The sequence below is a fragment of the Alishewanella sp. SMS8 genome (assembly GCF_030737935.1).
Lineage (GTDB): Bacteria > Pseudomonadota > Gammaproteobacteria > Enterobacterales > Alteromonadaceae > Alishewanella > Alishewanella maricola.
In genome coordinates this window covers 842,968-900,638 of record NZ_JAPJEA010000001.1, presented here as the reverse complement: position 1 = coordinate 900,638, position 57,671 = coordinate 842,968, and the positions used below count along the sequence as shown (strand labels likewise).

The following is a 57,671-nucleotide window of genomic DNA, read 5'->3' as shown; positions in this document are numbered from 1 at the left end:
GTGCGATAAATCTAATTGCCCACCGGCGATGACCGTAACCAAGCCGCTTACTAATACCAGCAAAATGGCATACCGAGGCACAGTCGTTTTGGCAATCACATAGCTGAGACACATAATGGCGACCAGCAGCATTTCACTTTGCATGGATTGAAAGATCGCAAAGCCAAATTGCAGTAAGATCCCCGCCAACATTGCGCTGGCTAATGAAGGTGGGATCAGCCGTGTCAGGCGTTCAAACATGCCACTTAAGCCAATGATTAAACCCAATGCCGCAGTAAAAATAAACACCCCGGTGGCTTCGGCAATACTTAGTCCTTGCAGGCTGCCCGCTAATAAAGCGGCGCCAGGTGTTGACCATGCGGTAATAATCGGCGCTTTATAGTACCAAGATAGGCCAATACAGGTAGCCGCCATACCAATACCTAAGGCTAATAACCATGAGGCGATGATGTCGCTACTGGCACCGGCTGCTGCGGCGGCTTGAAACACGATGGCAACTGAGCTGGCAAAACCGACTAATACCGCAACAAAGCCCGCAACAATAGCAGACACACTCATGTCTTTTAATAGCATCTTGATCCCTTAAGCGCGTTAGGCGTCCAATTGTTTTTTAAGTTGATAGAGTAAATCTAACGCCTGACGAGCGCTGAGCTCATCGGGATCGATCTGTCTTAATTGCGCCAGTAGCGGGTGCTCTGCTTCTAACAACGGCAATTGTGCTTCGCTGCCCGTTGCCGGCTTTGCGGCGACACTGGGTTGTAGTTCCAGTTGGTGCAGTTTTTGTTTCGCTTGTTGGATCACGGCCTTGGGTACACCGGCAAGTTGTGCCACTTGCAAACCAAAACTCTTACTAGCTGCACCGTCCTGCACATTATGCATAAACACAATATGTTCACCATGCTCTACTGCATCCAAATGGACATTCGCAACGGCGGGTAGCTGTTCGGCTAAATCGGTTAATTCAAAGTAATGGGTGGCAAAAAGCGTTAAGGCTTTAATTTTTTTCGCTAAATAATCGGCACAGGCCCACGCTAAACTTAAGCCATCATAGGTGCTGGTGCCCCGGCCAATTTCATCCATCAGCACTAAGCTTTGAGCGGTAGCATGATGCAAAATGGTTGCTGTTTCGGTCATCTCAACCATAAAGGTTGAACGCCCGGAAGCCAAATCATCAGACGCGCCAATTCGGGTAAAAATCCGATCAACGGGGCCGATAACCGCCGAGGCAGCAGGCACAAAACTGCCTATAGCGGCCATCAGCGTAATAAGTGCGGTTTGCCGCATATAGGTTGATTTACCGCCCATATTGGGGCCGGTAATCATTAACATGCGCCGTTCTGCATTTAATCGTAGGGGGTTTGCAATAAAGGGTTCACTTAATACGTGTTCGACAACCGGATGCCGCGCTTGCTGCAAGTGAATGCCGATGTCTGTACTCAACTCTGGCCGACAATATTGATGCAGTATCGCGCATTCTGCCAAACTGGCTAACACATCGAGTTCGGCTAAGGCGTCAGCAAGGTGTTGTAACTGGGCTAAATAGGGGCTTAGCAGCACAAAGAGTTGTTCGTAAAGCTGTTTTTCCAGCGCTAGCGCTTTGCTTTGACTTCCTAGTACCTTGTCTTCATGGGCTTTAAGTTCTGGAATGATATAACGCTCATTATTTTTCAGCGTTTGGCGACGAATATAATCAGCCGGCACTTTGTTATCAGCACTGCGACCCGTTTCAATATAAAAGCCGTGTACTCGGTTGTAACCCACCTTAAGTGAGCTAATACCGGTGCGTTCCCGTTCGCGTTGTTCTAATTGGCTTAAATAATCCGTAGCGCCCTCAGCCAAGGCTCGCCATTCATCTAAGGCGGCATCGTAGCCATCGGCAATGACACCGCCATCGCGGATCAGCACCGGGGGCGTTTCAACAATGGCTCGTTGCAGTAACTCAAGCAGTTCTGGTAGCGGCGCACTTGCCTGTGCATGGCGCTGCAGTAGATCGCTGTGGGCGAGCGTTAATTGCTGCTGCAAGTTAGGCAAGGCCGTTAACGCTTGGCGCAAGCGGGCAAAATCGCGTGGTCTGGCGCTTTTTAAGGCCAAGCGGGCAATCACCCGCTCTATGTCACCGATATGTTTTAGCTGCGGTTGCAGGCTTTCGTAATCCTCGGTTAACTCGGCAACCGCCGCTAGCCGTAAATTGATTTTCTGTTGATCGCGCAGCGGGGCGTGGATCCAGCGTTTTAATAAACGCGAGCCCATTGGCGTTTGGCAATGATCCAGCACACTGGCTAGGGTATTGTCGGTTTGCCCAGAGAGCGTTTGGGTGAGTTCTAAATTTCGCCGAGTGGCGGCATCAAGCACAATATAATCTTCTGCCCGCTCTAACGCGATACTGCGGATATGTGGTAGTTGCGCCCGTTGGGTATCATTAACATATTGCATTAAACAGCCTGCGGCCATCAACGCCACTGGGGCGTCTTCTACGCCAAAGCTGCGTAAATCGCGGGTACCAAATTGTTGGCATAAAGCCCGTTCGGCAGTTGCCAAATCAAATTCCCAAATCGGCCGCCGCCGAGCGCCTTTGCGTTCAATTAGCTGTGGCTGGTTAAAGTCTTCCGGATAAAGCAACTCGGCGGGGTTTAAGCGTTGCAATAACGCGGCGAGATCATCAAGGTTATCCACTTGATTTAATAAAAAACGGCCGCTGCTTAAATCAAGCTGCGCTAAACCAAAATGTTGCCGGCTGTGACTAATCGCACACAATAAATTGTCGTGTTGCGCATTGAGTAAGGCTTCATCAGTAACGGTACCGGGGGTGACAATGCGTACCACTTTACGATCGACCGGCCCTTTGCTGGTGGCGGGATCGCCAACTTGCTCACAAATTGCCACCGACTCACCTAGCTGAACTAAGCGTGCTAAATAACCCTCTACCGCGTGATAGGGGACACCGGCCATGGGTATTGGCTCACCGGCGCTTTGGCCTCTTTTGGTCAGCGAGATATCCAATAAGGCTGAGGCCTTTTTCGCATCATCAAAAAATAGCTCGTAGAAGTCACCCATCCGATAAAACAATAAAATGCTAGGGTGCTGACTTTTCAACGCCAGATATTGTTGCATCATCGGCGTATGAGCGCTTAAGGCTTGCTCCGGTTTCTGGTCTGACGGCATAATGGTGTTATTGAGTCCCGTTGGATTATATATGACAGAGGCATCAGTAAGTTTTGACCTTGCCAGTGAGTTAGGTCAGCTATTATTGCGGAAAAACTACAGTATCACCACTGCAGAATCGTGTACAGGTGGCGGAGTTGCTTATTGGCTAACCGCTGTCGCCGGAAGTTCAGCTTATGTTGATCGTAGTTTTGTCACTTACAGTAATAAAGCTAAGCAGCAATTGTTAGCGGTACGCAGTGCCACCTTGCTACAATATGGCGCAGTGAGTGTTGAAACCGTAGCTGAAATGGCCAGCGGTGCTGCCAAAGCTGCTGGCGCTGAATTGGCGATTGCCATTTCAGGTATTGCGGGGCCGGGGGGTGGCTCGGCTAGCAAGCCGGTTGGATTAGTGTGTTTTGGATTTTATTTACAAGGCGCGATAACCACGCAACAGCATGTTTTTAAAGGCGATCGGCAGCAGGTTCGTCAGCAAGCCATTGAACATGCCTTACGGCAAAGCATCTTGTTGTTGACAGCTAATTAAAACTCTACTACTGTATGCTCATACAGTGTTTACTAACTGACCGATTTTACCGGAGTAAGAGATGGACGATAACAAACAAAAAGCCCTGAGTGCCGCGTTAACCCAAATTGAACGTCAGTTTGGTAAAGGTTCTATTATGCGCTTAGGTGACAGTACCGCTCTGGATATTGCGGCAGTATCAACTGGCTCTTTAGGCTTAGATATTGCCCTTGGCATTGGCGGTTTACCTTATGGCCGTATTGTTGAGATCTACGGTCCTGAATCGTCAGGTAAAACGACGTTAACCTTACAAGTTATTGCTGAAGCACAAAAAGACGGCAAAACCTGTGCCTTTATCGATGCCGAGCATGCTTTAGATCCGATTTACGCTAAAAAGCTGGGTGTTGATGTCGATAAATTATTAGTATCGCAACCTGACACCGGTGAACAAGCACTAGAAATTTGTGACATGTTGGTGCGCTCGGCTGCGGTTGACGTTGTTATTGTCGACTCGGTAGCCGCCTTAACGCCAAAAGCAGAAATTGAAGGCGACATGGGTGATAGCCACATGGGTTTACAAGCCCGTTTAATGTCACAAGCCTTACGTAAATTAACCGGTAATATTAAACGTTCAAATACCTTATGTATCTTCATTAACCAAATTCGTATGAAGATTGGTGTGATGTTCGGTAACCCAGAAACCACCACCGGTGGTAATGCTTTAAAATTCTACGCGTCAGTGCGTTTGGATATTCGCCGTATTGGTTCAGTAAAAGACGGTGATGAAATTACCGGTAATGAAACCCGCGTTAAAGTGGTGAAAAACAAAGTTGCGCCGCCGTTTAAACAAGCTGAATTTATTATTCAATATGGTGCGGGTATCAACAAACTAGGCGAGCTTATTGATTTAGGGGTGCAGCAAAACCTCGTCGATAAAGCCGGTGCTTGGTATGCTTATCAAGGTAACAAAATTGGCCAAGGTAAGGCCAATGCCATGAAATACCTGCAAGAAAACAAAGCCATTGCGGATGAAATCGAGAAAATTCTGCGCGAGCGCTTGTTGTTAAAGCCGGGCGAAAAAGTGATTGATGAATCAATACCTGCTGATTTCGAAGCAGACCTATAATACTTTGTAGTTAGAAAAAACCAGCAGTGATGCTGGTTTTTTGTTTTTATGCGCAGTTAATTTGTCACCAAGGGGCAAAAGACGCGTTTGCGTAAGCGCACTAAACTATTGAGCTAACGCAGGATGTTGCAATCACGACCCAAACCGCTTTTTCTACTATCGGGAATAATACCCAAGCCCGCCGTTGAGCGCTGAAATTAGCTATTGCTCTGCTAACGGGCCAAGGCTACTCTAATAACGTTATTTTGGTTCAGTTTTTTTAATACACTAGAGTCATCGCAGTTGGTGGCGGGTAATAACAATAATGACTAAACACACCCTTTTGCTGCTTCTGAGTATTTTCGGCTTAATGAGCTGTAAGGCCGATATTAGCGTGCAAGACGAGCCAGTCGATCCGGTAGTGCAAGAATTCCCCCTCATTTTTGTGCAACGCGCGTTATTTGACGACGCGGGCAATCCTTACCAAACCGATTTGTCTGCGCCAGAGCAATTTAACCCTGGTGCACAATTGATATTAAAACAAAATGCTTTTGCGCAGTCGGCAGAGCAAGCGATATTAGCTCAGTATTTCCCTGATGGCGGCTATGACGTTAAAGATCTGCTGGTATCGCCTGACGGCAATAGCCTGTTGTTTGCATTACGACCGCCGGCCTTACCAAATGTGCCCGAGGAGTTACAACCCACTTGGAGTCTGTGGCGTTATAGCCTGACTGATCAGAGTGCAGCACCGATCATCAGTAATTCCCTAATTGCGGAGCAAGGACACGATATCAATCCCGCAGTGTTAGCCGATGGTCGAATCGTCTTTAGCTCTACTCGTCAGCAAAAAGCCCGACAAATTTTATTAGATGAATTTAAACCCCAGTACAGTGCTTTACATGAAGATCTGCAGGGGCCGGCGTTTAATCTGCATGTGATGAATGCTGACGGCAGCGAGATAACCCAAATTAGTTTTAACTTAAGCCACGATTTGTATCCATTGGTGCAAGCCGATGGGCATATTCTGTACAGTCGCTGGGATAATCAAAGCGACCGTAATAAGTTTAATTGGTATCAAATGCGCCCTGATGGCTCCAGTAATCAGCTATTGTATGGTTGGCATTCGCATCGCAGCGGGCCGAATGACACGGTAGTGGAATTTGCCAAACCCTTGTTACTGGCCGATGGTGAGATCGCAACCTTATTAAAAAATCGCCAACAAACGCACTTAAATGCCTTACCCGTGCAGATAGCCTTAGCACTTGCCAGCGATAATACACAGCCGTTGTATCAACAACAGTTAAACTTACCGGCACAGACCGCCTTGCTCCCTTGGCCTTTTGATAATAGTTTACGCGCTGAGCCTGCCGGCTTAGTGCAAAATGTCTTTGCGTTACAAGATGGCTCATCGCGTTATCTGCTCAGTTGGTCACCTTGTCGGGTCAGAGTGAATGAGCAAATCGTGCCTTGTGTTCAGGTTGATGATGCCAGTGCTTACCCCGCGGCTGATCCTTTATTTGGATTATGGTTATTTGATTTAGCGAAGCAAACCCAAGTGCCGGTGAAATTAGGGTCGGAGCAGCAGTTGCTCACTGAAGCGGTGGTGATGCAGCAGTATCCGCGGCCCGCATTTTTAGCCAGTAACCCAGACGCGGATCTTACTCTGATAGAGCGTGGCGAAGCGATTTTAGATATTCGTAGTGTTTATGATATTGGTGGGGAAGCGGTGTTGCCCATTAGCAAATTGGCGGATCCAATGCAAACAAGTGCCGCACAACGCCCCATTCGTTATGTTAGCTTGATTCGTGGCGTGCCCATTCCACCAGAAGAGGTGCGAGAGGTGCCTAATTTTGCTTATGGGGTAAACCGCAGGCAGTTGATGCGTGAATTGGTCGGTATTACACCGGTACAACCCGATGGTTCGGTGCGGGTAAAAGTCCCGGCCAATGTGCCGTTAGCGCTTAGCTTACTGAATGCTGAAGGGCAGGTCGTCTCTGCGCAACATCAACAATGGATCACCTTAGCGCCGGGCGAGACACTCCGTTGTAATGGTTGCCATAGTGCGACCAATACTCGGCCACACGGGCGTTTAACCGCCGAATGGCCGACGATTAATCCGGGGCCAGAAAATGCCAGTAGCGCTTTTAGCAATGCCAATCCGCAATTACCGCCAAATGCCGGTGAGACCATGGCGCAAACTCTGGCTCGTTTGCTAGGCGAGCCCACGTTAAGTGCCGGCTTAGCCTATACCGATCTATGGACTGATCCCACGCGCCGTCAGCCGGATCCACCAGAGCAAAATCACTTTAGTGAGCTCGCCACTACCTTACCGGTAGGCTTAGATTGCTTTGAACGCTGGCAAGCGGCCTGTCGTTTGCGCATTGATTATCCCACACACATCCAACCCCTGTGGCAACGTGACCGTCGCCAATTTGACCCTGTAAGTAACGAACTGCTGCAAGACAACAGCTGTGTTAGCTGTCATAGCCGTAGCGATGCCGCAGGCAATGCTAGGTTGCCTGCGGCGCAGTTAGAGCTAACGGCTCAAGCCTCGGACATTCAAGCGGCTCATTTAACCAGTTACCGAGAGTTGCTGAGTAATGATAACGAGCAAGAATTGCTGGGTGGTGTGCTCGTTGACCGTTTAGTGCAAGCGGTCGATGGCAACGGTAATTTAGTATTTTTACGAGATGCCAATGGCGAGTTGATTTTGGATGAAAATAAGCAACCGATCCCGGTCATGATCACGGTCAATGTTCCGCCCGTGTTGCGGGCTGGAAATGCCCTGGGCAGTAGCCGTTTCTTCCAAACCTTTGCCCCAGGCGGACGTCATCAGGGGTATTTGTCGCCAGTAGAGTTAAGATTGATTAGCCAGTGGCTCGATATGGGCGCGCAATATTACAATTCACCTTTTGCTGTGGAGCTGCCCTAGATGCGCTTTTTAACGCACATGGGGTGTGGGCTATTTTGTAGCCTACTGCTCACTTTATTACCGTTGCAGGCACAGCAAGTGGTGGTGCACCGAGATTTTGTTGAGCTACATACCGGCCCTGGTAGGGGGTATCCGATAGTGCAGGTGGTGTTAAAAGGTGACGCGCTAACATTACTTAAGCAGCGCGGGGGCTGGATCCGCGTGCAATATCGGCAACAAACATTATGGCTAGCCAGTGCCGCTCTAGCGCACCTGTATTTGCCAGAGGGCGAGCAAAGTTTAGCCAGTCTATGGCAAGTTGATCAGCCGCCGAGTGCATGGCAATTAGGGTTGGCGGCAGGTGATTTTACCGGTACCAGTTACTACCAACTCAGTGCCAGTTATGACTTCTCCGATGTTATTTTTATTGAACTCAGTGCTGGGCAGGGCAGTGGTCAACAGGCCAGCAGTCAACAGTTTTTAGTGCAATTGGGCGTTAGCCCTTGGCCGCACTGGCGTTGGTCGCCCTATTTTGCTTTAGGTGGTGGTGTGTTGTTAACTCAACCACGAACTATCTTGGTACAAACGCCTGAGCGTAATAGCCCCATGGCCAATATGGAAGTAGGGCTTGATTATGCGCTAACCCGTCGTTTACAAGCCAATTTACGTTATCGGCGTGGCTTAATTAGCACCGAACGTGATATTAACGAAGAGACAAATACATGGTTAATCGGATTAAAGCTGGCCTTTTAGTCAGCAGTTTATTATGGCTAAGTCCATTCGTTTGCGCGCAGCAAGCAAACAGCAGCACGGCACGGATTGAGCCAGAAATCGAGCAATCGCAGGTGACGCCCGCTAAGCTTGATAGCGAGAATGTTGTGTTAGCGCTGCGCGGGGGTGTTATCGCCATCGAAGACTTTGGCAGTAGCGGTTTGGTGGCGCTGCAACTGGGTTACCATATCAATGAAGATTTTTATGTTAATGCTGAGTTTGCTCAAGCCAAAGCAGGGTTAACGTCTTACGAGCGCTTAAGTGGCGCTGCGGCGCCCTTATTAACTGATAGCGAACGCGAGTGGCGTTATTACGGTGCTGAGCTCGGTTACGTGGTGCTGCCAGGCCAGGTTTTTTTAGGTCGGAACTGGGCCTTTAATACGGGTTGGTCAATTTTTGCGGGTGGCGGTAATGTTGATTTCGCGGGCGACAAGGTTTTTGCAGTAAAGCTGGGGAGTCAGTTTCGTCTCTACATGACCGATTGGCTGGCACTGGATTTACAGGTAGCCGACTATGTGTTTGAAACCACGATCTTAGCCGAGAGCAAAACCACCCATAACTTACAGTTAGGCCTGGGCCTCGCGCTGTATTTTTAAGATAAGGAAAGACTATGCGCACACTGTTATTAAGCCTGTTGTTAACTGTGTTGTCATACTGCGCTGTTAGCGCAAAGGTGCATGCAACCGATTCGGCACAAGCACCTGATTTTACGCTTAAGTCGTTAACGGGGGTGAATCTACGTTTAGCTGAACAACGCGGCGAGATTATTGTGTTAAATTTTTGGGCCAGCTGGTGTAGCCCGTGCCTACAAGAAATGCCCGCATTAGATCAGCTTGCCAACAAGTATCGGCCTTTGGGGGTGCAAGTGTGGGGCGTGAATGTTGAAGCGGATAGCCGTGCGGCACAAAAATATTTAAGTAAAACCCAGGTACAGTTTCCCATCTTGTTTGATACCGAGAATAGCGTATCAGAGCGTTATCAAGTACAAGCGATGCCCACTACGGTGATCATCAATCAACATGGCGATGTGTTTAGTGTGCATCGTGGTTATAAACCGGGCTATGAGCAAAAATATGAAAACGATATCAAAACCTTATTGCGCAACTAAACTGTTGCTCGTCGCTGTGGCGTTAACGGGTATGGTGGGCTGTGCCAGTGTTGAGCCATGGGTTAAACCCTATGAGCGCGCTGAATTAGCCGATCCAATTATGGCTTTTAGTCGTCATCCTATTGCCTTGCAGCACAGTGTGCATGTGCGTGACTCACGTGAAGCCGCCAAAGGTGCCGATGGCAGTGGTGGAGGCGGCTGTGGCTGTAATTAAGGCTGCGCTATGCGGTTTGTTATTGTTGCTAAGCACAGCTGGCTTTGGTGCTGTTTTGCCTGATAACCGCGTTGATTTGATGCAGCATAGTTACCAAGGCGGCGGTGTCTCCATTGATGGTCCGGCATTGATGTTACGAACCAAAATTGGTACTCAAGTGTCGGTATCGGGTTTTTATTATGTCGATACTGTGTCAGGAGCCTCGATAGATGTGGTGGCCACGGCCTCAGCTTACAGCGAGACACGCATTGAGAGTCGAGTAGGGATGGATTACCTGACCGGCAACAGTATTTTATCGATAAATTACGCACAAAGTGACGAGAATGATTACAACGCCAAATCACTGTCTTTTGGCGTGTCGCACGATACTTTTGGCGGTATGACAACCCTGAGTTTGAATGCGGGTATCGGCGATGATGAAATTGGTCGCAATGGCGATGCAAGCTTCAGTGAGCAGTTACGCCGCTACAGTTATAGCTTGGGGATCACCCAAGTACTCAGTAAACGCTGGATCAGTGCCTTAAATGTTGACGTCGATATGGAGCAAGGCTTTTTAAATAATCCCTATCGCAGTGTGCGTTATCGCGATCCCTTGGCTGAACTTGGCTATGGTTATCAATTTGAAGTTTACCCCGACACGCGCAATAGTTTTGCCGTGGGTTTAGTCAATAAATTTTACTTACCGTATCGCGCAGCCGTGACCTTTTCGCTGCGTCATTACAACGATAGCTGGGATATTACAGGCTTTGATGCGGAATTAGAGTACGTGCATCCGCTGGGTGAGCGCTGGGTGCTCGACAGCCATATTCGCTGGTATCAGCAAGGCGAAGCCTCGTTTTATGCCGATCTCTTCGAGTTTGCCAATCAACAAAACTTTATGGCGCGAGACAAAGAGCTCAGTGATTTTAATAATCTCAGCCTTGGATTGGGCGCCAGCTATCGCTTTGCAAGTTGGGCTTGGTGGCCGGCGGCTAAACCCGAATTAAATATCGAGTGGGATTATATCCGCTTTAATTACAATAACTTTCGAAATGTTACGCTAATCGATACTGCCGTCGGTGCTGAGCCGTTGTATCAATTAAGCGCCAATGTTTATCGGGTTTTTTTCAGTGTCTATTTTTAACGAGGGTGTTTTATGAGTTTGCACCGACCGCGCCTCTTCTTGCTTTCCAGCCTATTGCTAAGCCTGTTCGTTGCCATGCCTTTGCTGGCGCAAGAGTCTGCAGAGCAGCAGCTTGAGCAATTAAAACAACAAGCGATTGCTTTGAATCGCGAATTGTTCATTTTGGAAGAAGAATTATTGTTTCCGGCACAAACGCAATTGGCGGTATTTTTGTCGGTGGATGCGGGGCAGTTTTTTCAGTTAGACAGTGTCCAGCTTAAACTCAACGATGAGTCGGTCACGGCATATCTGTATACCGAAAAAGAAATCGCCGGGTTATTGCGCGGCGCCATTCAGCCATTATTTAAAGGCAATATTCGCGCCGGTGAACATACTTTAACTGCGGTGTTTGTGGGTAAAGGCCCTGATAAGCGTGATTATCGCCGAGCCATCAGCCACACCTTTACTAAGGCAGATGATGCGGTGCTACTTGAGCTGAAAATTAGCGATAGTTCGGCGAATTACCAACCTGCTTTTAGTGTTGAAGCATGGTCTGGCAATTGAATTATCGCCTGTTCAGCTGCTGCAGTGTGCTATTGACGCTGCTGCTAAGCGCACCGAGTGCACAGGCTACCGAGTCTTTACTGCAAACAGAAAAGCAGTATCGGCTGGCAGCGTGGCATTTTTTTCGCGACGATGATTATCAAGCGCTGTTGCATTTAAGTTTGGCACCCGAGCCCGCGGCCAAAGCTCGTTTGTTGCAAGCCGGCTTATTTTTGCAATTAGACATGCCTGCGGCCACGGCCGCATTATTAGAGCAACTGCTAGCCGAGCAAACGGTCAGTGGGGCTTTACCTCAAGAGTTACGCAACGTGGCGTTGTTGCAATTTAGCCAATATCAATTTGAGCAACAGCAACCGGAGCAGGCGCGCTTTTACTTTGCCAAGCTCTCTGCACCGCTGTTGCAGTTAACCGGGCAAGCGACCTTATTGCAGCAGATGTTAACTTGGCCCAATATAGCCTCCTTTGATGACAAGGTGTTTCAGCAATTGGCGGGTCAAGCTGAATTACCTTATGTGGTCATTAACCATATCTTGGCGCTGCGCCAACAGCAAAAAAGCGCACAGGCATTACAACTGTTAGCGCGGTTAAATACCGCGTTATCTAAGCCAACCACCATGAGTTTTTGGCAGCAACTCTTTCGCGAGCCAAGCAGCGTTACCGGCAGTGATGATCGGGTTGAACGTGATGCCTTGGCCGATTACTTATTGCTACTCAAAGCCGGTTTGTTAGTGGATGAAAAACGCTGGGCCGAAGCGCAACAAGTGCTGCGCGGCTTTGCCAGCAATAGTGTGCTCACCTTACCCGCCATGACACTATACCGTGATGTGCTGATCGAAAACCGACAGATCCCGGTGTTATTAGCCGTATTGCAGCAATTAATTACGCGTTACCCTTTGGCGCCAGCGAGTTGGCTGGCAGCGCATCAAATCGGTATGCAACTGGAACTCACCTTTGAGCAGCAACAGGCGCTAGCGGCTTACCGCTGGGCTGAGCAATATTATCAACGTCAATTAACGGCTAATGCCGGTTATCGGGTACCTGTTACTGCGGAGCAATTGGCTAATCCAGATACGTTAACGCCGTGGCAGTTTTATCAATTACGCCAACAGTCCGCGTTATATCAATTAAACCGGCAATTTGACGCCGTGGCGCAGTTGCAGCAACAGCAGCAGCAACGGTTAGCACGTTTAGCACATTTAACTGACGTGGTGCAAAGCAAGCTGGAACAGCAACAGCAATTACTGACTCAAGCTTTGCCCCGTTTAACGGCTAAACAGCAAGGCTTGCAGGCACAAAGTGCTGCCTTAGCCGAGACGATACGCCAAGCGCAAACCGAGCCGATGGCACAATTGTTGTGGCTTAACGATGCTGAGCAGGCTTTTAACCAACAGCAACACATGCTCACTCGGGCCAGCAGCCGGCTGCAGCAGTTAGCGGCAGATGGGCGCGACATGACCGCAGAAAATGCCCGCTTACAGCGGCTTAAAGGCTTATTAACCTGGCACTATCAACAAAATAGTGCCGAGCGCAGTTATCAGTTAGCCCAGTTGCAGCAACAGCTAACCGCTGAGTTACAGCAGATTGATAGCGGTATTCAGCGCTTAGCCGCGTTAGAGGGAAAAACCACTCGGCTATTGGCACAGCAGCAACAATTAACCCAAAGCATGGCTAATGAGCAAGGCTTTAGCGTGTTGCTGGCAGAACAACAACAACAATTATTGAGGTCCTTGAATCAGGCGTTACAACAACAACGTTTAGCAGAGCGCGAGCAGCTGATGGCCTTACAACGACTGAACACTCAAGCCATTGCGCGGTTAATGGAGCAAGTGTTGCTGAGCACCGAGGAGGCCAACTGATGCGTCACCCAATGCCATGGTTGCTACTGTCTTTACTCGCCACGACACTCTTAACAGCCTGCAGCACGCCAACTGAAAAAGTGGTGCGTCGGCCCACTCTGGGTGAGTTTATGCCTTATACCCCACTCAGTACTGAGCCACCCGAAACGGTTAATGCCGATAAATTACAACAGGTTTATCAATCGTTATTAGCCCTCGCACCGGCGGCCGATGTACGGCAAAAAGTGTTGTATCGGCTGTCGCAACTGAATACCCAACAATTAGAGCGGATGGCTTTGCCTCCTGCCGCTGAGCAACAAGCCTTGGCCAGTTTAATTGCCCAGTATCAACAGCTTTTACAAGCGTATCCGGATGATCTTAATAACGAACTGATCCGCTATCAGTTAGCTCGGGCCTTAGATTTAAGTGGCGACAACGCGGCGGCACAGCAGCAAATGCAACGCTTATTACAGCAGTTCCCGCGTAGCGAATTTGCTGCCGAGTTATGGTTTCGAATAGGTGATATTGATTACAGTCAGGCTAACTATAGCGCCGCGTTAAAGGCCTTTAACCAAGTATTGGGGGTCGCTAATACGGAACTAAAGCTGCATGCGTTGTATATGCGTGGCTGGAGCCATTTTCAGTTACAGCAGTATGCGCAAGCGGATGAAGCTTTCTTGCTGGCGCTGGATATGACTCAGCAGCCAAACAGCTTGGATGAACAACAAAGCCTGCAGCAAGAGTTACAACGCATTTTAAGTATTTCGCTGAGTTATCAAGAGCAGGCGAGCAGTTTATTAGCCTTGTTGCAGCGTACGCCTTATCAAGATAAAGCGGCAGAACGTCGGCCCTTGGCGTTTCAGGCGCAGTTATTTCAGGGCTTGGCCGACTTTTTATTTGAAAAAGATCTGCAGCAAGCGGCGCTTGACAGCTATCGGCAATTTATTACTTATCAGCCGTTCGCATTAGAAGCAGCACAGATGCAATTGAAGATTGTGCAATACCATTTAGCACAGGCCGATGCTGCGGCTGCCGAGCAGGCACAGTTGAGCTTTGTCAGTTTATTTGGCCCTGCCAGTGCCTTTTGGCAAAAAGCACTGCCGCATGAGCAAGCAGACTTAGCGCCCATCTTGGCGCAATACCTCGATTATTTTGCCCGGCAACGTTATCAGTTAGCCCAGCAAGCCGCAGTGCCCGAGCAAGCGAGTTTATTTGCAGAAGCGGTGCCGTTTTGGCAGCAATTGCTAGTAATACAGCCGTTTGTGGCGGCTGAACAAGTCGATGACAGTTTATTGTGGCCCGATGATGTGCGCTATTTATTGGCCGAATCGTTAGCGGCAAGCGGTCAGCCTAAACCTGCGCTCGCACTCTATCAGCAGCTGGGGTACGGCGTGGTTGATTTGAACGCACGCAATGTCAGTGCCGAGCAGGCGGCATACCGCGCTTTATTACTCAGTGAGCAAATGTTTAAAGCCTCCAATGCTAATAACACTGCCGATGTAACCGAGCTGTCAGCTAACTGGTGGCAAGAGCAAAACCAATTTGTTCGTTGGCATAGCCGTCACCCGGCGGCACAGCAAATTGCCTTAAACCAACTGACCGATCAGTATCAGCGTCAAGCCTTTACTGAAGTCGCCAGTTTCGCCCGTCGCGTCACGGAATGGCCACATCCAGAGTTAAGTCAGCCAGCTTTAGTCAATGAAGCACGTTTTATTGTCAGCCAAACGCTATTAGCGCAAGACGACTTTGCCGCCGCTGAGCAAAGCATTGAACCGTTGCTGGCGTTGTATCAAAACGATGCTAGCGAGTTAGGCCGCAGCCGTGCGCAGTTATTAACGGCGCAGCGCGCCTCGGCTATTTATCAGCAAGCGCAGCTAGGCTATTTAGCGGTGGATGCACAGTTAGCTCATCTAGAGCGCTTATTAGCGTTACCCACTTCGGAATATCATCAAAGCGCGGCTTATCAGCAAATCAGTTTGCAATTAGATCAACACGCTTGGGCAGAAGCAATTCAATTAATGCTCGCTTATCAGCAGCAGTATCCGAACAGTAGCGAGCAAACGGCGATCAGCTTGGCGTTGTTAAATAGCTATGAACAGTTGCAAGATTGGCAGCAAGCGGCCGATTTACTCAGTGCACAAATTGAACGCTTGGCTGAGGGATCTGAACAACAACGTATATTAGCTAAAGCCGCCGATTATTATTTACGCGCGGGCAACCGCGATGCCGCGCGGTCAGCTTATCGCAATTATGCCAATCGCTATCCTGAGCCGCATTTAGCTGCGCAAGAAGCGCGGGCGGTGTTGGTGCAATTGTATCAAGCGGATAATGATCTGACTCGGCGTGATTTTTGGTATCAGCAACTCGTCAGTGCCGAGCAGCAACAAGCTCAGGGCACTGAGCGCAGTCGTTATTTGGCCGCCGATGCAGCATTACAGCTAGGGTTATATCACAGCCGGTTGTTTGAAGCCGTGCTGCTGCAACAACCGCTGCGCGATAACTTACGCAAAAAACAAGCTCACATGACCACGGCCATTGAGCAGCTGCAAACGAGCATGGGCTGGCAAGTCGCCGACTTTTACAGCCAAGCACAATATCAGGTGGCCAGTTTGTATCAACAGATGGCCGGTGCCTTGTTAACGTCGCAGCGACCCAAGGGGCTAGATGCGCTAGCACTAGAGCAATATGATTTATTGCTAGAAGAGCAAGCCTATCCGTTTGAAGAGTTGGCGATTGAAATTCACCAGCAAAATGCCGCCTTGGTGACGCAGCCACTTTATGATCAGTGGGTTGCCGCCAGTTTTGCTAAGTTAGCCGAATTATCGCCGGCGCGTTATCGCAAACCTGAAGTGTACTTGGAGCTGGCCGATGACGCTTATTAAACACCACAGTAGCAACATCCTAGTTGCACAAAGCCTCGCTCAGCCTTGGCGAGTGCTGCGCCGTGTCAGTGCTGCGTTTGGCATGTTGTTATTGCTAAGCCATTGCGCTGCAATTTCAACATTACTACCTGTGAACGAGCCCAGTGTTAGCGCCCCCTCAGTGGAACAAGCTGATCCCAATGCGGTGGAACACACCGCCACGGCAACTGCGGTAATTAGCCCCACGGTTTGGCCAGCGTTGAGTGCCGATTTAGCCGAGCGCTATCAGCAAGCGAAAACATTCATGCGTCAACAAGATTACGCTGGCGCGAGTCAATTATTGCAGCCACTGGCTGAAGCCGTCCCCGCTGCTGCAGGGATCCGTTACAACTTGGCGCTGTGCTATTGGAAATTAGCACAGATTGAAGCCGCACGCTTACAGCTTACCCAGCTGCTTGAGTTGCGGCCAGATTATGTGGCAGCCAGCAATTTACTTGGCGTGATAGCGCGCCAGGCGGGGCATTTTCGACAAGCCGAGCAGCATTGGTTGGCGGCGTTAAACCAGCAGGCCGATTATGCCGATGCGCATAAAAACTTGGGGTTTTTGTATGAGCTGTATTTACAGCAACCCGAGCAGGCTCGTTATCACTACACGCAATATCAGCAACTTACCGGCGATCCGCTGGCTGAAGCTTGGCTGAGTTTGCTGCCACAACAGGAGTAACGCATGAAGAATTATCTCATGTCCGCCACCTATCTAAGTGTATTGCTGCTGTCGAGTGCGACACTGGCGCAGCAACAAAACCGCGCTTTGCCAGAGCCTAAACCCTCGGCTGCTGCAACCAACAAAGCGGCAGCGAGCGTACGGGTTGATGTCAGCACTACTATCAGTGGTAACCAAGAGCAACCGCGCACCTTGTATGTCTTGCCATGGCAAGACAGTATTGCCCAAATTCGTATTCCGGCGCCGGGGCTTGATGTGCCACCGGCACCGATACAGCCGCTGGATCGCCAGCAATTTCTGCGTTTTATTGAGGCTCAGTCGCTACAACAGCAACCAGCCAATACCGTATCTACTAAAAATAATTAAGAGGGTTACAGCATGGATTTCGTTAACAGCATAGTGCGGTTTTTGCAGGAAGGCGGCTATTTTATTTACCCTATTGCCTTTATTTTGATTTTAGGTATAGCCATTACGATTGAGCGTTGGTGGTTTTTACGCGGCGTATATGCTAATAACCAAAAAGCTTATCGCCAGTTACAACCGGCCATTGCCGCGGCCGATACCCAAGCGATCTTAACACAAGCGGAATCGAGCCAAACCGCCATAGGTTTAATGCTCGCTAGCGGTGTCAATCGGTTATCGTCATCACATCGGCGTGAAGATATGGAGTACGCCATGGAAGAAGTGGTACTGGAATACAGCCTGCGTTTGCAAAAACGCACACCGTTTTTAGCCACCTTAGCCAATGTCGCCACCTTACTCGGTTTACTCGGTACCATTGTAGGTTTAATCGCTGCCTTTTCGGCGGTAGCAAATGCCGATCCTTCTGAAAAAGCCAGCTTATTGTCATCCAGTATTTCGGTGGCGATGAACACCACCGCTTTTGGTTTGATGACCGCGATCCCGTTGGTCTTTGTGCATGCATTATTACAAAGTAAAACGGCCAGCATTGTCGACACCATGGAGATGGCTGGCATCAAATTGATGAACAGTATCGGACAACGTTTTACGGGTGGCCGGGATGATCAGAAAGCATAAAATTAAGCAAAACGACGCTGATCTCGACATCACCTCTTTTATGAATCTGATGATTGTGTTGGTGCCGGTGTTGTTGCTGAGCTTAGTGTTTACCCAGATCCGTGTGTTGAACATTCAACTGCCGCCCCAAGTTGAGCAGTTAATACAGCAAGAACGAGAGGATCCGCAATTGCTGGAATTGGAACTGCGAAGCGATCGGCTGCGCTTAAATTATCCGGCCGGTCAGTTACTGCGGGAATTTAGCCACACGCCAGACGCAGAACCTGACTTCGCGGCGCTCTCCGCATTTTTACAAGATCTGAAACTGACTTGGCAGCAGCAACAAATCGACAAGCGTGATATCCGTTTACTGGCACCAGAAGACTTAGATTACCAAACGCTAGTCAGTGCCATGGATACAGTGCGCTCGTTTAAAACCGTAGTTGCTGCCTCGGTGGTTGATGCGGAGTTGTTTCCGGTTATTTCCTTGGGGCAGTTGCCCGCTGGCGCCAGCGAGGTCACAGAATGAAGCAATCATTTCGTGCAAAACGCATGCTCAAGCAACACAAACGACTGGCGCAAAGCTCAAAATTAAACCTGGTGGCGTTGATGGATATTTTTACTATCTTGGTGTTTTTCTTGATGGTGAATCAGTCGGATGTGGTGGTATTACCCAGTAATAAAGACATGAGTTTGCCGCAATCGGTGTCAGAACAGTTACCGCGTGAGCAGGTGTTGCTCACTGTGACGGCAAATGGCGTGTTAATTCAAGGCAAAGCTATCTGGCGCGGTGATTGGCAACAAGCGCCTGTATTATGGCAAGAGGAATTAAGCGAGGCGGTGCAGCAAGAGCTGAATTATTTAGCCGGTCGTACCGCTGCGCTCACAGAAGAGCAGCAAGCACTGGGGCGACCGCTAACCATTTTAGCTGATGCCAGCACCCCCTATGCCGTGCTACGGCGTTTAATGGCAATGTGTGCCGGCACTGAGTATCGCGATATTTCATTAGCCGTAGAGCAACACAGTAAGGTGTTGGAGGCAACGCCATGAGCACACTGACTTGGCAACAGCACGCGAGCTGGCAAGATGAAGATACCGTTTTTACTCGGGTGGTGATTGCCGGCTTGGTGCTGTTGCTGGTGTTGTCTATTGCCATACCGCTGTATCAAGTGCCTGAGCGCAGTCGCACGCAGTTAGAACAGTTACCGCCACAGTTAGCACGAGTGGTGCTGGAGCAGCGGGAAATTATCCCCCCTGAGCCGATTGTACTGCCTGAGCCCGAGCCGCTTCCCGAGCCCGAACCTGAGCCAATAGCCAAGCCTGAAGCGAAAGTCGTTGAAGCCAGCCCGGTTACGCCAGAGCAAGCCCGCGCTACCGCACAGCAAGCGGGGTTATTAGCCATGCAAGATGAGTTAGCGGCCTTAAGGCAAACCTTTACGGTTAACCGCCAAGCACCGCAACTGCAACGCGAGGGACAGCAAAGTGCTGCTGTAACTGAGCCCGATACCATCGCCAACCCCGTGTTAGCGAAAACAGCGGCGAAAGCGGCTTTTGCAGTGAGCTCGGATATTGCGCGTGCTGAGTTAGCGCAAGCCGAAAATGTACGTGTAACTGATGCCGAGCTACGTGGTTTAGCCAGCTCAGCGCCCGCATCAAGCACCACCAGTCGTAGTGCAGGTAATGCGGATGCAGCGGCGCAGGGTGGGCGTAGCGAAGCCAGTATTCGCCAAATACTAGAAGCGAATAAAAGTAGCTTATACACCTTGTACAACCGTGCGTTGCGCGCCAACCCCTTGTTAAAAGGCAAGGTGGTGTTTGAGCTGATTATCAATCCCGATGGCAGTTTGGCGCAGGTGTCGATTATCGAAAGTGAATTAAATGACGAGCGATTGGAGCGGCAGTTACAACTGCGCTTGCAAGCAGTGAATTTTGGTGCGGCGGATGTGGCGCCGACCCGTTCGCAGTGGACTATCGCATTTTTACCCGGTTAAGCGGGCAGGAGATAACTATGCAAAGCTATACTAAGCGGCTTTTACTCGGCTTATTGTTAGCGCTGTTCTGCAGTTCTACCGCCTCGGCTGGTGCTTTAGAGCAAGCCAAACGCTTACATGATCGCTTAGCTGGCGTGCCAGCTGATGCGGCAACCTTGCAGCAAATGACCACGTTGCTGGAGCAGGGTAACGCCCAGGCTGCAGCGAATGTGGCAATGCAGCATCCAGACTTTTATCGCACCACACTAAAGTTGTTTGCCTCGCCGGCCACCAATCGTGATTTGGATATTTTTGAACCGCTGAATGATTACAGTGCCACTATTATTGGTTTGGTGCGTGATAACGTTGATTTTCGGCAGATTTTGCAAACCGACGTGCTGTATGTGGCAGCGGACAGCTTAGGCTTACCGCCTTACGCCGCCAATAACAATGCGCATTACGCTGCGTTAGATCAGCAAGGGGTCGATTTACAACAGTATTTGGAACCGCGCTCGCAAAGCAGTTTGCTGGGCATTCCCGCTGAGGCCAGTGCCGGTGTGATGACCAGTCGCGCTGGCGCAAAAGCGTTTTTCTATTTAGGGACCAATCGTGCCATGCTGCGTTTTACGTTAATGAGCCAGCTGTGCACCGATTTAGAGCCATTGAAAGATGGCAGTACGCCTACCGATCGGATCCGCCAAGATGTCAGTCGCAGCCCCGGTGGCGATAGCCGAATTTTTCATAATCGCTGTGTTGCCTGCCATGCCGGGATGGATCCGCTGGCGCAAGCTTTTGCTTATTACGATTATCAATTTACCGATGAAACGGGGGAAAATGGTCGCTTGTTTTATCAGCCAACAGGCAGTAGTCATGATCAAACCGGTAGTCGCGTTCAGCCGAAATACCATATTAACTCGGGTAATTTTCCGCTGGGTTACAAAACCGAAGATGATTTTTGGCAAAACTATTGGCGGGAAGGGCGCAATCAAGCTCTGGGTTGGGATAACAGCTTACCGGGTGAGGGTTATGGCGCGAAAAGCTTAGGTCAAGAATTAGCCAATTCGGTGGCGTTTGCACAGTGTCAGGTGAAAAAAGTATTCGAAACCACCTGTTTGCGGCCGCCAGAAAGCCTGGCCGATGTCAACCTGATCCAACAAACCCGCGACCGGTTTAGTCAAAGCGGTTATAACTTAAAGCAGGTGTTCGCCGACACCGCCACCTATTGTATGGGGGAGTGAACATGCGAATTTTCTTGCTAGTACTGGCCAGTATGCTGTTGCTCGGTTGTGGTGGCGCAGAAGTTGAGCAAAATCCGCCGCCAGCGTTACCAAATAACACGAACAACTATAACGGCCCTGCACCTCAAACTACCGATATTCAGCAGTTTAAACTCAATTTGTGGGATAACTTGGTGGCAGACAACCGCTGTGGCAGTTGCCATCAACCGGGTAATACCGCACCCTTTTTTGTGCGCCGTGATGATATTAACCTGGCTTACACTGCCGCCTTACCCTTGGTTAATTTAGCCGATCCGGCGCAATCCTTGCTGGTGCAAAAAGTTGCGGGTGGCCATAATTGCTGGCTAAGCAGTAATACTGCCTGTGCTGACACCATTACGCAGTGGTTACGCAACTGGGGCAATACCAGCGGAGCGGAGCAAGTTGCGGTTCGATTAGTTGCCCCGGTGATCCGAGATGCCGGTGCCAGTAAAGCCTTGCCCGAGAGCCCGGGCTTATTTGCCGCCGAAGTTTATCCTTTGGTGCGGCAGTATTGTGTCAATTGCCACGCGCCTTCTGCGACGGTAGCGCAAGCGCCTTTTTTTGCTGCCAATGATCTCAGTGCGGCTTATCAGGCAAGCCGTAGTTTAATTAATTTAGATCGGCCCGCATTATCCCGCCTAGTGGCCAGGCTAGGAGGAGAGTTTCATAACTGCTGGTCCGATTGTGCGAATGATGCGGCGCAAATGCTAGCTGCCATTACCAAAATTGCCGAAGCTGTACCCTTAACGGAACTGGATCCTACCTTAGTGCCCTCTAAAGCCTTGCGACTTGAAGATGGCGTTGTGGCTTCTAGCGGTGGGCGTTATGAAAGTGACCAAATTGCGTTTTATCAATTTAAAGAGGGGCAAGGTAGCCAAGCGTTTGATACTTCAGGTGTTGAGCCTGCGGCCAATTTAACCTTACAGGGCGATTTTAACTGGTTAACTGGCTGGGGCTTGCAAATTAACAGTGGTCGGGCGCAAGCCAGCACCCAGAGCAGTGCCAAATTGGCTCGGCTGATTGGCGCAACCGGAGAGCTCAGCATTGAAGCCTGGCTGATCCCCGCCAACGTAGTGCAAGCAGGGCCTGCGGCCATTGTCAGTTATGCCGGCAGTGCCATTAGCAGAAACTTGACCTTAGGGCAAACCCAATACAACTATGATTTTTTACTGCGCAGCAGTGCAAGCAATTTTGCCGGGCAGCCGGCACTGAGCACCGCCGATGCCGATGAGCTACTGCAAGCCAGTTTGCAACATGTGGTGCTCACGCAAGATCCGGTTAACGGCCAGCGTATTTATGTCAATGGCCAAGACAGTGGTGTGCGGCGCGAAGCGGCGAGTATCAGTAACTGGGATGACAGTTTTGCCTTAATGCTTGGCAGCGAGGCGGATGGTAGTCGGCAGTGGCAGGGCAGTGTGCGGTTACTGGCCATTCATAACCGTGCGCTTAGTGCAGCACAAATCACTCAAAACTTCAGTATTGGCGTTGGCCAGAAGTTCTATTTGCCGTTTGCCATAGGCCACTTAATTGACTTACCGCAAAGCTACATCGTGTTTGAGGTGGCGCAGTTTGATAATTACTCTTACCTGTTTAGTCAGCCTTATCTGATTAATTTAGACGGTGCCACTTTATCTGCTGATGTAACGATCAGCGGCATGGCGTTAGCGATTAACGGTAAAGAGAGCAGCGGCGGTCAAGCGTGGATCAAGCAACGCTTTAACGTACCCACTGGCACGGTGTTGACCGAGCCTCACACCTTATCGGCCCTAGGCACGATTATTGCGGCTGAGTCGGGCGCGAGTAGCGATGAGTTTTTCTTATCGTTCGCTGAGATTGGTGCCTTTAGCAATGTGCGCAGCAAGGTAAGCTTTCCGCAACAAGACGTCAGTATGGCAAGTTCCAGTAGCAGCGATATTGGCATCCGGCCGTTCGCGGCAATCCATGCCAGCATGAGTCAGCTTACTGGCGTGTCACAAGCGAACCCTGCGGTAGCCAATACCTATCAAACCATAGTGCGGCAGTTACCGGCAACGCCGAATATCGAAACCTTTATTTCAGCGCAGCAAATGGCCATTACTCAGTTAGGGATTGCTTACTGTAACGCGGCAATCAGTAATTCGACGTTGCGCAGTGCGTGGTTTCCGACCATTGATTTTAATGCTAGTCCTGCTGAAGCGTTGAGCCCCACAAATCGAGATAGCTTGATTGAGCCGCTACTGCAGCGTTTTATGCCCCTGCAAGCGGCCACAGATATCGCTAACAGCGATGCGCGAGTAGAGCTAAATAACCTAGTTGACAGGTTAAGCCAATGTCATGGCAGTTGTGATAGCCAGCGCACTCAAACCATCGCTAAAGCCGCCTGCACTGCGGTGCTGGCGAGCGCACAAATGCTCGTGTATTAAGGAGCTCTTGATGAAATCGAAAAAAGCCTTACACCCGGACGCGCCGCTGTTACATGCCTGTCATAGCAAGCCCGTTACCCGGCGCGACTTTATTGCTTGCGGCATGAGTATTGGCGCCGGCATCTTAACCACAGGCTCGGTATTTAGCTTATTTGCCAATCCCACTAAAGCTTACGCCAGTTTGTCGCCTGATTTGGAAATGTTGAAAAACCAATGCGGTATCAACGTCGAAGGTGCAGGGAAGATCCCCTTTATTTGTTTTGATCTGGCTGGTGGCGCCAACATCGCAGGCTCTAATATTTTGGTCGGAGGCGCGGGGGGGCAGTTAGATTTTCTGTCAACCCAAGGCTATAGCAAATTAGGTTTGCCCGCCGATATGGTGCCCAGCGCAGTGAATGCCGCCAATCTGGCCGGTGGTTTTGTCAATACGCAGTTGGGTTTAGCGTTTCACAGTGATTCACAATTGTTAGCCGGCATATTAGAGCGAACCACCATGGCTACGCAAGCCATGACCAATGGCGCGGTGATCCCCTCTCGCTCCGAAAATGATACTGGCAATAACCCCCATAATCCGATGTATGCTATTGCCAAAGCCGGTGCTAATGGCTCGCTGATGCCTTTGATTGGCTCGCGTAATTCGGATTCTGGCGCTAACTCGATGGCACCAGCTGAGTTTTATAATCCAGAGTGGCGGCCAACCAAGATTGACAGGCCCAGTGATGTTACCGGTTTAGTCGATGTTGGCGACTTGTTTGGCCTGCTTGATCAAAACGATGCCGTTGCCGTTATGGAATCGATCCAGCGTTTAAGTGATAACAAATTAGCGCGGGTGAACTCGGCGGTAAGTCGGGATCAGGTCATTAAAGAGTTGGTGCGTTGTGGTTATGTTAAAAGCGCTGATTTGGCCGACCGTTTCGGTAATCCTGCGACCCTGGATCCGGCTGCCGATCCGGATATTGTGGGTAATAGTGGTATTTTTACCAGCGCTGAATTTAATAGTGATGCCGAATTTCGTAAAACCGCGTCGGTGATGAAGCTGGTGGTCAATGGTTTTGCTGGAGCCGGCACCGTAACCATTGGTGGTTATGATTATCACACCGGCGAGCGGGGTACTGGCGAGCTACGTGATTTGCGCGCAGGCCGCTGTATTGGCGCTTGCTTAGAATATGCCGCTAGACGTAATCAGCCTTTGATGATTTATCTGTATTCTGATGGTTCGGTGGCCAGTAATGGCCGTGTTGATGACAGCGTAAATGGCCGTGGTAAAGGCGAGTGGACCGGTGATAACTCATCAACTGCCGCCTCAGCTATGCTGGTGTATAACCCGAATGGTCGCCCCAGTTTATTGGGGAGCACGGCGCTCGAGCAAGCGCGTCACCAGCAAATTGGTTTTATGCGCCCCGATGCTTCGGTTGAAACGGGCTCATCGATGGCCGCCAATAATGTCAATTTATTAGTACAAACGGTGATGCTCAATTATTTAGCCTTGCATGGTGAGCAAGGGCGACTCAGTGAGGTCGCGCCTTTCCATGGTTTAGGTAATGCCGCCAGCCAAGATCGCTTAACGGCGTTTGCGCCTATCGTTTAATGGCGCAGAGCAATTGATATAGCACGTTGCGCTGGCGCTGGGGTGGGTTGTTTCACCTTAGGGGCTAGCGCGCTAAACCCGATGAAAAATACAGTTGATGCTCACTGCTGATAAAAATCGCTTCATAGTCTGCCTGTTGCTCAATCAGTGCCATACCTCGTTCAAGCCCTAGCACAAATAAGGTAGTCGATAGCGCATCGGTGCGTGTGGTGTCGGGGCCTAACACGGTTACACTCATTAAACCCGAAGGGCTTGTACCGCTTTTCGGATCTAAAATATGATGATAACGCACGCCATCTTCGATAAAGAACCGCTCATAATCCCCTGAGGTGCTAATCGCGCTGTTAATCAGCGGTAATTGCGCTACGATATCGTCAGATTTACGTGGGTGTTTAATGGCCACCAACCAAGGACGACCGCGTTTATCACCCAATAAGCGCGTGTCACCGCCGGCGGTAACTAACGCATGTTGAATGCCCGCTTGCGCCAGTAACGCAATAGACCTTTCCACCGCATAGCCTTTGGCGATACCGCCTAAATCTATTTTGACACCGGCTTTAGCAAAGCGTACTTGGTTATTGGCCAGCAGCTGAATATGCCGGTAATTAATTAAACTGCGCTGCGCGGCTAAATCCTCGACACTGGGTTTGACGTGCTGGCGATAATCATAGCTAAACCCGACCGAAGCAAAGCTAATGTCAAAGGCCCCGGCGCTTAATTCGGCGAGCTGTTCGGCTTGCTGTAACAACTGGTAAAACTCTGCACTGATAGTGACTGCTTGCTGGCTAGCATCGCGGTTAAGTAAGCTCAGCTCACTGCTTTCAAGGTAGGGGCTCATCAGTTGATTAATGCGTTCAAATTCGTTTTGCACAGCCCTGATCAGCAAGGGCCCTTGGCTGTTATCGTCAGTCCAAAACTCGACATAGGCTTGCGTGCCCATGGTTTGAAACGGCTGGCGCTGCCACTCTGCTTCGGCAAACGTTGGCCATAGCCCGCTAATGAGCCAAAGATACAACAAAGCGCGGAGGTGAGTAGGTATAACGCGCATGGCGAGGATCTCATTATTCATGGTTAAGAAGGGGACATTGTTGCAGAGCACAGGCGCTGACTCAATGTTTGTTGTTCAACAGTTTGATTATAGTGACGGGGCTGCAATTAGCAGTGGATTTTTAAATAAACCACGGGGTGAAGTTGCGGTTTGCCACCCTATTAAAAACGTTTTCGCCGTTGGCGAGGTACTTTCTTTTGTTTCGCCAAAAGAAAGTACCCAAAGAAAATTCGACCCACGTTGCGGCGAAAGCCCGTTCAATTTTGCCCGCCCAAGGCGACGAGGTAACTCGCTCGGCGCTACCGCACCTCACTCAAACACCCCTCGTCTTAAAACCTTGGTCGAGCAAACTTGATCGGCTTGCAACGTAATGGGATTTAAAAGCGAGCAAGTCGCAGGAAAGGAAGCAAGTGGTTTAGATTGTGAATGTTAGTAACAGGATTAACCGCTAGAGAGGTTGATAACGTTTTATAACGTTTTATAACGTTTTAAACTCATCCGAGGTGATGATGAGCGCTTAACCTTTTCGCCGTTGGCGAGGTACTTTCTTTTGTTTCGCCAAAAGAAAGTACCCAAAGAAAATTCGACCCACGTTGCGGCGAAAGCCCGTTCAATTTTGCCCGCCCAAGGCGACGAGGTAACTCGCTCGGCGCTACCGCACCTCACTCAAACACCCCTCGTCTTAAAACCTTGGTCGTGCAAACTTGCACGGCTTGCAACGTAATGGGATTTAAAAGCACATCAGGCTAAGGAGTATTTCGGTTCTAAGATTATTGCTGCTTTGGGCGAATAGCAGAAATTTCTCTCCACATCATTAGGCACATACGAATGTCTGCTTTACTGCACAAGCTGACATAATGCTTTTTAATTTGATTGAAGACTCATCGTATAGCGAAAGCCTAATATCCATCATTCACATTAATTTTTATGCTTTTTTAAGTCGAACTTAAATGACTTAGATGCCAAAGTATAACGACCTTACCAAAGTCTTAATCACCAGACTGGACTTCCCAGACTATTTCTAAGTCAGTGACTGGCATGTTTTAATGGAATACCACCGGCTTTAACCCATAACTGCAGTTGCCCCCCTTAAAAACGTTTTGTTAAAATTGACGTTGTGGTGATTCAAATAATTAACACATCCAAATGTTAAATATAAAAACATTTTTTCATTACATTCTTGACATGGTTATTCATTGGGCTACCTTGTTAAATCTTAGGTTAATAAAAATAACAATATAAACAAATAATTGATTGTAAATCAAAACACGGAGGTTGCACTTATGTTTAGGGTCTTACTCATTGCTTTTTTATTCCTACCACCAACACTTTATGCAAAAACGAGTGCTGAACTTTCTGAAGAAACAAAACAAACGCAAGAGCAAGCCTCACTTATGATGGAATGTGATGTGGCGACAATTGGGGGGTATTGCGCGCCTCAAGTGCCGCAATACACGCAAGCCACCCTTTCTGGGCAAACCGTAAGTTTACAATGGGTAGTAAACAGCAGTTATGATTATTTTCTTATCGGCCAGGCAACCAATAGCAGCTGGGGTAACGATGATATTCTTTACAATAACAGTCAGAGCCGTTTCCTTCAAGCCGGAAATAGTTACCTATTTCGCGTCGCGGCTTGCAGTAATTTACATGGTTGCAGTGATTACGCCTATACACAAACGTTTAATATTACAGGTGGCAGTCCGACAGGGACATATATCAAAGCACCTGCAGATTTAACGGCATCATTCTCCGGCAACACTTTAACAGTAGCATGGGGTGCTGTTTCTAACGTGTCATCATATCGGATCAGACAGAACGTGAACGGTGTTTGGCAACCTGAAATCAATAAAGGTACAACCCGGACCCATAATGTCGCCATCAGCACAAATAACATTTATAGCTATCAAGTTCGTGGATGTAACGCCTCTGCACAATGCTCAGATTGGTCTCATGTCTTAACGATTAATACCTCCGCAGCAGTGACCTACATACATACCGACATCCTAGGTAGTGTGATTGGTGAGAGTAATCAAGCGGGTAGCATGCTTAAAAAGACGGAACTTAAACCCTTTGGTGAGCGCAAGGAGCAATAATCATGAATACTAAATTGACTGTATCGGTTCTCATTTTTGGGTTTTTATCGTTCAGCACACAGGCATACTCTCAAAAAGAGCGAGAGGAGCTATCAGCATTGTTTATGAATGCGATGGAAAGTCATTCGGGCTTGCGGTTACTCGAAGCAGAGCAAGCAAATTCATCCCGGGTAATGTCTGCGGGCAGTCACGATAAGCTAAAACTGATGACTGAGCTTGCGCTATCTAGGATGGAAGTTAAAGAGCATATTACACCAGAGACAACCGCCTTATTTGGTGACAAGGTTGACTTAAACACAGGCTCAATCACTTTTCAACATACTGACATTGCATTAAAAGGCAATAATGCATTGCCTGTTGAAATACGTCGCAGCTATCGAGGCTCTAAGAATAATCGCGGCAACAATGCCAGCTTTGGTGATTGGAGCTTGGAGATCCCAAGTATTACCACAACCACGCTTGAATATCGTCCGGGTCAACTCAGCCATTTTCCAGGTTGTGGACGATTGGAGCCTGAATGGGTTGATACCGAGTTTGCAACAGTAGGGGCTATGCAATATTGGAGCGGTGACACACTGGATATTCCAGGCGTGACCAATCAGAAGCTCAGAATGGCCTACGATGCAGGAGGAGGGATACAAAATGCGCGGTATGCTGATAACTGGAAAATTAATTGCCTTACAAACCGATACGGTTTTGAGGCAACGTCTCCCGAAGGCGTTATCTATACGTTCGATGTCGTCAGACTGGTGCCCTCAACCTTGGTTCAGGTAGAGCAAGAAGCTGACGTGCTCAATCCAAACTACGATGCTGCCGTGCTATTGCGTTCATATACCCTCAACATTCAGGTCAGTAAAATTCGTGATCGCTTTAATAATGAAGTCAATTTTGAATATCAGTCAGCAACATTACCGTATGGCAGCGCCAGTCAGTTTTTAACATACTCCAATAAATTGACTAAAATTTCTGCTACAGATGGCCGAGAAATCAATATTGTCTATGAGGCGGGGCAAAATACGGACAGAGTATCGAAGATCACTTCTCATGGTAGAGAATGGCATTATGCGTATAACACCGTATATGACAATCGGGATTTACTGTACAAAGATGTACTCAAGTCAGTTACTCGCCCTGACAACAAAAAATGGGAATTTAATTTAACGTTTGATCTCTATGGCGGTATCAGCGCATCGCAACCAACACTGGCAGACTGTGCTGTTATATCACCTCAGGATAACGTGTCTACGTTAACCCATCCTGAGGGAGCCGTGTTTGTTTTAACGCACAGAGCGGCCCAATTTGGTAGAACCAATGTACCCTATTCTCCACCCGGCGGAAGTGCCTCGCCTTGGTATGGGGAGCATAATGTTGGACGGTGCTTGACGAACCCGGCCATTGCTAAAAAAGAGCTTCAATTTAACAATAATTCACTCGTTTGGAACTACCAATACTCTCAAAACGCGGGCTCACCAAGACAAATGACGACAACCCCTCAGCCTGCAGCATTATCTGGATTACCTTTTGCGCCGGCGGGTCATTCCCTGATGAATTTGCGCTCTACATCCGTCGTCAATCCAGACGGAAGTAAAACTGTGCATGTGTTTAACCGAAATTTTGGCGTACTTGAAGGCAAAGAGGTATTGACACTTTACTACGATACTAATGCTTCTAGCTTATTAAAAGCGGTTGAAACCAGCTACGTCACAGTACCTAAAGTGGGTAAGGTAAGGATGGTTTCTTGTAAGCCTTCACAATATCCTGTAATCGAACTTATCAGCGATGAATGTCAAAAAGTGTTTGAAAATCAAGCAATGCATGAAAACAACATTTATCCTGGAAACCTTAAAACCACCCTTTATAGTAATGGCTCACCAACGTCGTTTTCTACCACCTATAGCCAGTATAATATCTACGGACAACCAGGCTTAGTGTCAGAAACGGGGCCAAGTGGTACGCGCTACAAGCGGTTTAACTATCAACATGACACTGCATTATGGGTGCTGAACTTACCCACAACGACTGAGTTATCGTCTAACAATAGTAGCTGGACGACTGTCAACCAAACGACTTACTATGCTGCTAATTCTGCGAGTAAATTACTTCCTCATCAGGAATATCAATTCGGCTCACTCATCAGTTCAAACACTTACCATACCAGCGGTGGTGCTATCGGAAATCTGTTACGCCAGACTTACAATGCGCCAAATCGTTGGGTCGAATTCAATAATTATAAGCGTGGTATCCCCCAACAAATTACCTTACCTGGCCGTTATACCGCATCTGCTGTTCAAAGTGCCTATCAAAGTGTCAACGACCGTGGTGAAATACAAAGTGTTACCAACTTTAGAGGCCACACGTCAAGCTATGCTTATGATGCCCTAGGACGATTATCGTTAATTACGCCTCCCGCACCTTGGGCCCCTACGGTCATTGATTACAGCAGCCAAAATGGGCGTTTTGTTCAAACAATAACACGGGGGGCTTATGAAAAGCGGATTGAGATGGATGCGTTGTTCAGGCCATTATTAACCCGTGAACGTGATACGGCGCGCAATATCAACGTGTATGTACGCCAGCAATTTGATGCTTACAACCAACCTGTATTCACGTCGTTTCCTAGTGAGAATGACGACGAACCCAATGGTCAGGCAACCCTTTACGATGGATTACAGCGGGTTAAACGGCAATACTCCACCGTCGATAACACGGGTGTTGACTATTATTATTTAACGAACAACCGGGTAGAAACAGTTGATAGTTTAGGCAACCGCAGCACAACCACCTTTCGGGCGTTTGGCTCACCCGAGCAGAAACTTCCCACCCTTATCAGTCAACCAGAAGATGTTTCAACCGCGATTAATTACTCTGTATTTGATAACGTTTCAAGTGTCCTTCAAGGGGGCGTGACAGAATTGCGTTTTTACAATGCGCAGCAGCGGTTATGCCGTTTGTATCGTCCTGATGTAGGCGCGACGGCATATGATTATAACATCGTAGGTGATGTCATCTGGGAAGCTAAAGGCGCATCAGGTGCGAATAACGCTTGCTCCACGGCCAGTGTACTGGCAAGTGAAAAGATTAACTTTACGTATGACAACATCGGAAACATCCGGCAAATCAGCTATCCAGATGGTAGTGGTAACAGTGTATATACGTATGATAATCAGGGAAGCTTAACAAATCTGACCTCGGGTTCAACAGCTTGGGAATATCAATACAATTCACAAAGCATGGTTGAGAAGGAGACCCTTTTAGTGGATGGTCTCGCGTTTGTTCTCGACCCATCCTACAACGGTCTGGGACACATGACATCACTAAGCTATCCGTCAGGCCGAAATGTTAGTTTTACGGTGGATGCATTAGGGCGTTCGCTTAGCAGCGGCAGTTATGCGACGAATGCGCAGTACTTTCCAAACGGGCAGCTTAAAAGTTTCAACTATGGTAATGCGTTAACGTTTAATCAAACTTTGGATAATCAGCAAAGGCCAGAGCTACGCCGAGTGAGTCAATCGGCTAACTTACTGTCTCAACTTTATAGTTATGATAGCAATAGTAATCTTACTTCAATAACCGATGCTGTAACGCCGTCAAATAGTATGACTAATATGACGTATGATGGCCTTGGCAGATTAAAAACAGCGAATGGATTTTGGGGCGCTGGCAGTTTTAGTTATGACGCACTGGGGAATATTACCCGCAAGACGTTGGGTGCACAGGACATTATTTATTCCTATAATGGCAATAACCAGCTTGCCAGTATAAGTGGTAGTCTGAGTCAAAGTTTTGGTTACGATAACCGGGGTAATGTTACCAATAATGGTGTAAGGGCCTTTAACTTTAACCGCGCTAATCGCTTAACCAGCTCAGGCACTAACAGCTATGTATATGACGGCCATGGCCGACGGATAATCAAAAACAAAAACGGCGCAAAAACCTATAGCTTGTACAACAGCGCCGGGGTTTTGATGAGCACTTATGAAAATAATGGTTATACCGACTATTACTACTTAGGTAGCCAACTGGTCGCCAAATATGCCGATCCAAGAACTCAATCGGACGAACCAGGCTATACCGGCCATGTGGAAGATAACGATCTGCAGTTAACTTATATGCAGCAGCGGTATTATGACCCGGTTGTTGGGAGGTTCTATTCGAATGATCCGGTTGGGGCCGTAGAGCACCTTAGTAACGCAGAAGGGATAATGGGTTTTAACCGTTACTCTTACGCAGTCAATAATCCATATAAATATACCGACCCAGATGGACGTGTAGTAGTGGTTGCTTCAAGGAACTTGGACATTGATTACGGTATTGGAAAAGCTGGATCTCATTCAATGGTTATCGTATCCACTGGCAAGGGAGATCCTGTCATACTAAGTAGTTTAGAAGTAAATGGTAAGAATGTATTTGGTAAAAATCATGCTGCTGATGTTCAAGCGCTAGCAAATGGCGATATAACTGATTCTATAGTTATTCAGCCTCCTGAGGGCATGACATCAGACCAATTTGACCGAGCAGTATTGAGCCAAGGTGAATTTATGGCAACTTTGGAGCCTCTGGACTATTCGGCGATACCCGCATTGGATGGTGGAGCAACCCCTAATGAAGGAAACTGCCATACTAGCACTAGAAACTTAATCAATGGTGCTGGGGGAGCAATTCCTAAGGAATTTAATCCCTCTGGATTTAACCCAGACTTGCATAGTGGGCGGTCAACTAGTGAAAGACCAGAGAATCAGTGAAATGAATAAAATCAAACTGTTCACAATCGCTTCAATTGCAATTTTCATTTTGATAATTTTTGATTTGTATGTGTTTAGACCTTCTGGTGTTTATTCATATTCAGCAGGTGAAGCCTATGGCTTTGCTATTGGAATGAGTAAAAAGCAGGCTTTAAATGCGATATATTTAAAGAGTCAGAGTTCGGTTCTTAAAACTAGAGAACCTTTCAGCGAGCGAGTTATTACTAATGAATATAAACTCGAATTAAACGTTGAGCAAATTCAGTCAGATTATTGGGTCATATATGAATCTGCAAAGTTTAGTTATTTATTAATTTTTAAAGACGAGCATATATCAAGGATTTTAGGGTTTTCCCGCAGGTTAGGTGAACTGCAAACAGGGCTTTCTTTGTTTACCGTAATGGACAAAAGTGAAGACAAGACTTACAGGGATGTTTTCAAAGGTCTAAACCAAGAAGAAATAGACTCCCTGATTCTAGCGCAAAAAGAATGGGCAAATGTATACATAAAGTAGATTAGCGACTCTAATCTCTACGCACGTTAGCCAGAGAAATAAAGAAAGCAAAGTAAAATTTGGCCCCGATTGAATCCAACCACATCGCCTCGCACTCGCGGGGCTTTGTTTTTTGCTCTCAATAAGCCCAAATCCATAAACTTAGCTATACTGATAACATGCTGTAATACATAAATTTATTGATGATATGTTTTGTTTCTTAGTGTCGATAAATGTATATGCAGGCACGATACTATGATCCAGTTATAGGGCGGTTCTAGAGTAATGACCCTGTAGATTTCTTAGGGCATATGCAACGCGGAAATCCAACGATGGGTTTTAATCGTTATGCATATGCTAATAACAACCCATATAAATATACTGATCCTGATGGCGAGTTTTTACAATTAATTGGTATGGCAATCGGAATGTATAGTGCGGGAACCTCAGGGTCAGGTCTTGCTTTTTGCCTTTTCTGCCAGATGGGCTAGAGTTTAGCCACAGCCAACACCACCTGGAGTATGCAACATGGCAAGGCCACTGAGATTGGAATTTGCAGGGGCGCTTTACCATATCACCAGCCGGGGCAATGAGCGTAAAGCCATCTATTTTGACGATACCGATTTCGAACTGTTTTTAACGCTGCTGGATAAGGTATGCGAGCAGTATAACTGGTTGGTACATGCCTATTGCTTGATGACGAACCACTATCATTTGCTGGTAGAGACACCCGATGCCAACCTCAGTAAAGGTATGCGGCAACTTAACGGCACTTATACCCAGGCGATAAACCGAAAACACCAACGGGTAGGGCATTTTTTTCAGGGGCGCTATAAAGCCATATTGGTCGACAAAGATGCCTATTTGCTGGAGCTAAGTCGCTATATTGTGCTTAACCCCATCCGAGCCAATATGGTACAGGTGTTAGATGACTGGCCATGGAGTAGCTGGCATGCGGTGATGGGGGCAACAGTTTCCCCCTCCTGGTTGGCAACAGATGCGTTACTGAGTATGTTTGGCAAACAACGTAAAACTGCCAGAGAAAAATACGCAGACTTTGTGCAGCAGGGCCAGGGTATTGCCGTATGGGATAAGTTGACGAATCAGCTTTTTTTAGGTAGTGACGACTTTGTGCAAAGCCATTTAGCACTGTTAACTGAGCCGGATAAGTTAGCTGACATTCCGAAAAAGCAGCGGCGCGTTGCTGCTAAAACGCTGGCAGAATATGAACAATTAGCAAAAACGCGAAATGAAGCTATTACTGCAGCGCACAATTCCGGCGCTTATACTCTGAAGCAGATTGGCAATCATTTTGGCTTGCATTACTCGCGGGTGAGTAAGATAGTGGCAAAAAGCAAGACCTGACCCTGAGGTATTATAATGCTGCTCAGAGATATGTCGATGTTACAGATAAGTTAATTTACAATGATTCAGGGTATAAAAAGCACGGCAACTCACCAAAAAAATCTTCGGGTGAAATTATTTCCCCTAAACCAACTGATGGTCAAGCTGCCCTAGATAATTCTGTGCCGCTTGGAAAAAATACTGATGCTCGTGTAGGCGTCGACGTCAATAATAAAGAAGTTGTTATTCTCAAAAATAACGGAACACCAAGTAATGAATATCATGGCTATGTCCCAGAAAAGCTAAATACTAAAGAAGCAAATGTGGTGAGGGAAAAATTTGATGGCATTGTTGACGTTAGTAACAATGGAACCTGCAAGGTTAAGTGCTAAGGACGAAACATGAAGCCATTGAACTATTATGGTTCATCTATTAAAGCCACCCCGCTACATTATTGTGAGACATATGATGAAGCGATACAATACCTTGAGCAAGGATGGCGAGGTGATGAACTATGTAAAGGTATTTCCCCATACTTGCATTGTTGCAATGATATCCAGATTCTCGAAGAGTGTCTTAAGCGTGGAGCCAAGACAAGCAATGATTTTTTGCAGACATCGGCTTTGCATAGCCATAGCAAACTTAGTTTCATAAAAATATTAGTTTCGTATGGTGCCGATGTTAACTACGTAAATTGGAATGGTTCAACACCTTTACACAAAGCAAATAATTTAGGAGTCATAAAATTTTTAGTGTCGAAAGGAGCGAATCCAAATATATTAAATAATGACGGATTATTACCAGGAGACGATTATCCTTCAGGAATTAAATGGGAAAAAATGAAAAATTATCTCGCTCACATTCGTAATTTAAAAAAGCACGAAACTTGAGATAAATTTTTTGCCTTATACAGCGAGTGGACGCCCATAACCCGGTGTCCTTTTTTCTATCCAAACCATGCAAAATCCCCAGCAGCCTGATCAGTCATTTCCAGTAGAAGTGATCAGTGCTCACCAGCAGGGCTGGCATTTTGCTGCAGCGCCTACAGCTGGCGGTGCTGCACAAATTGATCTTTTCTGCTGGCGGTGACTGATCAGTTCTGCTGCTTAATGCTGATCAAGCTGCTGTCATTTGCGGTTTAGAGTGCGTTCAAATAATAGGTGCTTAAAATAAAAAAATTATCCGGAATTGGTGCGTCTTGATAGAGGATGTCTGTTATCTCAAATATCTAAGTTTTCTGATGCTTCAAGAGCGTCCTGCACGTCAATTCCTAAATAACGGACGGTACTCTCAATTTTCTTGTGTCCCAGCAACAATTGAATTGCACGAAGGTTTTTGTCGCGTTTGTACAAAATAGACACTTTAGTTCTGCGCATTGAGTGGGTGCCGTAGAGGCTGCTATCTAGACCAATCGATCTGACCCATTTATGCACAAGTCGGTCATAAGCACGTGTGCCAAGGTGCGGCACAGTATGCTTACGCGAGGGAAATAAATAGTCATCGTGGCTTAACTCAGCGTGGGCTATCCAAGTGCGTAACGACTGACGGGTATGAGTAATTATCTCAAACATCACCGGCGTACCGGTTTTTTGCTGTACCACACTAGTACGAGTCAGAATATCGCCAGAGCGCATCACGTCTGAGACTTTCAACGCGACTAAATCACAGCCTCTAAGTTTAGAGTCAATCGCGAGATTGAATAGAGCCAGTTCCTTTAGGTTGTTGGCTATTTCCAGCCGGGCACGAATAGACCAAATCTCTTGTTGGCGCAGCGGCGCTTTTTGGCCGATAATCTTGCCTTTGTTCCAAGGTATGCGACTTGCCATGATGATGTCTCGTTGTTTTGTAGTGACATCGGGTTATCGACTGAGTCGCAGAAAAAATAACCGCATTGGATTTAAGCAGGCCCAACTAATAGCAAGCTTGGTCACGCACTTCATAAAAAGGTAGCTACGGTTGAGGAATTACTGCTTAAGATGATGTGCAATTAAAAGCAGCTACATCAGCTTGATACTAGCTGAATTAATGACTGCTTTAGAACTCAAAGCGGTCATCGGGGCTTGCCAAGGTAAATGTCTGCTATTGGCACTGAACTGCCAGCGTGCGCAAAACTCACCGCATAATGAATGAAAAGCAGCCATGTCATCCCCGATACAAAGCTAAATCACCTACATGTGAACTGAGGTAATGAACTGCTGTTTTTTTAGTGTTATTTTGCCTGCATTAAGGCATGCATTTGAGTGTTAGAGAAATGAAGAGCGTTGTTAGTGATGAAAAAATTACAGAGTTTAGAGATTTAGTAAATTCTAACTCAAACTTCGTTTTCAACACTTATAAAGATAAAAATGGTAAGAACCATTGGAATCTAATTTGCTCCTGCATGGATTGGTTAACTGTCTCGATCAGGCATTTAATGAATGAACCGGCTTTAGACAAGAACATTGATGTTCGTGTGATGCAAATGTTCTCGCTCATATCGTCTATTGACCTTGTATCTGAGTCAATAACTCAGCTACATCGTGTCTTTATAAACCCAAGTACAGTGCCATTTGCGGGCGAGAAAAAGTGCTTTGCCAATCGTATCTTCTCTAATGAGGATGATAACAGCTACTTCAAGACTATCAGAGCTTCGTTTGGTGCTCATCCAGTTAATCTAAATCAATCCAACTATAAGCGTTTCGCAAGTTGGCCTTTCGACAGTGATTTGAATAGCGGGGAGCTAACTGTTTATCTATATAGCAATGAAGTTAATGTGCCAGATTTAGTCATGAACCTTAACTCGAACGAATTACTTGCATTTCTTAACATCAGATACAATTATCTCGATGTAATATCAGACAAAATAAAAAGCATATACTCAGAATTCCAACACAAATTGTCAAAACAACGGATTCAGGCTAGCACCGAACCTAGTGAACAGCTGCGTATTCTGAAAGCTGAATCGAAAAAGAGGTTAGATAACGATTACTATAATAGTGAGATTGACGACCTTATTATGATTTTTGAAGCCGAGATATCTCAACCTGAACTCAAGCCCTTAGCTGATAAATACAAAAAGTCTCTCGAACCACTTATCAAAGAGATCAAAACTAATCTTCAAGAAATGAAGATCATAGACCTAGTGAATACCACGTCACCATCAATTAGGTCTGAAGTCAGTCGTAAACTGAGCTATGAGATAGGAAAATTTTACACTTATATTCACGGTGAAAAATACGATCCGCTTATTCACTACTACCTAGAAAGATTTAACAATGAAACAAATTTCAAATTCAACTTCAATATTGACGATTCGCGTAACATACTGTTTCTTAAATTGATGCTCATGTTAGATACGCAGCCAGAATAGCCGAAAACACAAAAACGAGAGGGGTTTTCTTGACTCGCCCTAATCAAGCTAACACACAGATTTCGTCGCGCCCTATTATGTCCGCTTTTGGCACCTACCGGAAAGAGCGAAAATCGGATATTTTCCACGCGCGATTTTGGATGTTTGAATGACCCCTATCCATAATATTGCAGATACGTAGTTCAGCATTATCTCGATAAACAACTCAAGTGACGCTCAAATTTTCAGCTGTCGTATTTGACAAGGTTTTCCATAAAGATAACCTTGATAGTTGCGACACCCCATACTCTGTAATAATACGCGCTGCGCTACTGATTCAACGTCTTCAGCTATGACTTACAGCTCCATTGACTACAAACACTTGCAAATGGATGGCACTTTATATGCGATTGACTATTTTTCACTTAGCTCAATTTTAAAGTACTGTTTTTATCTATCAATCGAGGGCTAGGCGTTTGTTTTACCGATCTATGATCTATAGTAAGTCGAACCAAACCTCCGATAATTCAGAATTAAGGATACAAAAATGTTGAAGCAACACAGAATGATCATGGCAATGATTGCGTTATCTTTTTCTGGTCCCGCGATGGCTCGTGCGGGCGATATCGGATTTACCTACATCGAGGGCGGTATTGTCGGCGGCTTTGTCAACGACATTGAGACATCCGCAGCGGTCACTGGGAATATCCCACTCGATCTTGAAAGCGATGCTGATGGCGGTGGATTTATTGGTGGGGCATGGCAGTTCGGAAATCAGATGCACCTGTTTGGCGAGTATGCATCACTTGGCCAAGAGCTTGAAATACGCAGCGGCACCAGCACTGTAAGAGGTGAGTACGACGTGGAACGTTGGCGCATTGGTGTTGGTTATCAATACCCTGTTTCGCAAACGTTGGCTTACTACGGTCGGCTAAGCCTTGACCAGCTCGAGTTCAAGGATGCGCGCGCTGAAGGTTTTAATCTAGATGTCGACGCTAACGATAGCGGCATCGGTGCGGAGATTGGCGCTATCTGGACAGCAACGCCGACTTTGCATCTGCAGGGCCATGTGCGTTACACCGCGGTAGGTGGTATCGCGTCCAGCGGAAAAGATCCCTTCGAATCTGACGTTCTGATCGGTTTGAACGGACGCTGGCATTTCCTACCAAACATCGCACTGGTCACAGGCTACGAGTACGGGAAAATCACGACGGTGAACGTGGGCGTGCGTTTATCGTTCTAAGTGCTTCCAAATCGCCAATGTAAGATAATCTGCAGCCGGAATCTAAATTTACGCTATCGGAAAGGTGAAGGCACAGCTTAGGTTCGAGATTGTTTAAGATGGTTAAGCAAGCAAAAATCGTCGAACAAACTTGATATTAGGTAAAGCAGAGATTGCTATGAACTGCAAAAAGATCTTTGCTGATTGCCCAGTGAAATGCCTCCATTTGGCACTAACCGGCGAGGTGGCGGAGGTCTACCGGATGCAATTAGTGAATTGAAGCTTTTCAAAACAAAAAAGCCCTTGAGTTAATCAAGGGCAATACAAATAACACGAGGGAGGTGTTAGAAACTGTAGGTAATACTAAACTCAACACTGCGAGGCATAATATAGCGCCCATTTGGGCTACCTGCTGAGCGCGGATCGCCTTCCGTAATACCGTCTTTATCCGTTAAGTTGCTCACTGCAAATTGCGCTCTAAGCTGCTCGGTAATTTCAAGTTGCACGCCTAAATCAATTTTTGTGTAGCCTTCAAGCTTAACGGTATTTGCATTGTCTCCAAAACGGTCTGCCACACTTGCTAAAGTGCCATATACCGTTGCATACATATCTTGCACTTCAAAACCGTAACTAGGCGTCATTCTTAACATCCATTCTGGTTGTCGAATTGCTTGTTTGCCTATTATGTTTAAGTCGGGATGATTCGTAATTTCAGTATCTTGAACGGTGGCGTTTAGGTTGATAGCAAAGCCATTATCTGAACGGTAATTGGCGTCTACTTCTATACCTAGCGCTTCTGTTGTTAACACTTCAGCAGGTGCACCTGGGCGAGAGACAAATAATTCACCCTCAACTTCATTTGCAAAACCTGTTACATATAAACTGTAATTTTTCTCAGCCCACTTGTAACCTAGTTCGTATTGGCTTACTTCTTTAATCAAGTTGTCGCCACTTTCAAACGCACCGAAGTTATCTCGGAAGTCATCAAAGAATGGCATTTTATTGCCTTTATTGATGCGAGCGAACATGCCCATGTTCGGTTGCCACATCCAGTTAACACCAGTAGTCCATGCAATTTCTGATTCGTCATAGTCAACGGCTTTGCTAATAGCGCCGGTCAAACCTTCGTCAACAACATAAGTAATTTTGTGATTTTCGCGACGCAAGCCTGCATCAACTCGCCACTCTTCATTTAATTGATATTCAACTGCACCGTAAAACGCGCTGGTATCACCATCACCGGTGGCATCAATATCATAATTCCAGGTACAGCTAGAGAGTGAATCGTTGCAGTCAATACCGATTAATGCTTCGCCACCTTTTTCAACAACATGCCATTGCTGATTACCAATAGACCACCAATCTTGTACCGAGAAGTTAGTGGCGTAATAGCCTAGCGTAAAAACTGCATTGTCAGTGGTCTTGCTAAAAGCAATATCGTTAGTAAAAGCTTCAATATCTTTTAACACGACCCAGCGGCCAATTTGTTGTACTTGAGTATCATTATTGTAAGTATTGCCACTGACAGCACCGGTGACTGGGCCATTAATACCAGCAACATTCCCCAATGTTGTGGCACCTCCTTCGGGCACCAAGCCAAAGGTGTTTGCTTCGCCTGCAATATGGCTAAAACGGTACATTAAACGCCAGCTATCAGTTAAATCTAAATCAACTGTACCGCCCGTGATACCGCCTTTCCAGCCTCGGCCATCACCAAAGTCATAACTTTGTTTGTCGTTGTCAGGGCCATAGGCAATGCTTCCTAAGCGATTGTTCGGTCCAATTTGACTGTAACTGTTATCAACACCCGCAACATTGATAGGAACCGGTAAATGCCAAACACCGCTGTCATCGGTTTGACGTGTATAAAAATTAATTTTGCCGTTATCTAATAACTTAGTGACATTAACAGTGAATTGATGGCCTTCTTCTGCATTAAAGCCGACTTCACGAGGGCCTTCTGAACTACTTATATAACCTCCTGCCATAACAAATAAGTCATTGGCAATTTCACCGCTGATCACGCCATCAACCCGTCGTAAACCATAGCTTGATGTCGAAAACTTAACGAGTCCTTCTGTAACATCCCCCCCTTCTTTGAGTAAGAAGTTTGTTGTTAAGCCGGGTTGTCCATTTGACAGTACAGGAGTTGAACCGCCGCGAAGCGCTTCCATAAAATGAATAGTTTCATCAAGACGAAAAATTGACGAGTTTTCTAGAAACGATAAAGTTGGTGGTGGGAAAATAGGCGCTCCATTTAGCTGAATAGTCAGAAATGGTGCATCACCTGTACTAGGGAAACCACGAACAAATACATTTGCACCTGCCACGCCACCTGAGCTTTCAGCCCAAACACCAGGAACAACAGTAAATAATTCGGCAGTGCTTTTTGGCGCTAACCGGGTAATATTTTCTGCTGAAACATTGGTTACAGCATAGCTAGTATCAACTTTTAAACCACTCATACCGCTGGCTTTACCAGTGACGATGATCGTTTCAATCTGGTTGTTCTGTGTATTTTGTTCAGCTGGTGCGATCTCGCTGCTTTGTTGAGCAACGGCCGGTAAACTAAACAGCAATACCATGGCAGCGGTAATTTTATTGAGCTGTAACGCCATTATGAATCTCCTGTCCTGTTGTTAGAAACGCGGGCTATATTTTTAATGTGTTGCCTCGCAGAACTTACCTTAAGATAGTTTGCAATCGATTGCAATACGCTGTTAGTTGATTTTGCAGTCGATTGCATAGATTTATTTGGTATAAATAAAGGTTTAGATATAGCAGACCTTAGACTGCCGTTGCTCCTCATGAGGGTATAAGGCATTATGCTCACTGAAACAGTAACAATGAATACCCGATAAAAGAACGGATAGAAGTGATGAAAAAAGCGGTAAAAGTGATGACCTTGGCTGATATTGCTAAGTTGGCAGGGGTGTCTGAATCCACCGCCTCTAGAGCTTTGCGCGACAACCCGGTGATAAACGCTAAAACGCGTGAAAAAGTTCAGTTAATTGCGGCTTCACACCAGTTCAAGGTGAATGCCACAGCGCGCAGTTTACGTACTCAAAAAAGCAATACGATCGCAGTCATAATTTTATTTGACTCAAAAACTCAACAAGCAATTAGCGATCCATTTTTACTTGATTTATTGGGTGTTATAGCCGATGAATTAACAGCTAAAGGTTACGATATGCTGTTAAGCACCAGTAAAACCACTGATAAAGATTGGCGTAATTATTACTATGACTCAAAACGAGCCGATGGATTAATTGTGATTGGCCAAGGCGAGCATGACGATCGGGTTGAGCAATTAGCATCCGCAGGTGTCCCTTTCGTAGTATGGGGGGCTGCAACGGGTGCAGAAACATTTCCTGTCATTGGAAGTGACAACCGTCAAGGCGCGCATTTGGCCGTTGCTCACTTAATAGAGCAGGGATGTAAGCGGATCGCGTTTTTAGGCGATATTCGCCACACAGAAATAGAAATGCGATACCTCGGTTACAAAGACGCTTTACAGGCCGCAAGCATTGAAATAGAGGAAGGTTTACAATTCAATACAGACTTTACGGCGCAAGCAGGTTACCTGCAAACTCAGCAAGCTTTATTTCAGCAGATTAATAAATTAGAGGGTATTTTTGCTGCCAGTGACGCAATTGCCATGGGGGCAATGAAGGCATTGTTAGAGCATGGTATAAATGTACCTCAACAGGTTGCTATTGTGGGTTTTGATGACATCGCCATGTCTGCTTATGGCACCCCTTCATTGACTACGGTGAAACAGAATACCTATGCAGGTGGCCAGTTATTGGTAGATAAGTTATTAAAACAAATGGAAGGTTTTAAAGTTACATCGCAATTGCTACCCGTTAAGCTGATTAAACGTCAGTCAACTCAGCGTCTCCAAAAACAAACCTTATAATATTGCTGCTCTTTTTAACCACGTTAAGCCTGTTTTTCTTCATCTTTGTATAAAGTTGAATGCTCACAGGCTAAACGTGTCGTTTAGTTTGTTTATAGTGCTTGTAAATCAGCTAGGTTCAGCGCGTCGATGCTTGGGTAGACGATTAAGGCATCACTCAGAAGCTCTTTATCACCAATTCCGATCGCAAGCATACCGGCACGGTTAATTGCCTCGATACCAGCTACCGCATCCTCTACACCTATACAATATTCAGGTGTAACACCTAACCCTTTAGCGGCTAGCAGAAATACCTCAGGATCAGGTTTACTATTTTTCACGTAATTAGCATCGGCGATAAAATCGAACTGCGCTGCAATGCCCAAACGTTCTACAACCATTCCCGCATTTTTACTGGCTGACGCAAGGCCAATTTTAATATTCAGTTGCTTTAATTCCGTAAAGAGACTTTGCACGCCTGGGAATAAATCTTTTGTGCCCATATGTTCAATAAGTTTTAAGTAGTGTTCATTTTTTTGTTGCATCAATCGAGTTTCTTCTGCTTCGCTAAGTGTTCTACCCACCTTTTGCAATATCCAGCGGAGTGAGCCAAGTCGATCAACTCCTTTTAATTGTTCATTATCTTGCTCGGTAAAGGGAATGCTTAAGTCATGCGCTAAAGCTTGCCAAGCTTGAAAATGATAATGTGCGGTGTCTGTTAGAACCCCATCTAAGTCAAAAATAATTGCTCGGATCTGCATATTAACCTCCTATAGCAAATTGCACTGTTGCCGTTGCGCTGAGTTGAAAAGCTTGATCAACATGATGAAGAGTTAAAGGCTCACCCGAGATTAACTGATAAGAGGCTTGCGAAGCAGTGAGACTAACTTTAATAATACGGCCTACATAGCAAAGTCGGAACTCCAATGCTGGAAGGTCCTTGGGTAATTGTGGAGAAAAATACAAGCCTGTAGTGCGAACTCTTAAGCCAGCAAATCCCATAACCAAAGATAACCAACTACCGGCCATACACGCGATATGAACACCAACTTCGGTATTGCCATGATGGTTATCGAGGTCCATTCTGGCAGAATCACCAAAAAATGCATGAGCGCGCTCGATGTTACCCGTTTCAGCAAAAGCGATGCTATGAATGCAGCTGGAGAGACTGGAGTCATGAGTGGTCAAAGGTTCATAATAAGCTAGATCACGAGCCTTTTGCTTTGCATTAACACGATTATCTAGTAATACATTTGCTAACACGGTATCAGCTTGTTTTAGAACCTGATGGCGATAGATAACTAAAGGATGAAAGTTTAACAACAATGGGTATTTATCTTTTGGTGTGTTTGAAAAATCCCATGGCTTTTTAGTTAAAAAACTATCGTCCTGTGCTTGAATGGCTAATTCGTTGTCGTAAGGTAAGTACATATTTTTTGCAGCGCGTTGCCATGTGTGGAGTTCTGCTTCGGTGAGACCAAATTTCTTAGCCAACTCCGGATATTCGGCAAAAATCTGCAAACTGAATTCTAATTGCAATTGCACCATGGCGTTAGTGTAGAAATTATTATTAACAATCGCAGTATATTCATCTGGACCGGTAACTTGATGAATTTCAAACCTGTCGTTCTGGCGTGGATTGAAAAAGCCAAGCTCTAACCATAACCGGTTAGTTTCTAAAAGCATTTCAGCACCCATATCACGTATAAATTGGCTGTCTGCGGTGGCCAAGTAATAGCTTCGAATCGCATAAGCGATAGCAGCATTAATATGATATTGGGCAGTCCCTGCGGGGAAATATGCAGAGCATTCTTCGCCACCAATGGTACGCCATGGATATAATGCGCCCTGTTTATGCGACATTTGTTGAGCTCGCTCGCGAGCAAAATCAAGTTGGCTGTAACGATGACAGAGTAGTTGACGAGCTGTTTCGGGTTGAGTCAGGCTTAATACGGGCACGACATATATTTCGGTGTCCCAAAAATAGTGGCCATCATAACCAGGGCCGCTTAAACCCTTAGCTCCAATATTGCTCTTGCCATTGCGACCGGCTGATTGCGCTAAGCTAAATAAGTTAAAGCGTATCCCTTGTTGCAGGGCGTCATCACCGGCAATTTTGACGTCAGCTTGTTGCCAGAAATTAGACCAATAATCCTGATGCTCCGACAACAAGCTGGCAAAACTTTTTGAACAAGCTTCTTTTAGGATCTTACCTATTTTTTCATAAAGCTTGCTGTTACTCACTTGATCGTTGTTATCGCAATACACTACAAACTTATGTAATGTTAAAGTCTCATTTTGCTTAAGGCTTAACATAAATTGCTGCTTGATGCATTGCTCGGTTGTTTCGTTAGCTAACCACTTGGCGTTATCTGGTAGCTGATGGTTCATCGCAGCTGCAACTTTACAGGTGCTACCATGTGCTTGGTGTAACATTACTGCTTGCTCTGAATCACTTTGTTGTTCTAATAAGCTGAGACTATCCGCTATCGACATTACTCCGACACGAGGATCGTCTTTCTTTTGAAAACCAGGGTAACCGGCATCTAGCAGACTTGCCAATTGAATATCACCATCAAAATTGAGTGCAGTGACACTGAACTCAATGGCTATTAAGTGTGGGTTTGCTTGAGAGACAAAGCGACGGCTTTGTAATTGTAATTTTTTACCTGTTTGGCTTTGCCACTGCCATTTTCGATGAAGCACACCTGTTTGCAAATCTAGTTGTCTTTGATGCTCGGTAGCACCAATAATGGTGACTTTTTCATCATCTACAGTGAGTTGTAATATTTTACCATTAGCTACCTGCAACATTTTATGGTTATTACGAGCAAAGCCAAAGGCGCTCTCCCCATAATTGATGGGTTCACTGCTGTACGCACCATTTAAATAGGTTCCTTCACAATTATTAACGCCATTTGGTAAAGTTTCATCAAAACTCCCCCGGCTACCAATATAACCATTACCCAAACTTAACAGCGTTTCTTTTAACATATGCAGCTCAGGGTTATAGCTAAGATCGGGTAATTGCCATTCAGCAACGCCAAGAGCATTTATTAAATCATTACGAAGTGTCATCAGTGTTCCTTGTTACAACGAGCGAGAATGGCACTATACACCCATTTAATTTGCTTTTGCAATCGATTGCAATTTGTAATTGAAACATTGTATAGTCACGAAGAACAAGGTAAAAACCTACTGCTGCCGACAGGCATAGCCTAATAAAGAGCATAAAAATATGGCAACCTTAAGAATTAAATTGGCACTACTACTAACCTATTTTGTTTTTGCAATTTTGCTAAACAGCGTAGGCACCGTCATTTTGCAGGTGATCCACACATATCAAATTAGTAAAGAAGCCGCTAGCGCGCTAGAAGGATTCAAAGATATCCCAATAGCCATTGTGTCCTTTTTAATTGCAGCTTGGTTACCTCGGCTTGGATACAAAAACGCAATGCTTATTGGTGTTAGCTTGGTTACACTTGCTTGTTTAGCTATGCCATTGTTGCCGGCATTTTTAACGACAAAATTATTGTTTTTAACAGTTGGTGCTAGTTTTGCGTTAGTTAAAGTATCGGTATATGCCAGTATTGGTGTGGTAACGCGAACGAATGCTGAGCATGCTTCGCTACTCAATTTCATTGAAGGTTTTTTTATGGTAGGCGTGCTAAGTGGTTATTGGGTCTTTGCCGCTTTTATGGATCCAGCCGCACCGCAGTCAGCTGATTGGTTGCAAGTTTATTGGTGGCTGGCAGGTTTATCTGCGTTAAACCTCATTTTACTTCTTAGCACTCGCTTTCCTGAGTTAGATTTGCCTAAGGTTAGTCATGCAGTCCAAGATTTTGTGTCTATGATTAAATTAGTTTACCGCCCCTTAGTTTTCGTCTTTATTTTATCAGCGTTTTTGTACGTGCTTATCGAGCAAGGTATTGGTAGCTGGTTACCGACGTTTAATAATGAAGTGTTAAGCTTACCTAACCAATTAAGTGTTCAGTTAACCAGTATTTTTGCTGCAAGTTTAGCAATAGGACGCTTAGCTGCCGGTGTAGTGTTAAAACATCTCAGCTGGTATTGGTTATTAAATATTTGTTTAGCCTGTATGGCCGCATTGATATTGTTAACCTTGCCGCTTACCAATAATGTTGAAGTCGCAGCTGACGTCAATTTATTTAATGCGCCTTTAGCGGCCTATTTGTTTCCTTTAATTGGTTTATTTATGGCACCCATTTACCCAGTAATTAACTCGGTCATTTTGAGTGCACTTCCAAAGGTACAGCATGCCCCGATGACAGGATTGATTGTTGTTTTTTCTGCATTGGGTGGTACTACAGGCTCTATTGTTACCGGGTTCACTTTCGCTAATTTTAATGGACAAACTGCCTTTTATTTATCACTGTTACCACTGAGTTTATTATTGGTATCCGTGGGCTTATTACGCCGACAGAGCAAGTTTAAGTCAGCATAATATGCTCGTCCTTCCTAGTAACGAAGGCGACATAATTAACTGATGTTCTTTAATTCAAAGTATTTTTCGCTAAGATGGCTAAAAGCACCATTCTTTCAAATCTTGTGCTTGATTAGTTCTTGGTTACATTACTTATATTGTTGAAAGTTTGCTGACTTGTTTGATAAAGATTGAAAACAATGGCCGCTTTGAAATACTAAGCAGTCATTCGGGTTTGCAATAGAAAAAGTCTGCAATTGGCACAAACAACCTATTCAGCTAAGCGAATACCGCTCTAGCTTTTTATTCCCCTTAGAGCGAGCCGACTGATCATCGTTGGCCAAGGTTTTAAGAAAACGGGTGTTTGAGTGCGGCGGCGGTAGCGCCGCGCGAGTTACGTTTTCGCCTTGGGCAACACATGAGCAGCCGGGCTTTCGAGCGGAAGTGGGGGCGCATTTTCTTTGGATACTTTCTTTTGGCGACGCAAAAGAAAGTATCTCGCCAAGGGCAAAAACGTTAAACGCTGCCTAAAGCTTCAGCTGGAGCTGGAGGATGCACAAAAATGGTATCGAATTTTCTTGGAGTAATTTTTTAACGATACAAAAGAAATTATCTCACCACAAGGTGACAGCTTGATTAGAGGGGCATACGGCCAATGCCGAAATAGACTAATAACCCAACCGCAGCACGCACAGCAAAGAATCGCCGCATATTTAGCCATCTAAACGTATAGAAGTTGACATTGTGGTGTTTTTTCAGCACAGTAAGCCATTAATCTGTGAGCGGAGTAGCTTATGCCAGTAAAAGTCATTGATCAGTTGCCAGCGGTAGAGGCTTTATCAGCAGAAAACGTCTTTGTGATGACAGAAAGCCGCGCTGCTTCGCAGGACATTCGGCCTTTACGCATCGCCATCCTGAATTTGATGCCGAATAAAATCGTTACCGAAATCCAATTATTGCGTTTATTGGCCAATAGCCCGCTACAATTAGATATCGAGTTATTGCGCATTGATGATCATGTGAGTAAACACACCTCGGAAAGCCATCTCAATTGTTTTTATCGTTATTTCTCTGATGTGCAAGATCAAAACTACGATGGTTTAATTATTACCGGGGCGCCTTTAGGCCTTGTTAACTATGAAGATGTTACCTATTGGCAGCAGTTTGGCGAGATTTTACGTTGGGCCGATACCCATGTGACCTCCACCTTATTTTTGTGTTGGGCAGCGCATGCGGCCTTGTATCATTATTATGGCTTACAACGTGAGATCCGCGGTGAGAAGTTATCAGGGGTGTATTGGCAAGACGTGAAGCAGCCTTTAAGCCCCTTAGTGCGTGGCTTTGACGATCAATTTTTAGTGCCGCATTCACGTTATGCGCAAGTGCCAATCCAAAAATATCAGCAGCATGCCGACTTACATATTTTGGCTGAAGCCGATGCCACAGGGGCTTACTTGCTACAGAACAGTCGGGGTAACCGGATCTTTGTTACTGGCCATCCAGAATATGATCTTACTACCCTCGATGAAGAGTATAAACGCGACCTAGCTGCGGGCATCAGTGCCTTGTTACCCGAAAACTACTATCGTAATAACGACCCGTTACAAGGGCCGCAGAAGCTATGGCAGGCGCATGCCTTTTTATTATTCAGTAACTGGTTAAACTACTATGTTTACCAAGCCACGCCTTTTGATATTAACCAAATTGGTCAGAACAGTTAAATGAATCGAAGCAAATTGACACCCGCTGCCCTACGAGCGCAGCTACAGCAACGCATTTTTATTCTGGATGGCGCCATGGGCACCATGATCCAGCAGCGCACTTTGGATGAAGCAGACTATCGTGGCAGCGAATTTGCTGATTGGGCCTCTGATTTAAAAGGCAACAATGATTTACTTGTGCTAACGCAACCGGCGTTGATTGCCGATATTCATCGGCAGTATTTGCAAGCGGGCGCTGACATTATTGAAACGAATACCTTTAATGCCACCACCATCGCCATGGCCGATTATCACATGTCGCACTTAGCCGCGCGGATTAATCGCGAAGCAGCAGCCTTAGCACGCCAAGTGTGTGACGAATTTTTAGCAACTGAACCGCATAAACCGCGTTATGTCGCTGGTGTGTTAGGGCCCACTAACCGTACCGCGTCAATTTCACCTGATGTCAATGATCCAGGCTATCGTAATGTTAGCTTTGATGAGTTGGTCACCGCCTATATGGAAGCCACGCTGGCATTGGTTGATGGCGGTGCTGATATCATTATGCTTGAAACCATTTTCGATACCTTAAATGCTAAAGCGGCGGCTTTTGCTGTATTACAGGTGTTTGACGAGCTCGGTTATAGTTTACCGGTGATGATCTCCGGTACCATTACTGACGCCTCTGGGCGCACTTTGTCAGGGCAAACTACCGAAGCGTTTTACCACTCGTTAGCCCATGTTGAGCCAGTGAGCTTTGGTTTAAACTGCGCCTTAGGCCCAGATTTATTGCGGCCCTATGTCGAAACCCTGTCTGGTATTTCCTCGGCTTTTGTCTCGGTACACCCGAATGCCGGTTTACCCAATGAATTTGGCGAATATGATTTAGGCGCAACCGAGATGGCGGCAGAAATTGCCGATTGGGCGCAGCAAGGTTTCTTAAATATTGTTGGCGGTTGCTGTGGCACCACGCCAGAACATATCGCTGCAATCAGCCAAGCGGTAAAGGGTTTGCCGGCCCGTCAACCTAAAACACCCGACCATAGTTTTCATTTGGCCGGGTTAGAAGCTTTTTCGGTGGAGTGGTAATGCGACAGCAAGCACGATTTATCAATATTGGTGAGCGCACCAACGTAACCGGTTCGGCACGCTTTAAAAAACTGATCTTAAAAGGCGATTACGAAGCCGCGCTCGATGTGGCACGGCAGCAAGTTGAAAATGGCGCGCAAATTATCGATATCAATATGGACGAGGCGATGCTCGACAGCAAAGCCGCCATGGTGCGTTATTTAACCTTGCTCGCTTCTGAACCCGATATTTCTCGGGTGCCGATCATGGTTGACTCGTCTAAATGGGAAGTGATCGAAGCGGCCTTAAAGTGCATTCAAGGCAAAGCCGTTGTTAATTCTATTTCATTAAAAGAAGGTGAACAGCCGTTCTTAAAGCAAGCACGCTTATTGCGACGTTATGGTGCGGCCGTAGTAGTGATGGCGTTTGATGAAAAAGGTCAAGCGGATACGCAGCAGCGCAAAGTTGAAATTTGCCAACGGGCTTATAACATTTTGACCGAGCAGGTTGGCTTCCCACCCGAAGACATTATTTTTGACCCGAATATTTTTGCGGTCGCCACCGGTATTGAAGAGCACAATAATTACGCGGTCGACTTTATTGAAGCCACGCGTGAAATTAAACGGTTATGCCCTTACGCTAAAATCTCTGGCGGTGTGTCGAATGTGTCGTTCTCGTTTCGTGGCAATGACGCCGTGCGTGAAGCTATTCACTCGGTATTTTTATACCATGCGGTTGCCGCAGGTATGGATATGGGTATCGTTAATGCCGGTCAGTTAACGGTGTATGATGATATTCCGTTACTGCTGCGCGAGCGGGTAGAAGATGTCATTTTAAATCGGCGTGATGACGCGACTGAGCGCTTATTAGATGTGGCGGCCCAGTTTAAAGGCGATGGCAGTGTGGCTGAAAAAGTCGATGATGCTTGGCGTAGCCTGCCGGTAGGGAAACGCTTAGAGCACGCGCTAGTTAAAGGCATTACCGATTTTATTGAATTAGATACTGAGGAAGCACGGCAACAAGCAGAAAAGCCCTTACACGTGATTGAAGGGCCGTTAATGGACGGCATGAACGTGGTGGGTGACTTGTTCGGTGAAGGTAAGATGTTTTTACCCCAAGTGGTTAAATCGGCGCGGGTGATGAAAAAAGCCGTGGCCTACTTGCAGCCTTATATTGAACAAGACAAAGCGGGTGGCCAAGCGCAAGGTAAAATCTTGTTAGCCACGGTAAAAGGCGATGTACACGACATCGGCAAAAACATCGTGGGCGTGGTGTTGCAATGTAATAACTTTGAAGTGATTGATTTAGGCGTGATGGTCTCGTGCGCAGAGATTTTACGGGTGGCCAAAGAACGTAATGTCGATGTGATTGGTTTGTCGGGCCTGATCACCCCCTCGCTTGATGAAATGGTGTATGTGGCTAAAGAAATGGCGCGCTTAGGTTTTACTATTCCGTTATTAATTGGTGGCGCTACTACCTCTAAAGCGCATACCGCAGTGAAGATTGCACCGCATTACCAGCATGGCGTGGTGTATGTACCGAATGCTTCTCGTAGCGTATCGGTGGTGCAATCTTTAATCAGTGCAGACGCCAAACCACCTTATTTAGCACGTGTAACCGAAGAATATCGTATCGCGGTGGAGCAGCATCAGCGTAGTCGCCCGGGCGAGAAAATGCTCAGTTTAAGCGCGGCACGCGACAACAAGTTTCAACTTGATTTAAGCAAAGTGGCACCGGCCCCTGTGCAGCCCGGTGTGCATTATTGGCAAGATGTCGATTTACAACAATTACGCGACTATATTGATTGGACACCGTTTTTTCTAACGTGGCAATTATCGGGCAAGTTTCCGGCAATTTTAAATCACCCCGAAGTGGGCTTAGAAGCACGAAAAGTGTATCAAGACGCCAATGCCTTGATGGATCAGATGATCCAGCAAAAACGCATTGCTGGCAAAGCCGCCTTTGGTTTTTTTCCGGCCAATAGTGACGGCGACGACATTATTATTTATACCGACGACAGTCGGCAAACTGAGCGCTGCCGTTTACACGGTTTGCGACAGCAATTAGCCCTGCGTAATAATGCGCCAAACTGCTGTTTAAGTGACTTTATTGCCCCCGTCGGCTCTGGTATTGCCGATTATGTTGGCGCCTTTGCGGTTACCTCAGGTTTTGGTGCCGATGAGTTTGCTGCTGAATTTGTCAAAGTGCATGACGATTATAACAGCATCATGGCCAAAGCCTTGGCCGATCGACTGGCAGAAGCCTTAGCCGAGTATTTACATATGCAGGTACGCCGCCAATATTGGGGCTATGCAGCCGATGAAACCTTGGATAATGAACAGTTAATTCGTGAATTATACCAAGGGATCCGACCGGCACCGGGTTATCCGGCCTGCCCAGAGCATACCGAAAAAGGCACCTTGTTTCAGTTGCTGGATGTGGAAGCGCAAATCGGCATGAAATTAACGGAAAGCTACGCCATGTGGCCGGGTGCGGCGGTCAGTGGTTGGTACTTTGCGCATCCAGATAGTAAATATTTTGCGGTGAGTAAAATTGATGCCGAACAGGTAGCGGATTATGCCAAGCGCAAAGGCTGGGACCTTGCAACGGCAGAAATGTGGTTAGGCCCGAATATCCGTTAAACTTTAGGTTAATCTGGCAAGCTAAGCTGAAGTTTTTCCGGTATTCAGTCTCTTAATTAATCGGCTTTTGCAGTATCATACTCCCGCTATACCAGTGTTGGTGTAGCGGTGTTGTTTTGGAGAGCCTGTGGAAAAGCCGTTTCAAATAAAGTTAATTATCCGCAGAGTCAGCGCAGCTGCCTCGATAGCGTGGTTAAAAAACGCCTGGGGCATTTTTAAGCAATATCCCATCGTTTTTGTGCAGATGATTTTACTGACCCTCGCGTTAAGCGTATTGGCAAGTTTGCACGAGATCACCCTAATTATTGCGGTGTTAGCCAGCCCCTTTATCACGGCCGGTTTTTACCGTGCGGTATTAGGTGTGCAGCAACAACAAAAAATCAGTATCGACTGGTTATTCCAACCGTTTAAAGAACCCGCCACTCGGCGCATTTTATTAGTGATTGCCGCGCTTAACTTTTTAATTTCTATTCCGTTAGCGCAATTTCGCGTTGATGTATTTGCCACCATGCAATTAGCACAAGAATCCCCTGATGGCGCTGCGGGCTATAGCTGGTCTTTACTCTTGTTATTAATTGCCACCCTGATCACCGCTATGCTGTTTGCTTATGCCGTGGCGATTGCTTATTTTTTAAAAGAACAGCGCATTTTTACCATATTACAAGCCAGTTTTATCGCTTGCTGGCGTAACATTCCGGCCCTTGTAAGTTTTGGTTTATTAAGTTTGCTACTGATTATCTTAACGGTTCCGACCTTTTTCCTGGGCTTAATCGTGGTGATGCCGGTGTTACATATTGCTTTTTTCTTGTCATTTAATGAGCTGTTTGCGCTGCAAGTTAAATCACAACAAGATGGCGTATTAGAAGTGTGACGGCAGATAGACAGCGGGAATTACGCCAAGCCGCACTAAATTATTTAAGTCGGCGAGATTACAGTCGGGCCGCGCTTTCTGTTAAATTACAGCAAAAGGGCGCCACAGCCGAAGAATTAGCGGTAGTGCTCGATTGGTGCAGTAGTGAAAACTACCTGAATGAAGATCGTTTTTTATTAATGATATTGCGTAACCGCTGCCGCCAAGGCTATGGTTATCGCTATATTTTGCAAGAGTGTCGTCAACACAAATTGACCGAGCAGCAACTCGCTACGGCGATTGCCGCAGAAGAAATAGACTGGTGGGATCTTGCCCGCCAAGCCTATCATAAGAAATTTGGTGAAAAAGCCATTGTTGATTACAAAGACAAAGCAAAACGTATGGCTTTTTTGCAGCGTCGCGGCTTTAGTAGCGAGCAAATCCGGGCGGTCTTTGACCAGAATGAATAACCGAACAACTGAACAGGATTTTTCATGAGTATGACATCTGCCGCAGTACGGCAAGCCTTTTTAGATTTCTTCGCCAGCAAAGGCCACAGCATTGTGTCGAGCAGTTCCTTGATCCCAGGTAACGATGCCACCTTGTTATTTACCAATGCGGGTATGGTTCAGTTTAAAGATGTGTTCTTAGGCCAAGACCAACGCAACTACACGCGCGCGGTTTCGTCTCAGCGCTGTGTAAGGGCGGGGGGTAAGCACAACGATTTAGAAAACGTCGGTTATACCGCACGTCATCATACCTTTTTTGAAATGCTCGGTAATTTCAGTTTTGGTGATTACTTCAAGCAAGACGCCATTCGTTATGCTTGGGAGTTTTTAACCGAAGTGGTGCAACTGCCTAAAAGCAAATTATTAGTCACCATTTATGCAACCGATGATGAAGCCTATGATCTGTGGCTTAACGATATTGGTGTGCCAGCTGATCGGATTATCCGCATTGGTGATAACAAAGGCGCGCCATACGCTTCAGATAACTTCTGGGCAATGGGTGATACTGGCCCATGCGGTCCTTGTACTGAAATTTTCTACGATCACGGCGAAGATATTTGGGGTGGCCCACCAGGCTCACCAGAAGAAGATGGCGATCGTTTTATTGAAATTTGGAATATCGTTTTTATGCAGTTTAACCGCTTAGCCAGCGGTGAAATGCAGCCACTGCCAAAACCCAGTGTGGACACCGGTATGGGCTTAGAACGTATCTCCGCTATTTTGCAACACGTTCACAGCAACTATGAAACGGATACCTTTGTCTCGTTAATTAATGCGGCTGCAGAGGTCACTGGCGCGAGCGATTTATCGGACAAGTCGTTGCGGGTGATTGCCGACCATATACGTAGTTGTGCGTTCCTAATTATTGATGGCGTGATGCCATCGAACGAAGGCCGCGGTTATGTGCTACGTCGGATAATCCGTCGTGCGGTGCGCCATGGTAATAAATTAGGTGCGAAAGGCGCGTTTTTCTACAAATTAGTGGCCGCATTAGCGGCGCAGATGGGGGAAGCCTACCCCGAGTTGCTAACAAAACAAGCCATCATCGAAAAAGCTTTACGCTTGGAAGAAGAGCAGTTTGGTAAAACCCTAGAGCGTGGTTTACAGATCCTAGACGACGAATTGGCGGCGTTATCTAGCAGCGAAATTCCCGGTTCGCTGGTGTTTAAGTTATATGATACCTATGGTTTCCCTGTCGATTTAACCAACGATGTAGCACGTGAGCGTAACTTAACGATTGACCAAGCGGGCTTCGATAGCGCGATGGCCGAGCAACGTAAACGTGCACAGCAAGCCAGCAACTTCGGTGTGGATTACAATCAACAAGTGAGCTCCAACCAACAGACTGAATTTACCGGTTATACCGCAGAAGCGGGCAATGCACTTGTCGTTGAAATACTAAAAGATGGCCAAAGCGTATCGCAATTAGACGCGGGTGATAGCGGTTTAGTGATTTTAGATAGCAGCCCTTTTTATGCGGAGTCGGGCGGCCAAGTGGGTGATACCGGTACGTTAGATAACAGTACAGGTGTACTTTTTTCGGTACAAGATACCGTTAAAATCGGTAAAGCCTTTGCCCACCAAGGTAAAGCCGAACAGCCACTGCAAGTGGGTATGCGTTTAGATGCCAAGATTGATACAGCGCGGCGTGATGCGATCCGCAAAAATCACTCAGCAACGCACTTATTACATGCCGCGTTACGTCAAGTGCTCGGTGAGCATGTCACGCAAAAAGGCTCTTTAGTGGGGCCAGAGCGCTTACGCTTTGACTTCTCACACTTTGAAGGGGTGAAAGCTGCCGAGTTGCAGCAGATTGAACAGCTGGTCAATCAGCAGATCCAATTAAACTTAGCCTTACAAACGCGCATTATGTCAATTGATGATGCGAAAACCGCCGGCGCTATGGCGTTATTCGGTGAAAAGTATGATGAAGAAGTCCGTGTGTTAAGCATGGGCGATTTTTCTATCGAACTTTGTGGTGGTACCCATGTCAACAGAACGGGGGATATTGGTGTTTTCAAAATTGTCAGCGAAGGCGGTATTGCCTCGGGAGTAAGACGTATTGAAGCGGTTTGCGCCGCAGCGGCCATTAGCTACATTCAGCAATTAGAAGCGCAAGCACAGCAAGCAGCGGCTTTACTAAAAGGGGATACGTTTAGTTTAACCGAGCGAGTGCAGCAAAGCTTAGACCGCGCTAAGTCGCTTGAGAAAGAAATTGAGCAGTTAAAGGGAAAACTGGCCAGTTATGCTGGCGCATCGTTAACCGATAACGTGCAACAATTAAACGGTGTACAAGTACTTATTCAACAATTACCTGATACAGATGGCAAAGCGTTGCGTACTTTGTTAGACGAATTGAAAAATAAACTCGGCTCGACCGTGATTTTATTAGCAAGTTCGCAAGAGGGTAAAGTGAGTTTAATTGCTGGAGTCAGTGCGGATTTAACCGGCAAAGTGCATGCTGGGCAGTTAGTCGCATGGGCTGCTAACCAATTAGGTGGCAAAGGGGGTGGCCGGCCAGATATGGCACAAGCGGGCGCAACTGACGTTGAAAACTTACCAAAAGTTTTAGAATTAGCTTTTTCGTATATAAAAGAGCGGCTTTAATGCCGCTTAGCGATAATGAAGCTGATTGAAGCGTTTTAAAAGGAACAATGCTGGGTTATCATACCGGCAAATTAAGCAGTAATAACAAATACTGCCATAGACAGGCAAAGGAGCAAAAGAATGCTAATACTGACACGTCGTGTAGGTGAGACCCTAATGATCGGTGATGAAGTTACTGTAACTGTATTAGGCGTTAAAGGTAATCAAGTACGAATTGGTGTTAATGCACCAAAAGACATTTCTGTACACCGTGAAGAAATTTATATGCGTATTCAAGCTGAAAAAGACACCAACGGTGGCAATTTTAGCGAGACTGAGTAATTGTTCAAAACACCCTAAACGAGAGCCGGTTATTTACTCTATCTTGTAAGATGACTTAAATAACCAGCAAATTGTTTAAAAGGTCGGCAAACACACTGATCTGCTCTAAAAATTGTTTGACATATTTTCCTGAGACATTAATATACACGCCGCAACACAGAGTGGAGAAATGGCCGAGTGGCTGAAGGCGCACCCCTGCTAAGGGTGTATAGGGGAAACTCTATCGAGGGTTCGAATCCCTCTTTCTCCGCCATTTTTAAGATG

General features: G+C 46.6%; 45 protein-coding genes and 1 tRNA gene (1 of these 46 running past the window's edge). 39 read left to right on the top strand and 7 right to left on the bottom strand.

The genetic code is table 11. The annotated features are described in order from the left end of the window. Positions 1 to 573 carry the 5' portion of a benzoate/H(+) symporter BenE family transporter gene (locus tag ORJ01_RS04060; RefSeq protein ID WP_306177054.1) on the bottom strand. Its footprint begins 603 nt before the window's first position, so 573 of the gene's 1,176 nt are visible here — the first part of the coding sequence; its start codon is at positions 571 to 573; its stop codon lies off the left edge, out of view. 18 nt (positions 574 to 591) lie between these two features. After that, on the bottom strand, positions 592 to 3,162 hold the full coding sequence (gene mutS / locus ORJ01_RS04055) for a DNA mismatch repair protein MutS (RefSeq protein WP_306177053.1): 2,571 nt from the start codon (positions 3,160 to 3,162) through the stop codon (positions 592 to 594). A 31-nt stretch (positions 3,163 to 3,193) separates the two neighbouring features. Here mutS and ORJ01_RS04050 point away from each other — a divergent pair, with 31 nt between their 5' ends. The 20 genes from ORJ01_RS04050 (at position 3,194) to ORJ01_RS03955 (ending at position 25,098) form a co-directional block, all read left to right on the top strand. Beyond that, complete coding sequence (locus ORJ01_RS04050; protein ID WP_306177052.1) at positions 3,194 to 3,688, top strand: CinA family protein; 495 nt, start codon at positions 3,194 to 3,196, stop codon at positions 3,686 to 3,688. A 61-nt stretch (positions 3,689 to 3,749) separates the two neighbouring features. Beyond that, positions 3,750 to 4,793, top strand: a complete 1,044-nt coding sequence (recA, locus tag ORJ01_RS04045; protein ID WP_226749632.1) for a recombinase RecA — start codon at positions 3,750 to 3,752, stop codon at positions 4,791 to 4,793. A gap of 304 nt (positions 4,794 to 5,097) precedes the next feature. Beyond that, complete coding sequence (locus ORJ01_RS04040; RefSeq protein WP_306177051.1) at positions 5,098 to 7,704, top strand: hypothetical protein; 2,607 nt, start codon at positions 5,098 to 5,100, stop codon at positions 7,702 to 7,704. After that, positions 7,705 to 8,436: an SH3 domain-containing protein gene (locus ORJ01_RS04035; protein WP_306177050.1), complete on the top strand. Its 732-nt coding sequence runs from the start codon at positions 7,705 to 7,707 to the stop codon at positions 8,434 to 8,436. Then, positions 8,406 to 9,050, top strand: coding sequence for an outer membrane beta-barrel domain-containing protein (locus tag ORJ01_RS04030; RefSeq protein ID WP_236128701.1), 645 nt, complete (start codon positions 8,406 to 8,408; stop codon positions 9,048 to 9,050). Before ORJ01_RS04035 ends, ORJ01_RS04030 begins: the two co-directional genes overlap by 31 nt. 14 nt (positions 9,051 to 9,064) lie before the next feature. After that, positions 9,065 to 9,562: a TlpA disulfide reductase family protein gene (locus ORJ01_RS04025; protein ID WP_226749636.1), complete on the top strand. Its 498-nt coding sequence runs from the start codon at positions 9,065 to 9,067 to the stop codon at positions 9,560 to 9,562. After that, complete coding sequence (locus ORJ01_RS04020; RefSeq protein ID WP_306177049.1) at positions 9,528 to 9,776, top strand: DUF4266 domain-containing protein; 249 nt, start codon at positions 9,528 to 9,530, stop codon at positions 9,774 to 9,776. The genes ORJ01_RS04025 and ORJ01_RS04020 overlap by 35 nt, the downstream gene beginning before the upstream one ends. Next, positions 9,763 to 10,899, top strand: a complete 1,137-nt coding sequence (locus tag ORJ01_RS04015) for a DUF3570 domain-containing protein (RefSeq protein ID WP_306177048.1) — start codon at positions 9,763 to 9,765, stop codon at positions 10,897 to 10,899. The genes ORJ01_RS04020 and ORJ01_RS04015 overlap by 14 nt, the downstream gene beginning before the upstream one ends. Before the next feature lie 12 nt (positions 10,900 to 10,911). Continuing rightward, entirely contained in the window at positions 10,912 to 11,442 is a 531-nt protein-coding gene (locus ORJ01_RS04010; protein WP_306177047.1) for a hypothetical protein, read from the top strand. A 32-nt stretch (positions 11,443 to 11,474) separates the two neighbouring features. Beyond that, complete coding sequence (locus ORJ01_RS04005; protein ID WP_306177046.1) at positions 11,475 to 13,298, top strand: hypothetical protein; 1,824 nt, start codon at positions 11,475 to 11,477, stop codon at positions 13,296 to 13,298. Then, positions 13,298 to 16,159, top strand: a complete 2,862-nt coding sequence (locus tag ORJ01_RS04000; protein ID WP_306177045.1) for a tetratricopeptide repeat protein — start codon at positions 13,298 to 13,300, stop codon at positions 16,157 to 16,159. Before ORJ01_RS04005 ends, ORJ01_RS04000 begins: the two co-directional genes overlap by 1 nt. After that, positions 16,146 to 16,862 (top strand): tetratricopeptide repeat protein, encoded by a 717-nt coding sequence (locus ORJ01_RS03995; protein ID WP_306177044.1) that lies wholly within the window; start codon positions 16,146 to 16,148, stop codon positions 16,860 to 16,862. Before ORJ01_RS04000 ends, ORJ01_RS03995 begins: the two co-directional genes overlap by 14 nt. A 3-nt stretch (positions 16,863 to 16,865) precedes the next feature. Beyond that, on the top strand, positions 16,866 to 17,228 hold the full coding sequence (locus tag ORJ01_RS03990) for a hypothetical protein (protein WP_226749643.1): 363 nt from the start codon (positions 16,866 to 16,868) through the stop codon (positions 17,226 to 17,228). A 12-nt stretch (positions 17,229 to 17,240) separates the two neighbouring features. Beyond that, positions 17,241 to 17,900, top strand: coding sequence for a MotA/TolQ/ExbB proton channel family protein (locus ORJ01_RS03985; protein WP_226749644.1), 660 nt, complete (start codon positions 17,241 to 17,243; stop codon positions 17,898 to 17,900). Then, positions 17,884 to 18,408: a biopolymer transporter ExbD gene (locus tag ORJ01_RS03980; protein ID WP_306177043.1), complete on the top strand. Its 525-nt coding sequence runs from the start codon at positions 17,884 to 17,886 to the stop codon at positions 18,406 to 18,408. The genes ORJ01_RS03985 and ORJ01_RS03980 overlap by 17 nt, the downstream gene beginning before the upstream one ends. After that, positions 18,405 to 18,929, top strand: coding sequence for a biopolymer transporter ExbD (locus ORJ01_RS03975; RefSeq protein WP_306177042.1), 525 nt, complete (start codon positions 18,405 to 18,407; stop codon positions 18,927 to 18,929). Before ORJ01_RS03980 ends, ORJ01_RS03975 begins: the two co-directional genes overlap by 4 nt. Further along, positions 18,926 to 19,870, top strand: a complete 945-nt coding sequence (locus ORJ01_RS03970) for an AgmX/PglI C-terminal domain-containing protein (RefSeq protein ID WP_306177041.1) — start codon at positions 18,926 to 18,928, stop codon at positions 19,868 to 19,870. Before ORJ01_RS03975 ends, ORJ01_RS03970 begins: the two co-directional genes overlap by 4 nt. 17 nt (positions 19,871 to 19,887) lie before the next feature. After that, positions 19,888 to 21,087 (top strand): hypothetical protein, encoded by a 1,200-nt coding sequence (locus ORJ01_RS03965; RefSeq protein WP_306177040.1) that lies wholly within the window; start codon positions 19,888 to 19,890, stop codon positions 21,085 to 21,087. A 2-nt stretch (positions 21,088 to 21,089) separates the two neighbouring features. Continuing rightward, positions 21,090 to 23,510 carry a LamG domain-containing protein gene (locus tag ORJ01_RS03960; protein WP_306177039.1) on the top strand — a complete coding sequence of 807 codons (2,421 nt, stop codon included), beginning with the start codon at positions 21,090 to 21,092 and terminating at the stop codon, positions 23,508 to 23,510. A 10-nt stretch (positions 23,511 to 23,520) separates the two neighbouring features. Continuing rightward, positions 23,521 to 25,098: a hypothetical protein gene (locus ORJ01_RS03955; protein ID WP_306177038.1), complete on the top strand. Its 1,578-nt coding sequence runs from the start codon at positions 23,521 to 23,523 to the stop codon at positions 25,096 to 25,098. 64 nt (positions 25,099 to 25,162) lie between these two features. Here ORJ01_RS03955 and ORJ01_RS03950 read toward each other — a convergent pair whose 3' ends face one another. Next, positions 25,163 to 26,146 (bottom strand): FAD:protein FMN transferase, encoded by a 984-nt coding sequence (locus tag ORJ01_RS03950; RefSeq protein WP_306177037.1) that lies wholly within the window; start codon positions 26,144 to 26,146, stop codon positions 25,163 to 25,165. A gap of 64 nt (positions 26,147 to 26,210) precedes the next feature. Here ORJ01_RS03950 and ORJ01_RS03945 point away from each other — a divergent pair, with 64 nt between their 5' ends. The 7 genes from ORJ01_RS03945 (at position 26,211) to ORJ01_RS03915 (ending at position 35,708) form a co-directional block, all read left to right on the top strand. Beyond that, positions 26,211 to 26,501, top strand: a complete 291-nt coding sequence (locus tag ORJ01_RS03945; protein ID WP_306177036.1) for a hypothetical protein — start codon at positions 26,211 to 26,213, stop codon at positions 26,499 to 26,501. A gap of 928 nt (positions 26,502 to 27,429) precedes the next feature. After that, positions 27,430 to 28,239 carry a hypothetical protein gene (locus ORJ01_RS03940; protein WP_306023538.1) on the top strand — a complete coding sequence of 270 codons (810 nt, stop codon included), beginning with the start codon at positions 27,430 to 27,432 and terminating at the stop codon, positions 28,237 to 28,239. Between the two features lie 2 nt (positions 28,240 to 28,241). Continuing rightward, positions 28,242 to 32,981, top strand: coding sequence for an RHS repeat-associated core domain-containing protein (locus tag ORJ01_RS03935; protein ID WP_306177035.1), 4,740 nt, complete (start codon positions 28,242 to 28,244; stop codon positions 32,979 to 32,981). 1 nt (position 32,982) lies between these two features. Next, positions 32,983 to 33,495, top strand: coding sequence for a hypothetical protein (locus tag ORJ01_RS03930; protein WP_236130262.1), 513 nt, complete (start codon positions 32,983 to 32,985; stop codon positions 33,493 to 33,495). Positions 33,496 to 34,002: 507 nt separating this feature from the next. Next, positions 34,003 to 34,839 (top strand): transposase, encoded by an 837-nt coding sequence (locus tag ORJ01_RS03925; protein ID WP_306177034.1) that lies wholly within the window; start codon positions 34,003 to 34,005, stop codon positions 34,837 to 34,839. Between the two features lie 161 nt (positions 34,840 to 35,000). Further along, positions 35,001 to 35,210: a hypothetical protein gene (locus tag ORJ01_RS03920; protein WP_236130260.1), complete on the top strand. Its 210-nt coding sequence runs from the start codon at positions 35,001 to 35,003 to the stop codon at positions 35,208 to 35,210. Between the two features lie 9 nt (positions 35,211 to 35,219). Next, positions 35,220 to 35,708 (top strand): ankyrin repeat domain-containing protein, encoded by a 489-nt coding sequence (locus ORJ01_RS03915; RefSeq protein ID WP_236130259.1) that lies wholly within the window; start codon positions 35,220 to 35,222, stop codon positions 35,706 to 35,708. Positions 35,709 to 36,038: 330 nt separating this feature from the next. On the opposite strand, the gene ORJ01_RS03910 is transcribed toward ORJ01_RS03915, so the two are convergent. Next, complete coding sequence (locus ORJ01_RS03910) at positions 36,039 to 36,644, bottom strand: tyrosine-type recombinase/integrase (protein WP_236130258.1); 606 nt, start codon at positions 36,642 to 36,644, stop codon at positions 36,039 to 36,041. Between the two features lie 410 nt (positions 36,645 to 37,054). Here ORJ01_RS03910 and ORJ01_RS03905 point away from each other — a divergent pair, with 410 nt between their 5' ends. Continuing rightward, complete coding sequence (locus ORJ01_RS03905; protein WP_306177033.1) at positions 37,055 to 38,167, top strand: hypothetical protein; 1,113 nt, start codon at positions 37,055 to 37,057, stop codon at positions 38,165 to 38,167. A gap of 526 nt (positions 38,168 to 38,693) precedes the next feature. Continuing rightward, positions 38,694 to 39,389, top strand: a complete 696-nt coding sequence (locus ORJ01_RS03900) for a hypothetical protein (protein ID WP_306177032.1) — start codon at positions 38,694 to 38,696, stop codon at positions 39,387 to 39,389. Positions 39,390 to 39,712: 323 nt separating this feature from the next. On the opposite strand, the gene ORJ01_RS03895 is transcribed toward ORJ01_RS03900, so the two are convergent. After that, a complete protein-coding gene (locus ORJ01_RS03895; protein WP_306177031.1) occupies positions 39,713 to 41,986 on the bottom strand; it encodes a TonB-dependent receptor in 2,274 nt (757 codons plus the stop codon). Positions 41,987 to 42,246: 260 nt separating this feature from the next. Here ORJ01_RS03895 and ORJ01_RS03890 point away from each other — a divergent pair, with 260 nt between their 5' ends. After that, entirely contained in the window at positions 42,247 to 43,287 is a 1,041-nt protein-coding gene (locus ORJ01_RS03890) for a LacI family DNA-binding transcriptional regulator (protein ID WP_306023220.1), read from the top strand. A gap of 92 nt (positions 43,288 to 43,379) precedes the next feature. On the opposite strand, the gene pgmB is transcribed toward ORJ01_RS03890, so the two are convergent. Further along, entirely contained in the window at positions 43,380 to 44,027 is a 648-nt protein-coding gene (pgmB, locus tag ORJ01_RS03885; protein ID WP_306177030.1) for a beta-phosphoglucomutase, read from the bottom strand. Position 44,028: 1 nt separating this feature from the next. Beyond that, positions 44,029 to 46,344, bottom strand: coding sequence for a glycoside hydrolase family 65 protein (locus ORJ01_RS03880; RefSeq protein WP_306023222.1), 2,316 nt, complete (start codon positions 46,342 to 46,344; stop codon positions 44,029 to 44,031). A gap of 160 nt (positions 46,345 to 46,504) precedes the next feature. Here ORJ01_RS03880 and ORJ01_RS03875 point away from each other — a divergent pair, with 160 nt between their 5' ends. The 9 genes from ORJ01_RS03875 (at position 46,505) to ORJ01_RS03835 (ending at position 57,660) form a co-directional block, all read left to right on the top strand. Then, on the top strand, positions 46,505 to 47,731 hold the full coding sequence (locus ORJ01_RS03875) for a sugar MFS transporter (protein ID WP_306023223.1): 1,227 nt from the start codon (positions 46,505 to 46,507) through the stop codon (positions 47,729 to 47,731). 773 nt (positions 47,732 to 48,504) lie between these two features. Further along, positions 48,505 to 49,431 carry a homoserine O-succinyltransferase gene (gene metA / locus ORJ01_RS03870; protein ID WP_226749652.1) on the top strand — a complete coding sequence of 309 codons (927 nt, stop codon included), beginning with the start codon at positions 48,505 to 48,507 and terminating at the stop codon, positions 49,429 to 49,431. Then, complete coding sequence (locus ORJ01_RS03865) at positions 49,432 to 50,499, top strand: homocysteine S-methyltransferase family protein (protein ID WP_306177029.1); 1,068 nt, start codon at positions 49,432 to 49,434, stop codon at positions 50,497 to 50,499. Further along, positions 50,499 to 53,120 carry a methionine synthase gene (gene metH / locus ORJ01_RS03860; RefSeq protein ID WP_306177028.1) on the top strand — a complete coding sequence of 874 codons (2,622 nt, stop codon included), beginning with the start codon at positions 50,499 to 50,501 and terminating at the stop codon, positions 53,118 to 53,120. Before ORJ01_RS03865 ends, metH begins: the two co-directional genes overlap by 1 nt. A 127-nt stretch (positions 53,121 to 53,247) precedes the next feature. Then, positions 53,248 to 53,991, top strand: coding sequence for a hypothetical protein (locus ORJ01_RS03855; RefSeq protein WP_229585425.1), 744 nt, complete (start codon positions 53,248 to 53,250; stop codon positions 53,989 to 53,991). Beyond that, positions 53,988 to 54,440, top strand: coding sequence for a regulatory protein RecX (locus tag ORJ01_RS03850; protein WP_306177027.1), 453 nt, complete (start codon positions 53,988 to 53,990; stop codon positions 54,438 to 54,440). Before ORJ01_RS03855 ends, ORJ01_RS03850 begins: the two co-directional genes overlap by 4 nt. A 24-nt stretch (positions 54,441 to 54,464) precedes the next feature. Then, positions 54,465 to 57,086 (top strand): alanine--tRNA ligase, encoded by a 2,622-nt coding sequence (alaS, locus tag ORJ01_RS03845; RefSeq protein WP_306177025.1) that lies wholly within the window; start codon positions 54,465 to 54,467, stop codon positions 57,084 to 57,086. A gap of 120 nt (positions 57,087 to 57,206) precedes the next feature. Continuing rightward, a complete protein-coding gene (gene csrA, locus ORJ01_RS03840) occupies positions 57,207 to 57,407 on the top strand; it encodes a carbon storage regulator CsrA (protein ID WP_226749658.1) in 201 nt (66 codons plus the stop codon). Between the two features lie 163 nt (positions 57,408 to 57,570). Next, positions 57,571 to 57,660 (top strand) — tRNA-Ser (locus ORJ01_RS03835). Positions 57,661 to 57,671 lie beyond the last annotated feature (11 nt).

Bases quoted from the DNA above. Each gene is read 5' to 3' on its own strand.
- ORJ01_RS04010 (WP_306177047.1), top strand. From the start codon at position 10,912: ATGAGTTTGCACCGACCGCGCCTCTTCTTGCTTTCCAGCCTATTGCTA.
- alaS (WP_306177025.1), top strand. From the start codon at position 54,465: ATGAGTATGACATCTGCCGCAGTACGGCAAGCCTTTTTAGATTTCTTC.
- ORJ01_RS03945 (WP_306177036.1), top strand. From the start codon at position 26,211: ATGTTTGTTGTTCAACAGTTTGATTATAGTGACGGGGCTGCAATTAGC.
- ORJ01_RS03915 (WP_236130259.1), top strand. From the start codon at position 35,220: ATGAAGCCATTGAACTATTATGGTTCATCTATTAAAGCCACCCCGCTA.
- ORJ01_RS04000 (WP_306177045.1), top strand. From the start codon at position 13,298: ATGCGTCACCCAATGCCATGGTTGCTACTGTCTTTACTCGCCACGACA.
- ORJ01_RS03970 (WP_306177041.1), top strand. From the start codon at position 18,926: ATGAGCACACTGACTTGGCAACAGCACGCGAGCTGGCAAGATGAAGAT.
- ORJ01_RS03890 (WP_306023220.1), top strand. From the start codon at position 42,247: ATGAAAAAAGCGGTAAAAGTGATGACCTTGGCTGATATTGCTAAGTTG.
- ORJ01_RS03880 (WP_306023222.1), bottom strand. From the start codon at position 46,344: ATGACACTTCGTAATGATTTAATAAATGCTCTTGGCGTTGCTGAATGG.
- ORJ01_RS03935 (WP_306177035.1), top strand. From the start codon at position 28,242: ATGAATACTAAATTGACTGTATCGGTTCTCATTTTTGGGTTTTTATCG.
- ORJ01_RS03955 (WP_306177038.1), top strand. From the start codon at position 23,521: ATGAAATCGAAAAAAGCCTTACACCCGGACGCGCCGCTGTTACATGCC.
- ORJ01_RS04050 (WP_306177052.1), top strand. From the start codon at position 3,194: ATGACAGAGGCATCAGTAAGTTTTGACCTTGCCAGTGAGTTAGGTCAG.
- ORJ01_RS03900 (WP_306177032.1), top strand. From the start codon at position 38,694: ATGTTGAAGCAACACAGAATGATCATGGCAATGATTGCGTTATCTTTT.
- ORJ01_RS04035 (WP_306177050.1), top strand. From the start codon at position 7,705: ATGCGCTTTTTAACGCACATGGGGTGTGGGCTATTTTGTAGCCTACTG.
- ORJ01_RS03980 (WP_306177043.1), top strand. From the start codon at position 17,884: ATGATCAGAAAGCATAAAATTAAGCAAAACGACGCTGATCTCGACATC.
- ORJ01_RS03875 (WP_306023223.1), top strand. From the start codon at position 46,505: ATGGCAACCTTAAGAATTAAATTGGCACTACTACTAACCTATTTTGTT.
- ORJ01_RS03930 (WP_236130262.1), top strand. From the start codon at position 32,983: ATGAATAAAATCAAACTGTTCACAATCGCTTCAATTGCAATTTTCATT.
- csrA (WP_226749658.1), top strand. From the start codon at position 57,207: ATGCTAATACTGACACGTCGTGTAGGTGAGACCCTAATGATCGGTGAT.
- pgmB (WP_306177030.1), bottom strand. From the start codon at position 44,027: ATGCAGATCCGAGCAATTATTTTTGACTTAGATGGGGTTCTAACAGAC.
- ORJ01_RS03925 (WP_306177034.1), top strand. From the start codon at position 34,003: ATGGCAAGGCCACTGAGATTGGAATTTGCAGGGGCGCTTTACCATATC.
- ORJ01_RS03975 (WP_306177042.1), top strand. From the start codon at position 18,405: ATGAAGCAATCATTTCGTGCAAAACGCATGCTCAAGCAACACAAACGA.
- ORJ01_RS03990 (WP_226749643.1), top strand. From the start codon at position 16,866: ATGAAGAATTATCTCATGTCCGCCACCTATCTAAGTGTATTGCTGCTG.
- mutS (WP_306177053.1), bottom strand. From the start codon at position 3,162: ATGCCGTCAGACCAGAAACCGGAGCAAGCCTTAAGCGCTCATACGCCG.
- ORJ01_RS04040 (WP_306177051.1), top strand. From the start codon at position 5,098: ATGACTAAACACACCCTTTTGCTGCTTCTGAGTATTTTCGGCTTAATG.
- recA (WP_226749632.1), top strand. From the start codon at position 3,750: ATGGACGATAACAAACAAAAAGCCCTGAGTGCCGCGTTAACCCAAATT.
- ORJ01_RS04025 (WP_226749636.1), top strand. From the start codon at position 9,065: ATGCGCACACTGTTATTAAGCCTGTTGTTAACTGTGTTGTCATACTGC.
- ORJ01_RS04030 (WP_236128701.1), top strand. From the start codon at position 8,406: ATGGTTAATCGGATTAAAGCTGGCCTTTTAGTCAGCAGTTTATTATGG.
- ORJ01_RS03965 (WP_306177040.1), top strand. From the start codon at position 19,888: ATGCAAAGCTATACTAAGCGGCTTTTACTCGGCTTATTGTTAGCGCTG.
- metA (WP_226749652.1), top strand. From the start codon at position 48,505: ATGCCAGTAAAAGTCATTGATCAGTTGCCAGCGGTAGAGGCTTTATCA.
- ORJ01_RS04020 (WP_306177049.1), top strand. From the start codon at position 9,528: ATGAAAACGATATCAAAACCTTATTGCGCAACTAAACTGTTGCTCGTC.
- metH (WP_306177028.1), top strand. From the start codon at position 50,499: ATGCGACAGCAAGCACGATTTATCAATATTGGTGAGCGCACCAACGTA.
- ORJ01_RS03910 (WP_236130258.1), bottom strand. From the start codon at position 36,644: ATGGCAAGTCGCATACCTTGGAACAAAGGCAAGATTATCGGCCAAAAA.
- ORJ01_RS03865 (WP_306177029.1), top strand. From the start codon at position 49,432: ATGAATCGAAGCAAATTGACACCCGCTGCCCTACGAGCGCAGCTACAG.
- ORJ01_RS03895 (WP_306177031.1), bottom strand. From the start codon at position 41,986: ATGGCGTTACAGCTCAATAAAATTACCGCTGCCATGGTATTGCTGTTT.
- ORJ01_RS03995 (WP_306177044.1), top strand. From the start codon at position 16,146: ATGACGCTTATTAAACACCACAGTAGCAACATCCTAGTTGCACAAAGC.
- ORJ01_RS03960 (WP_306177039.1), top strand. From the start codon at position 21,090: ATGCGAATTTTCTTGCTAGTACTGGCCAGTATGCTGTTGCTCGGTTGT.
- ORJ01_RS03940 (WP_306023538.1), top strand. From the start codon at position 27,430: ATGTTTAGGGTCTTACTCATTGCTTTTTTATTCCTACCACCAACACTT.
- ORJ01_RS03950 (WP_306177037.1), bottom strand. From the start codon at position 26,146: ATGCGCGTTATACCTACTCACCTCCGCGCTTTGTTGTATCTTTGGCTC.
- ORJ01_RS03985 (WP_226749644.1), top strand. From the start codon at position 17,241: ATGGATTTCGTTAACAGCATAGTGCGGTTTTTGCAGGAAGGCGGCTAT.